The sequence below is a fragment of the Sporosarcina pasadenensis genome (assembly GCF_047228845.1).
Lineage (GTDB): Bacteria > Bacillota > Bacilli > Bacillales_A > Planococcaceae > Sporosarcina.
Genome location: NZ_JBFEGM010000011.1, coordinates 57,672 through 108,386, shown reverse-complemented (window position 1 = coordinate 108,386; position 50,715 = coordinate 57,672). Strand labels below are relative to the sequence as shown.

Annotated in this window: 52 protein-coding genes and 1 riboswitch (1 of these 53 cut by a window edge); of the genes, 47 read left to right on the top strand and 5 right to left on the bottom strand. The window is 50.9% G+C overall.

The annotated features are described in order from the left end of the window. On the top strand, window positions 1-221 hold a 221-nt coding region (locus AB1K89_RS14940), incomplete at its 5' end, for a hypothetical protein (RefSeq protein WP_413055508.1). Here the strand turns inward: AB1K89_RS14940 and thmT are convergent. Next, window positions 205-393 carry a 2-hydroxymuconate tautomerase gene (gene thmT / locus AB1K89_RS14935; RefSeq protein ID WP_252501891.1) on the bottom strand — a complete coding sequence of 63 codons (189 nt, stop codon included), beginning with the start codon at window positions 391-393 and terminating at the stop codon, window positions 205-207. The two genes, AB1K89_RS14940 and thmT, sit on opposite strands and share 17 nt — an antisense overlap. A gap of 68 nt (window positions 394-461) precedes the next feature. Between thmT and AB1K89_RS14930 the strand changes: the two genes are divergently transcribed. Beyond that, entirely contained in the window at window positions 462-992 is a 531-nt protein-coding gene (locus AB1K89_RS14930; protein ID WP_413055507.1) for a YwhD family protein, read from the top strand. 412 nt (window positions 993-1,404) lie between these two features. On the opposite strand, the gene AB1K89_RS14925 is transcribed toward AB1K89_RS14930, so the two are convergent. Then, on the bottom strand, window positions 1,405-3,462 hold the full coding sequence (locus AB1K89_RS14925) for a transglycosylase domain-containing protein (RefSeq protein ID WP_413055506.1): 2,058 nt from the start codon (window positions 3,460-3,462) through the stop codon (window positions 1,405-1,407). Window positions 3,463-3,634: 172 nt separating this feature from the next. Between AB1K89_RS14925 and AB1K89_RS14920 the strand changes: the two genes are divergently transcribed. The 25 genes from AB1K89_RS14920 to pyrG all read left to right on the top strand — a co-directional run bounded on the left by AB1K89_RS14920 (window position 3,635) and on the right by pyrG (window position 31,094). Further along, a complete protein-coding gene (locus AB1K89_RS14920) occupies window positions 3,635-4,060 on the top strand; it encodes a YwiB family protein (protein WP_413055505.1) in 426 nt (141 codons plus the stop codon). Further along, window positions 4,057-5,724, top strand: a complete 1,668-nt coding sequence (argS, locus tag AB1K89_RS14915) for an arginine--tRNA ligase (protein WP_413055504.1) — start codon at window positions 4,057-4,059, stop codon at window positions 5,722-5,724. The genes AB1K89_RS14920 and argS overlap by 4 nt, the downstream gene beginning before the upstream one ends. Before the next feature lie 237 nt (window positions 5,725-5,961). After that, window positions 5,962-6,146: riboswitch (cobalamin riboswitch) on the top strand. A gap of 119 nt (window positions 6,147-6,265) precedes the next feature. Further along, window positions 6,266-7,237 (top strand): ABC transporter substrate-binding protein, encoded by a 972-nt coding sequence (locus AB1K89_RS14910; protein WP_413055503.1) that lies wholly within the window; start codon window positions 6,266-6,268, stop codon window positions 7,235-7,237. After that, complete coding sequence (locus tag AB1K89_RS14905) at window positions 7,230-8,222, top strand: FecCD family ABC transporter permease (protein WP_413055502.1); 993 nt, start codon at window positions 7,230-7,232, stop codon at window positions 8,220-8,222. Before AB1K89_RS14910 ends, AB1K89_RS14905 begins: the two co-directional genes overlap by 8 nt. 1 nt (window position 8,223) lies before the next feature. Next, window positions 8,224-9,690 carry an adenosylcobinamide amidohydrolase gene (locus AB1K89_RS14900; protein ID WP_413055501.1) on the top strand — a complete coding sequence of 489 codons (1,467 nt, stop codon included), beginning with the start codon at window positions 8,224-8,226 and terminating at the stop codon, window positions 9,688-9,690. Then, the gene (gene cbiB / locus AB1K89_RS14895; protein ID WP_413055500.1) at window positions 9,690-10,646 is read left to right on the top strand and encodes an adenosylcobinamide-phosphate synthase CbiB; all 957 of its coding nucleotides are present in this window, start codon (window positions 9,690-9,692) and stop codon (window positions 10,644-10,646) included. The genes AB1K89_RS14900 and cbiB overlap by 1 nt, the downstream gene beginning before the upstream one ends. Beyond that, window positions 10,633-11,700, top strand: coding sequence for a threonine-phosphate decarboxylase CobD (gene cobD, locus AB1K89_RS14890; RefSeq protein ID WP_413055499.1), 1,068 nt, complete (start codon window positions 10,633-10,635; stop codon window positions 11,698-11,700). Before cbiB ends, cobD begins: the two co-directional genes overlap by 14 nt. Window positions 11,701-11,811: 111 nt before the next feature. Beyond that, entirely contained in the window at window positions 11,812-12,399 is a 588-nt protein-coding gene (locus AB1K89_RS14885) for a bifunctional adenosylcobinamide kinase/adenosylcobinamide-phosphate guanylyltransferase (protein ID WP_413055498.1), read from the top strand. Then, window positions 12,396-13,226 (top strand): cobyric acid synthase, encoded by an 831-nt coding sequence (locus AB1K89_RS14880; protein ID WP_413055497.1) that lies wholly within the window; start codon window positions 12,396-12,398, stop codon window positions 13,224-13,226. Before AB1K89_RS14885 ends, AB1K89_RS14880 begins: the two co-directional genes overlap by 4 nt. A gap of 1 nt (window position 13,227) precedes the next feature. Then, window positions 13,228-13,992 carry an adenosylcobinamide-GDP ribazoletransferase gene (gene cobS, locus AB1K89_RS14875; protein ID WP_413055496.1) on the top strand — a complete coding sequence of 255 codons (765 nt, stop codon included), beginning with the start codon at window positions 13,228-13,230 and terminating at the stop codon, window positions 13,990-13,992. Further along, complete coding sequence (locus AB1K89_RS14870) at window positions 13,965-14,558, top strand: histidine phosphatase family protein (protein WP_413055495.1); 594 nt, start codon at window positions 13,965-13,967, stop codon at window positions 14,556-14,558. Before cobS ends, AB1K89_RS14870 begins: the two co-directional genes overlap by 28 nt. Then, entirely contained in the window at window positions 14,510-14,914 is a 405-nt protein-coding gene (locus tag AB1K89_RS14865) for a bifunctional adenosylcobinamide kinase/adenosylcobinamide-phosphate guanylyltransferase (protein ID WP_413055494.1), read from the top strand. Before AB1K89_RS14870 ends, AB1K89_RS14865 begins: the two co-directional genes overlap by 49 nt. Next, window positions 14,911-15,504, top strand: a complete 594-nt coding sequence (locus AB1K89_RS14860; protein ID WP_413055493.1) for a cob(I)yrinic acid a,c-diamide adenosyltransferase — start codon at window positions 14,911-14,913, stop codon at window positions 15,502-15,504. The genes AB1K89_RS14865 and AB1K89_RS14860 overlap by 4 nt, the downstream gene beginning before the upstream one ends. Window positions 15,505-15,506: 2 nt before the next feature. Continuing rightward, on the top strand, window positions 15,507-15,992 hold the full coding sequence (locus AB1K89_RS14855) for an ECF transporter S component (RefSeq protein WP_413055492.1): 486 nt from the start codon (window positions 15,507-15,509) through the stop codon (window positions 15,990-15,992). Then, window positions 15,989-16,690, top strand: a complete 702-nt coding sequence (locus AB1K89_RS14850) for a hypothetical protein (RefSeq protein WP_413055491.1) — start codon at window positions 15,989-15,991, stop codon at window positions 16,688-16,690. The genes AB1K89_RS14855 and AB1K89_RS14850 overlap by 4 nt, the downstream gene beginning before the upstream one ends. A 240-nt stretch (window positions 16,691-16,930) precedes the next feature. Further along, complete coding sequence (locus tag AB1K89_RS14845; protein ID WP_413055490.1) at window positions 16,931-19,081, top strand: (Fe-S)-binding protein; 2,151 nt, start codon at window positions 16,931-16,933, stop codon at window positions 19,079-19,081. A gap of 177 nt (window positions 19,082-19,258) precedes the next feature. Beyond that, window positions 19,259-20,452, top strand: coding sequence for an acetyl-CoA C-acetyltransferase (locus AB1K89_RS14840; protein ID WP_413055489.1), 1,194 nt, complete (start codon window positions 19,259-19,261; stop codon window positions 20,450-20,452). 161 nt (window positions 20,453-20,613) lie between these two features. Further along, window positions 20,614-21,465 (top strand): 3-hydroxybutyryl-CoA dehydrogenase, encoded by an 852-nt coding sequence (locus AB1K89_RS14835; RefSeq protein ID WP_413055488.1) that lies wholly within the window; start codon window positions 20,614-20,616, stop codon window positions 21,463-21,465. Window positions 21,466-21,486: 21 nt separating this feature from the next. Beyond that, window positions 21,487-22,623: an acyl-CoA dehydrogenase gene (locus tag AB1K89_RS14830; protein ID WP_413055487.1), complete on the top strand. Its 1,137-nt coding sequence runs from the start codon at window positions 21,487-21,489 to the stop codon at window positions 22,621-22,623. Between the two features lie 206 nt (window positions 22,624-22,829). Beyond that, window positions 22,830-23,969: an acyl-CoA dehydrogenase gene (locus AB1K89_RS14825; protein WP_252501913.1), complete on the top strand. Its 1,140-nt coding sequence runs from the start codon at window positions 22,830-22,832 to the stop codon at window positions 23,967-23,969. Window positions 23,970-23,982: 13 nt separating this feature from the next. Continuing rightward, window positions 23,983-24,609 carry a TetR/AcrR family transcriptional regulator gene (locus AB1K89_RS14820; RefSeq protein WP_413055486.1) on the top strand — a complete coding sequence of 209 codons (627 nt, stop codon included), beginning with the start codon at window positions 23,983-23,985 and terminating at the stop codon, window positions 24,607-24,609. Window positions 24,610-24,802: 193 nt separating this feature from the next. Further along, complete coding sequence (gene icmF / locus AB1K89_RS14815; RefSeq protein ID WP_413055485.1) at window positions 24,803-28,096, top strand: fused isobutyryl-CoA mutase/GTPase IcmF; 3,294 nt, start codon at window positions 24,803-24,805, stop codon at window positions 28,094-28,096. A 415-nt stretch (window positions 28,097-28,511) separates the two neighbouring features. Continuing rightward, window positions 28,512-28,676 (top strand): hypothetical protein, encoded by a 165-nt coding sequence (locus tag AB1K89_RS14810; RefSeq protein WP_413055484.1) that lies wholly within the window; start codon window positions 28,512-28,514, stop codon window positions 28,674-28,676. 66 nt (window positions 28,677-28,742) lie between these two features. Then, window positions 28,743-29,318 (top strand): DNA-directed RNA polymerase subunit delta, encoded by a 576-nt coding sequence (rpoE, locus tag AB1K89_RS14805; RefSeq protein WP_413055483.1) that lies wholly within the window; start codon window positions 28,743-28,745, stop codon window positions 29,316-29,318. Window positions 29,319-29,483: 165 nt separating this feature from the next. Then, window positions 29,484-31,094 (top strand): CTP synthase, encoded by a 1,611-nt coding sequence (pyrG, locus tag AB1K89_RS14800; protein ID WP_413055482.1) that lies wholly within the window; start codon window positions 29,484-29,486, stop codon window positions 31,092-31,094. 318 nt (window positions 31,095-31,412) lie between these two features. On the opposite strand, the gene AB1K89_RS14795 is transcribed toward pyrG, so the two are convergent. After that, window positions 31,413-31,934, bottom strand: coding sequence for a DUF2529 family protein (locus AB1K89_RS14795; RefSeq protein WP_413055481.1), 522 nt, complete (start codon window positions 31,932-31,934; stop codon window positions 31,413-31,415). A 173-nt stretch (window positions 31,935-32,107) separates the two neighbouring features. Here AB1K89_RS14795 and AB1K89_RS14790 point away from each other — a divergent pair, with 173 nt between their 5' ends. From AB1K89_RS14790 to AB1K89_RS14750, 9 genes are all read left to right on the top strand, one after another. After that, complete coding sequence (locus tag AB1K89_RS14790; protein ID WP_413055480.1) at window positions 32,108-32,473, top strand: response regulator; 366 nt, start codon at window positions 32,108-32,110, stop codon at window positions 32,471-32,473. A 133-nt stretch (window positions 32,474-32,606) separates the two neighbouring features. Next, window positions 32,607-33,464 (top strand): class II fructose-bisphosphate aldolase, encoded by an 858-nt coding sequence (locus AB1K89_RS14785; protein ID WP_413055479.1) that lies wholly within the window; start codon window positions 32,607-32,609, stop codon window positions 33,462-33,464. Window positions 33,465-33,699: 235 nt separating this feature from the next. After that, entirely contained in the window at window positions 33,700-34,347 is a 648-nt protein-coding gene (gene fsa / locus AB1K89_RS14780; protein ID WP_413055478.1) for a fructose-6-phosphate aldolase, read from the top strand. Window positions 34,348-34,367: 20 nt separating this feature from the next. Continuing rightward, complete coding sequence (gene murA / locus AB1K89_RS14775) at window positions 34,368-35,645, top strand: UDP-N-acetylglucosamine 1-carboxyvinyltransferase (protein WP_413055477.1); 1,278 nt, start codon at window positions 34,368-34,370, stop codon at window positions 35,643-35,645. Window positions 35,646-35,751: 106 nt separating this feature from the next. Next, window positions 35,752-36,717 (top strand): class II fructose-bisphosphatase, encoded by a 966-nt coding sequence (gene glpX / locus AB1K89_RS14770; RefSeq protein WP_413055476.1) that lies wholly within the window; start codon window positions 35,752-35,754, stop codon window positions 36,715-36,717. A 300-nt stretch (window positions 36,718-37,017) separates the two neighbouring features. After that, window positions 37,018-38,301, top strand: coding sequence for a transcription termination factor Rho (rho, locus tag AB1K89_RS14765; protein WP_413055475.1), 1,284 nt, complete (start codon window positions 37,018-37,020; stop codon window positions 38,299-38,301). Window positions 38,302-38,579: 278 nt separating this feature from the next. Further along, window positions 38,580-38,795, top strand: a complete 216-nt coding sequence (gene rpmE / locus AB1K89_RS14760) for a 50S ribosomal protein L31 (protein ID WP_060209476.1) — start codon at window positions 38,580-38,582, stop codon at window positions 38,793-38,795. 284 nt (window positions 38,796-39,079) lie between these two features. Then, a complete protein-coding gene (locus AB1K89_RS14755; RefSeq protein WP_413055474.1) occupies window positions 39,080-39,682 on the top strand; it encodes a thymidine kinase in 603 nt (200 codons plus the stop codon). Between the two features lie 124 nt (window positions 39,683-39,806). Further along, the gene (locus AB1K89_RS14750; protein ID WP_413055473.1) at window positions 39,807-40,817 is read left to right on the top strand and encodes a VanW family protein; all 1,011 of its coding nucleotides are present in this window, start codon (window positions 39,807-39,809) and stop codon (window positions 40,815-40,817) included. A gap of 4 nt (window positions 40,818-40,821) precedes the next feature. On the opposite strand, the gene AB1K89_RS14745 is transcribed toward AB1K89_RS14750, so the two are convergent. Next, on the bottom strand, window positions 40,822-41,025 hold the full coding sequence (locus tag AB1K89_RS14745) for a hypothetical protein (RefSeq protein ID WP_413055472.1): 204 nt from the start codon (window positions 41,023-41,025) through the stop codon (window positions 40,822-40,824). Window positions 41,026-41,183: 158 nt separating this feature from the next. Here AB1K89_RS14745 and AB1K89_RS14740 point away from each other — a divergent pair, with 158 nt between their 5' ends. Beyond that, the gene (locus AB1K89_RS14740; protein WP_413055471.1) at window positions 41,184-42,125 is read left to right on the top strand and encodes a nuclease-related domain-containing protein; all 942 of its coding nucleotides are present in this window, start codon (window positions 41,184-41,186) and stop codon (window positions 42,123-42,125) included. On the opposite strand, the gene AB1K89_RS14735 is transcribed toward AB1K89_RS14740, so the two are convergent. Beyond that, window positions 42,126-42,425: a hypothetical protein gene (locus AB1K89_RS14735; RefSeq protein WP_413055470.1), complete on the bottom strand. Its 300-nt coding sequence runs from the start codon at window positions 42,423-42,425 to the stop codon at window positions 42,126-42,128. 128 nt (window positions 42,426-42,553) lie between these two features. Between AB1K89_RS14735 and prfA the strand changes: the two genes are divergently transcribed. From prfA to glyA, 10 genes are all read left to right on the top strand, one after another. Continuing rightward, window positions 42,554-43,630 (top strand): peptide chain release factor 1, encoded by a 1,077-nt coding sequence (gene prfA, locus AB1K89_RS14730; RefSeq protein ID WP_413055469.1) that lies wholly within the window; start codon window positions 42,554-42,556, stop codon window positions 43,628-43,630. Then, on the top strand, window positions 43,623-44,468 hold the full coding sequence (gene prmC, locus AB1K89_RS14725) for a peptide chain release factor N(5)-glutamine methyltransferase (protein ID WP_413055468.1): 846 nt from the start codon (window positions 43,623-43,625) through the stop codon (window positions 44,466-44,468). Before prfA ends, prmC begins: the two co-directional genes overlap by 8 nt. Window positions 44,469-44,511: 43 nt before the next feature. Further along, window positions 44,512-45,081: a stage II sporulation protein R gene (locus tag AB1K89_RS14720; protein WP_413055467.1), complete on the top strand. Its 570-nt coding sequence runs from the start codon at window positions 44,512-44,514 to the stop codon at window positions 45,079-45,081. Between the two features lie 60 nt (window positions 45,082-45,141). Next, window positions 45,142-46,182 (top strand): L-threonylcarbamoyladenylate synthase, encoded by a 1,041-nt coding sequence (locus AB1K89_RS14715; RefSeq protein ID WP_413055466.1) that lies wholly within the window; start codon window positions 45,142-45,144, stop codon window positions 46,180-46,182. Window positions 46,183-46,281: 99 nt separating this feature from the next. Further along, window positions 46,282-46,782: a manganese efflux pump MntP gene (locus tag AB1K89_RS14710; RefSeq protein ID WP_413055465.1), complete on the top strand. Its 501-nt coding sequence runs from the start codon at window positions 46,282-46,284 to the stop codon at window positions 46,780-46,782. Window positions 46,783-46,841: 59 nt separating this feature from the next. Continuing rightward, a complete protein-coding gene (locus tag AB1K89_RS14705; RefSeq protein WP_413055464.1) occupies window positions 46,842-47,288 on the top strand; it encodes a low molecular weight protein arginine phosphatase in 447 nt (148 codons plus the stop codon). Beyond that, complete coding sequence (locus AB1K89_RS14700) at window positions 47,285-48,565, top strand: methyl-accepting chemotaxis protein (protein ID WP_413055463.1); 1,281 nt, start codon at window positions 47,285-47,287, stop codon at window positions 48,563-48,565. Before AB1K89_RS14705 ends, AB1K89_RS14700 begins: the two co-directional genes overlap by 4 nt. A 118-nt stretch (window positions 48,566-48,683) precedes the next feature. Further along, a complete protein-coding gene (gene rpiB, locus AB1K89_RS14695; RefSeq protein WP_252501936.1) occupies window positions 48,684-49,121 on the top strand; it encodes a ribose 5-phosphate isomerase B in 438 nt (145 codons plus the stop codon). A gap of 17 nt (window positions 49,122-49,138) precedes the next feature. Next, on the top strand, window positions 49,139-49,702 hold the full coding sequence (locus AB1K89_RS14690; RefSeq protein ID WP_413055462.1) for a TIGR01440 family protein: 564 nt from the start codon (window positions 49,139-49,141) through the stop codon (window positions 49,700-49,702). A 56-nt stretch (window positions 49,703-49,758) separates the two neighbouring features. Further along, window positions 49,759-50,715, top strand: the 5' portion of a protein-coding gene (glyA, locus tag AB1K89_RS14685) for a serine hydroxymethyltransferase (RefSeq protein WP_252501938.1). It continues 297 nt past the right edge of the window; 957 of the gene's 1,254 nt are visible here — the first part of the coding sequence; the start codon lies at window positions 49,759-49,761; its stop codon lies beyond the right edge, outside the window.

The following is a 50,715-nucleotide window of genomic DNA, read 5'->3' as shown; positions in this document are numbered from 1 at the left end:
CAAGCCGCCGCGCGCTCAAAGGGGAGTCATCCGCGCTCAAAGCAAGCCGGCCGCGCGCTCAAAGGGGAGCCATCCGCGCTCAAAGCAAGCTGCGCGCGCTCAAAGGGGAGCCATCCACGCTCAAAGAGTGTCCATCCGCGCTCAAAACAAGCCTTCCTCCAAACAAAAAAACGATGCGAGAATCAAGATTCTCGCATCACTTAATCATTCAGCATCGCTGAGGCGCTTGCCTCCGGTTGCGTAATGGTTTTTCGACATTTCTTCGATGATGACAGAAACGTTTTGAATAGGAGCACCCGTCGTTTCAGCGACGACTGCAGATACTTTTTCACAGAGATTGCGCTTCTGCTCATCCGTGCGGCCCTCAATCATTTTTACGGTTACGATTGGCATACTAGTTCCCCCTTTCGCTCATATTTAGGTATAGTGTATATAATAGCAGAATGGGAGGGGTTATAGAAATGACGAATGAGCAGAAACCGAAACGGAAAATGGGATTCACCATTATAAAAGATGATCCGACCGATGGGCACGGAGGATTCGGAATCGGGGCATTGTCATTGGAAAACGTCTCGCCGGTCATCATCGATATCGAAGAAGGGGAAGCGCGCATCGAAATTGGGGCGATGCATGCCCGCAGCGACACGGAGCGCGGTGTGAAGTTCACGACGAACCGCGAAGATTCCGAAGGCGGGAAACCGTACTGGCTCGTCTGGGTGACAATCGATTTCCAGCAGGAAGGTCCTTATTATGCAGGTGTCACTGCATGTGAAATGATCGTAAACCGTGAAAAGCGCAGAGGATACAAGCTTCTTGCGGATCATGTGAATAAAATGGACAAATCGATGAAACGGAATATTATGGTTGATCATATGGACGACAAGTCGAAACAGATCCTCGCAGACTTCCTGTCGACGCACAACAAGGAAATGTGGGAGCGCAGCGAACCGAAATTGCGTATCGATCTAGGTGCCGAATCGCCGCAATTATGAACAAACTGTGAAACTTGGTGACCTCTACCACTTCGGAGGTTGAATGTCTGAGAAAAAGGAAGTACACTGAAATTACAGCTTGCGATTGTAAGCTAGGACAACCGGAAAGTGCGCCATCTGTCAATTGCTGGTTCAACACAACCCAAGCATTGTTCCATCATTTGATAGACCGCATTCGACGGTAAAAAAGCTTTGCCCCACTGATTCAATTCAGAAGGGCAAAGCTTTTTTGATTTGTGAACGTTAAACTTCTCGTTAATGCACTTATAACTTCTCGTTCACTGTCCGAGAGTTCTCATTAATTCCATAAGACTTCTCGTTCTCCATCCAAAAGTTCTCAATAAAGCCTCAATACTTCTCATTCACTCTCCAGAACTTCTCGTTAAATCCCAGAAACCGCTCAATCACTACGTCACTCAAAGAAAGAGAAAGGGAACAGTTCGAATGTGCCGGAGTCGTGGTCATCGCCGTTTCGCTGTTCACGCAAGTTTTTGTCGGTGCACAGCTTTTGCGGCATGTCTTTCTCCTTTAAATACATAAGCCGCTGCTTCGGGCATTCGTTGACTGCGATGCCGCCGGTTTCGACGTCGACGATGACGCCGCTCACACCTTTCGGAGGAATGAACGGCTCCGGAGTTTTGCCCGCGTGGACAGTTTCCATGAAGTCGATCCATATTTTCTTCGAGGCGGCCTTGTCTTCAGGCTCCGTCAATTGCTGGCCCACGTCATAGCCCGTCCAGATCCCCGCCGTAAGCGAAGGGGTGTAGCCGATCAAGTATTGGTCGGATATGGTCGTGCCTGATTTTGCCGCGTACGGCCGTTTTTGCTTCGAGCGCATTGACAGCCCTGTCGAGATGGAGTAATCGTTGAAAACCGGGTCGAACATGCCCGTCAGCAAATGGGTGAGCACGAATGCGTCCTGCTCGGTGATGACCCGCTTAGTGATCTTCTTTGGCTGTTCGTACACCGTTTTCCCGTCCGCGTCCGTGATCGAAAGAATCGTCGTCGGTTCCACTTCCAATCCTCCCGACGAAAGCCGGTTATATGCGTTTGTCATCTCCAGTAAAGTAACGGTCGAAGTGCCCAAAGCGACAGCGGGCGATTCCTGGAACTTGACGTCGAGCCCGAGCCGTTCCGCCATTTTATTGAACTTTTTATATCCGATATCCTCAAGCGTCTTCACGGCGTAAATATTATCCGAAATGGCGATCGCCTGCGCGAGGGAGATCGGATGTCCCGCAAACTTGCCGTTAATGTTTTTCGGCTCATACGTCGAGCGGCCTTCGTCATACGTGAAGATCGTCCGTTCCGTCGACATGAAAGTAAGCGGATTATAGCCATCCTCGAGCGCCGCCGCGTACAGGATCGGCTTCATCGCGGACCCCGGCTGCCGTTTCGCCTGCGTTACCCGGTTGAAAGGGCTCTCTCTGTAATCAATCCCTCCGACGAGCGAAGTGATTGCCCCGGTTTCAGGCTCCATTGACATGAAGCCGACTTGCAACCCGCTATCCGGCATCCATTTATTGATGTATTCCTCCGCCGTCTGCTGGTGATGCGGGTCGAGCGTCGTCCGGATCGTCCAGCCGCCTTCCGCAGGATAGCGGCCCTTTTTATTCAAAATCTGCTCCGCTTCCCGCCACACTTCATCCAAAAAGTATGGGGCGACCCGCTTCATGTCCTTCCAGTCCTCGGTCTTCAGTGTCACCGCCACGTCCACCGCGCGCTGCCGCTGCACTTCGGTAATGAAACCCTGTTCCTCCATGAGGGAGAGGATCAGCAATTGGCGATTTCGGGAACGCTCCGGATTATCCAACGGGTCGTAAACGGATGGCCCTTTCGCAATCGCTGTAATGACCGCAGCTTCTTCAAGTGTCAAATCACTAACCGACTTCGCGAAATAAAACCTGCTTGCCGCCTCGACACCGTACATTCCATGACCGAAATAGATCGTATTCAAATAGCCTTCCAATATGACATCTTTGTCGTAAAAAGTTTCCAACCGATACGCATAGAGCGATTCTTTTATTTTCCGGTTCCATGATTTTTCATGTGTCAAAAACAAATTCCGGGCATACTGCATAGTGATGGAGCTCGCGCCTTCCGCTTTCCGCATCGTCTTCACGTCTTTCAAAACAGCCCCGGCAATCCGTTTGTAATCAAACCCGTTATGTTCATAAAAATTGCGGTCCTCCGTCGCGATGACTGCGTCAATCAGGAACGGAGAAATTTCATCTAAACCTACCCAATACCGACGCTCCGCGGAAAACTTGTCGCCGATTTGCCGTCCGTTCTTATCGAGGAACACGCTCGCTTTCGGCACGCTCAACGAAGGGGCGCCCGTAATTTGCGCATAAAGGCGAAGGCATAGAAACATAGTGAAAAACGCCGTCAGCGCCGTTACAATCAGCAGGCCGATCCGTCGAGTGAAGTTTTTTCTTTTCTTTTTCTTTATATAATCGACTCGTCTCATACAATCCCTTCTCCCACCGTTCTTTCCAGTCAGTATGGAACAGGCGCGGACAGATTAAACGGGAATTCGATAAAAACATAGATTTGATTCCGACAATTCACGATGTATTGGAATAGTGGGGAGAAAAACGATATAATGAATAGATATTTTGAACGTCAAGGGCGGTGCAAGAGTGGAATCAAATAAGGATGGACAAATCGTCGATGTCCGGCTCCAATCAACAATCCGGCATGTTGGCCAAGCTGCGGACAAGCATGAACTGGAAGCGTCGGGTACATTGATTGAAAAAGCGGGAAAGACTTATTTGCGATTTGTGGAAGATTTGAACGGTGAACAAGTGCGGACGACGGTGAAGCTGGAAGAGGGAGACGCATTGATCATGCGGAACGGAGCGGTTCAAATGCGCTTGCCGTTCTCGCTCGACGAAATGCGACCGGGCACGTATGGCAACGGTCCGGCAACTTTCGATCTCCTCGTGAAGACGACGAAGCTGGAAGTCGGGGCGGACAAATTCACGGCGCATTATGAGCTGCATGCGGAAGGCGCATTGCTCGGCAGACACGAACTGACGATTACATATACGGAGGGACAAAAATGAACGCAGTTGAAAAGATCCAACAGGAAATAAAAGACGCATTCCGCGAGGCGGTGCTCGCTTCGGGACTGGCGGAGGAATCCGTAATGCCGGATATCATCCTTGAAACGCCGAAAAACAAAGAGAACGGGGACTATGCAACGAATATCGCGATGCAATTGACGAAAATCGCGAAAAAGCCGCCTCGTGCCATTGCGGAAGCTATCCTTGAGAAATTGGACACATCTTCGACTTCCATCAATTCATTGGAAATTGCGGGACCAGGGTTCATCAACATCAAGCTGAAAAGCGATTATTTAGGGGAAGTCGTGAAAACGGTACTTGCCCAAGGAGCCGATTACGGCCGTTCTACGTATGGCGAGAATCTAAAGGTCCAAGTCGAATTCGTCTCGGCAAATCCGACGGGCGACTTGCATCTAGGCCATGCGCGTGGGGCGTCGATCGGTGATTCACTGTGCAATATCCTCGATTTTGCGGGCTTTGACGTTTCACGGGAATATTACATCAATGACGCGGGCAATCAAGTGAATAACTTGGCCCTTTCAGTCGAGGCGCGATACTTCCAAGCATTGGGTCTTGAAAAGGAAATGCCGGAGGACGGCTATCATGGACAGGACATCATTGATATCGGCAAAAAGCTTGCTGAGGAATTTGGCGATCAGTACGTGAACGTCCCTGAAAAGGAGCGTCAGGATTTCTTCCGGAAATACGGACTTGAATTCGAATTGGCGAAACTGAAGAAGGACTTGGAAGATTTCCGCGTACCCTTCGATAATTGGTTCTCGGAAACGTCGCTCTATACGGACGGGAAGATCGGAATCGCTCTCGATAAATTGCGCGCGAACGGACATGTATTCGAAGAGGACGGCGCGACGTGGTTCCGCTCGACGACATTCGGGGACGATAAAGACCGCGTCCTCATTAAGAATGACGGCACATACACATATTTGACGCCGGACATCGCGTACCACGAAGACAAGCTCCGCCGCGGCTTCGACAAGCTCATCAACATTTGGGGAGCTGACCACCATGGGTACATTCCGCGGATGAAAGCGGCAATCGAGGCGCTCGGCTACGACCGCGATACGCTTGAAGTGGAAGTTGCGCAAATGGTGCAGCTTTATAAGGATGGCGAGAAATTCAAAATGAGCAAACGTACCGGAAAAGCGGTTACGTTGCGCGAACTCGTCGAAGAGGTCGGCTTGGACGCTGTCCGTTATTTCTTCGCGATGCGCTCCGCCGATTCGCAAATGGACTTCGATTTGGATTTGGCCATTTCGCAATCCAATGAAAACCCGGTTTATTATTCGCAATACGCGCACGCGCGTATTTCATCAATTCTCCGTCAAGCGGATGAAGCGAACCTTGCAGCATCGACGGAACATGTTGAGTTATTGCAGACGGAAAAGGAATTGTCGTTGCTGAAGAAAATCGGCGACTTCCCGCGTGCCGTCAGCGATTCTGCTCGACTCCGCTCACCGCACCGGATTACAAACTACATCCAGGAGCTGGCAGCAGAATTCCACAGTTTCTACAACGCTGAAAAAGTGCTCGATCCGGACAACCGCGACCTGTCCGAAGCGCGTCTAGCATTGATTACAGCAACACGCACGACAATCGCCAACGCATTGAAACTCATCGGCGTTGCCGCACCAGAAAGAATGTAAAAATGATACGCCCCTCCGAATGTGGAGGGGCGTTTTTTTGACCAAATACGCTCAAAAGCTGTGAAATACGCATAAATTCCCGGAAAGAAGCATAAACCCGGGAAAAGACGCATAAATCCTAGAAACTACGCATAAACGCTAATAATGACGCATAAATCCTAATAATTACGCATAAACCCGAAAATGCACCCTCTCGACATCGCACAAAACTATAGTATAATTAATGCGAATCACAATTACATAACCAAACGTGAAGGTGCCCCGCCGTCAACGCTGGGGTTAAAAGGGAAGCCGGTTCGATTCCGGCGCGGTCCCGCCACTGTACATGCTCGCAAGCCGCAAGTTGCCACTGGAGAAATTCCGGGAAGGCGCGGTACGCGATGAGCATAAGCCAGGAGACCTGCCTTCATGAGTCACCCGTACCCTACGAGGATAGGTTTGGTGGAAATCAGCGCTGTTCTGTTGCTGTATTTTTACTAAACACATTCCTCCGTCCACAAAACGGGGGATTTTTATTTGGAACAAACAGGAGGAAATTGGAATGAAGAAGATGTGGCAGCTTTGGCTAACAGCAATCCTAGCGACGTTCCTGCTCGCGGCATGCGGCACGGAAAACGCGGAGAAAGACAACAAACCAGCAACAGAAAATACACAGAAAGAAGCGAAGACTGCGGAAGCGGCATTCCCGGTCACGCTTACAGATGCGGTCGGCAATGACATTACGCTCGAACAAGCCCCTGAAACAATCGTCTCCATGATTCCGAGCAATACGGAAATCCTGTTCGCGCTCGGCCTGAACGACGAAATTGTCGGCGTCAACGATTGGGATAACTATCCGGAAGAAGCATTGGAGAAAGAGAAAATCGGCGGACAGGAATTCAATGTCGAAAAGATCGTCTCGATGACACCGGATATCGTGTTCGCTCATGAATCGATGCTTGGCATTAGCGACGAAGGCTTGCAACAGCTCCGCGACGCGGGAATCAATGTATTCGTCGTGAAAAATGCGGCGGATTTCGAAGAGACATACGAAACGATTGAAACGCTCGGCAAGGCGACTGGCAAATCTGAAGAAGCCGCTACAATCATCGAGGATATGAAAGCGAAAGTCGAAGAAGTTCTCGCGAAAACAGCAACTGTCGAGAATAAAAAACGTGTACTCATTGAAAACTCGGATGCGCCAGAAATTTATGCTCCGGGGAAAAATACATTCATGCAAGAAATGCTTGATATGATCGGTGCTGAAAACATTGTAACGGAAGAAGACTGGGTCATGATCAGCCCGGAGGAAATCGTCAGCCAGAACCCTGACGTCATCCTCATCATGTACAGCTATGTGCCGGATATCGTTGAAAGTGTGAAAAACCGGGACGGCTTCGGTGACATCACTGCTGTCAAAGAAGATGCGGTCGTCCAAGTCAATGAAGACATAACGAGCCGCACAGGTCCACGTCTCGCAATCGGCCTGGAAGAAGTGGCAAAAGCCATCTATCCGGAGGCGTTTGGTGAATAAAGCAACACTCGCCTACATCGTGTCCGCCGCCACACTTATCGTGGCGGTATGGCTCGGTGTTTCGATTGGAACCGTTAAAATTCCGATCAGCACGTTTTGGGATGCGTCTGATACGACCGCCTCAAATATCCTATGGAAAATCCGAATGCCCCGCGTCATTTTAGCAGGGCTTGTCGGTGCAGCGCTCGCCATTTCAGGAGCCGCTTTCCAAGGATTGCTGAAAAACCCGCTTGCTGATCCATACACACTCGGAGTGTCATCCGGCGCCTCGGTGGGTGCTGTCGTGACACTCTTTTTCGGTTTGTCGATTCCAATCCTAGGCACATACACTTTACCTGTCTTCAGCATGATCGGGGCCGCCTTAACGATGTTCCTCGTCATCGGCTTCGCAAGGCTCGTCGACCGTTCCATGAAAATGGAGACGATCATCCTCACCGGGATCATCTTCGGTTCATTTTTAGGCTCCGTCCTGTCGCTCATGATCGCGCTAACCGGTGAAGAGCTGCGGCAGATCATCGGCTGGCTGCTCGGTAGCGTCTCGATGCGCGGCTGGAATTACATCGTCATGGTACTTCCATTTGTCATCATCGGTACCTTCATTCTTTGGATGAACCGCAGGGAATTGAATGCCATGCTGTTCGGCGAGGAACGCGCACATCATCTAGGCGTCAACGTCAAACGCCGCAAATTCATGATTCTCATCGGCGGTTCCATTTTGACAGGTTCAGCTGTTGCTGTATCAGGAACGATCGGCTTCGTCGGCCTTGTCGTCCCGCATATGACACGCCTCATGTGGGGATCCGATCACCGGCATCTCCTTACATTGTCATTCATGAACGGTGCATCATTGCTCATCATTTGCGATCTCATCGCTCGAACGATCATTTCTCCTTCAGAACTACCGGTCGGCGTCATTACAGCGTTCATCGGCGCGCCGGTGTTCGCGTACATTTTCTATAGACAGAGAAGGAAAGGGGCTATGTAATATGCTGCAAGTCGACAATCTTTCCGGCGGCTACGGAAAAGAGCCGATCGTCAAAAACATTTCGTTTCGTGTGAATAAAGGCGAAATCCTCGGCATTCTTGGCCCGAACGGTAGCGGGAAATCGACGCTACTGAAAATCATTTCGGGCATCTTGCCGGCCCAATCTGGAACTGTCCGGATCGACGGGGAGGACGCTAAAGCTTATTCCCAAAAGCAGTTCGCGAAAAAGGTGGCGGTCCTTCCGCAGCTGCATGCGCACGCCTTCTCGCATACCGTGAAAGACACCGTCTCGCTCGGCAGATATCCGCACCAGACCGGGCTTTTTTCATCCTGGTCCGATGAAGACGAGCGGGCGGTGACGGAGGCGCTTGCCTACACCGGCGTCACCCGCTACAAAGATACGGCAATCGAACTGCTTTCGGGAGGCGAACAGCAACGAGTATTCGTCGCGCAGGCGCTCGCGCAAGAGGCACCAATCCTCCTGCTCGACGAACCGACGAACCATCTCGACATCGCCCACCAGCAACAATTGCTCGACACGATCCGTAACCACGCCATCGAAAAGGGTGTCACCGTCATCTCCGTTTTCCATGACGTCAACCTTGCTTCCCTTTATTGCGACCGGCTGCTTCTCATGGAAAAAGGGGAGGTCGCCATGATCGGCGACCCGCAGGAAGTCATCCGCGAGTCGACGATCGGCAAAGTGTACAATGCGCGCGTCAAAACGCAGCCGCATCCAGAACTGCCGAAGCCGCAAATGACGCTTCTTCCTCAAAAAACTGAGGAAACCAAACCGTTCACGGTCAATAAAGGACACTTCACCGTCACTGCGGAACGCGTTTCAATACAGGTCAACCAACCATTGAAAACCGTCTCGTCCGCTGTCGTGAACGCGGGGCTCGGCTGGTACCGTGCATTCGTCAACCGCCACGTTGACGAAAACTATAACTGCGACGACGTCCAAGCGGAGATGTCCGCCTACCTCGAACAACACGGCTATACACTGTCGGACACCGTCGGCATGATGACCGCCGTCACGACCGAGCATGCGGAAATCGGCGAATACGAAGGCGATTTTGGCTCCGTCCTCGTCATGGTGACAGCGGGCGTCGGCAATGCCGTCGACGTCTCGCAAGCACTTGACCGCGAACAACGCGTCGGCACGATCAACACATGGGTCATCGTCAACGGCCACTTGCCCGAAGAGGCGTTCATCCAGGCGATGATCACCGCAACCGAGGCGAAAACGAAAGCGCTCCAAACCGAAAACGTCAAAGACCCGCTCACCGGCACAATCGCGACCGGCACATCGACCGACAGCCTCCTCGTCGCCGCGACGCAAGAAGGGGAGCACCTGCCATACGCGGGCCCGATCACGCCGCTCGGAAAACTAATCGGCCACGGCGTTTACGACTGCACTGTCCGCGCGATCCGTGCCTATAAAAAAGCAAAGGGCTGGACGTCGTAATGCAAGCCCATTTTATTGCAATCGCGATCGGGTTCGCCCTCGACCGCGCCATCGGGGATCCCCCGAACTGGCCGCATCCCGTGCGATGGATCGGCACATGCATCTCGAAGCTCACCGCGCTCTTGAACAAAGGGCGCGCCCGCGTACTGAAAGGCGCTGGGATGCTGCTCATCGTCGTTTTCATCGTTACGGCGATTGTTCTTGCTATCGTCTGGTACGCTTACCAACTACATATCGTGGTCGGAATCGTCGTCGAAGCGGTCCTCATTGCCATTGGGCTCGCCCGGAAAAGCTTGCGGGACGCTGCACTCGATGTGTACGAGCCGCTAGCAGCTGGCGATCTTAAGGAAGCACGGAAAAAGCTTTCGTGGATCGTCGGCCGCGACACTGACACACTGCAAGAACGGGGGATTGCCCGTGGTGCAATTGAAACGGTGTCGGAAAATACGGCAGACGGCATTACATCGCCGTTGTTCTGGGCATTCCTCTTCGGTGCTCCAGGATTATGGATGTACAAAGCGGTCAACACGCTCGACTCGATGATCGGCTATAAAGACGACCGCTACCATGAGTTCGGCAAGTTTTCCGCACGCGCTGATGATGTGTTGAACTTCATTCCCGCAAGGATTACCGGCTTCCTCATCCTCATCTTCACGAAGAATGAAGGCGGAATCCCTTTTAGGAAGCGGTTCGTCGGCTGGAGCAAGGACGCGCGGAATCACCCGAGTCCAAACAGCGGCTACCTCGAGGCGGCAACTGCTTGGCAGCTCGGCGTTAAATTAGGCGGGAAAAGTACATATCGGGGAACCATTTCCGAACGGCCGGAAATCGGCCCCGGACTGAAGCCGTTGCAAGCGGCGCACATCAAATTGGCCATCCGGCAAATGCAGGCGGTGTCATTCGCCTTCTGGCTGGTCATGACATTCATTGGAGTGATTTTTTATGCAATTGCCTGAACACGGGGCGAATCCTCGGCACGTCTATGAAAAGCTCGGAATGGCCCCGCCTTCGCGAATCCTTGATTTCAGCGAAAACTGCAATCCGGCGGGACCTCCGCGGGCCGTCATCGAGATGTGGCCGGATCTCTTGGCGCGATTAAACACCTACCCGGACCCGTCCGGCGAGCCTTTCCTATCGAAGGCGGCGGATTATCACGGCGTCTCGAAAGCGTCGGTGTTTGCGGGCAACGGAGCGGCAGAAATCTTGTCGCTCATTGCGGACCGGTACCGGGGGAGACGGGCGATCGTCGTCCACCCGACGTTTTCGGAATACGAAGCGACGTTGCGGGCGAAGGGAGTCGAGATTGAACGGATCATCGCTTCCGAAGCGGACGGCTTCCGCTTGCCGGTTGAGGAGGTATTGGAGAAGGTATCGACGGTATCCGTTTTATATCTTTGCACGCCGAACAATCCGACAGGCATCATGCCGGAGCGTGAGGATCTGCTGACGGTCATCCGTAAGGCAGGGGAGGTCGGCTGTGAAGTCGTCCTTGATGAGGCGTTTATTGATTTCATAGATGAAAGCATGTCTTTCATTCCTGAATTGAACGAATTTCCGCACGTCATCGTCGTCCGGTCGATGACGAAGATGTATGCGATCCCGGGCATCCGCCTCGGGTATGCAGTCGCGCACCCCGATATCATTGCCTCATTGAAAACGACAGCGCCGCATTGGAATGTCAACGGCATGGCGGCCGCAATCGGCGCGGTTTGCCTCGGGCAAGATGCTTACCGTGAAGCGGCGATCCGCCATGCCCGGACGGAACGAGAGAAAATGACGGCCTTTTTGAAGGAGTATGGCTGCACGGTGACTGAGTCAGCCGCGAATTTCCTGTCGTTCAAACCGGAAGATACCGGAAAGCTGTACAAGGAAATGCTTGCGAGAGGCATCGTCCTCCGACATTCGGAAAATTTCCTGGGGATGGACGGACGGTGGTTGCGCATCGGGATGAAAAGTGAGGCGGAAATGGAAGAAGTAAGGGCCGAACTGAGCGTTTCCCGGTATTTATGATCACTTGCCGGGTTTTATGATCGCTTGTCCGGATATATGATCACTTGCCGGGTTTTATGATCACTCGTCAATCTTTATTTACATAATACTAAGCGGAGAGCGGGGGATGTCATGAGCGGAAAACTGACGTTCATCAGCGGTGGTGTGCGGAGCGGGAAGAGCGCATTCGCGGAAAGGTTGCTCGTTGAAGGGGCGGCCGCTGCAGAAGGCAGGCTCGTCTATATCGCATCTGGCCGCGCCGTTGATGGAGAAATGAAGCAACGGATTGAAAAGCATAAGCTCGACCGGGCAAATGCAGCTTGGCTGACGATCGAGCAGCCGGTCGATCTAGAAGAAGTGTTGCCGTTCATTCAACAAAACGATTTCGTCCTATGGGATTGCCTCACGACTTGGCTAGCGAATGAATTGTACACCGAGCAAGATGGTACATACTGCATCCACGTAAAAGGATGCATGGAGGAGAAAGCAGCACGACTCATGGAAACGGTCGCCACAATTCAGAAGAAAGCCGCTCATTTCGCCATCGTTTCGAATGAAGTGCTGGACGAACCGGCTTCACACTATGAAGAGACGCGGCAATACTGCGAGTGGATCGGCAAATTGCATCAAATGCTCGTTAAACTAGCAGACGATGCGATCGAAATGGATTACGGGCTGCCGCTGTATTGGAAAAAGGAAGGGCGGGTGACTGTGCAATGAAAGGGATCATGGTGATGGGAACGGCGTCAGATGTCGGCAAGACGATGATCTGCACCGCATTATGCAGGCTTCTTTCAGACGAAGGGATGCGGGTCGCCCCATTCAAATCGCAGAACATGTCGCGATTTTCCGCAAGGACGGAAGATGGAAAAGAGATGAGCCGGGCGCAGTTTCTGCAGGCGGAAGCGGCTCGGACGAAGCCGGTCATTGAAATGAACCCGATTCTTTTGAAACCGCTAGATAATCGAAAAGCTGACGTGCGATTTTTCGGGGAGACGTTTAATGCGGTCGACGGGATGGAATACCGAGAGCAGTTTTTCGACCGTGGTGTGAAGGCAATCCGAACGGCTCTTGATAAGCTTTCGAAGTCGTTTGATACGGTCGTCATCGAAGGGGCGGGAAGTCCTGCAGAGGTGAATTTAAATGATCGGGAAATTGTCAATACGCGGGTTGCGGACATGGCGGAGGTGCCCGTGCTGCTCGTCGCGGACATCGACCGTGGCGGCGCGATCGCTTCCATTGTCGGGACGCTTCAATTGCTCGCTCCGGAGCATCGGGCGCGTGTGAAAGGAATTGTCATCAATAAATTCCACGGTGACGCTGCTTTATTCCAGGAAGGTGTCGACTTTATCGAGTCGTACACAGGCATTCGCGTGGCGGGGGTCATTCCGCATAAGATGAACCATGGGATCGAAGAGGAAGACATGGACCGGCCGATGACCGCGGCGCCAGTCGGGACGGATGTGTACGACGCTTGGGCGGCGCATGTGAAGGCGCATATCGATTGGCCGTTCGTCATGTCGATCATCGCCGGGCAGGTGGACTGATATGAATGGATTGCTATTGGCGCTTCAATTTTTTACGTCCTTCCCAGTCAAGAAAGAGATGCCGATGGAACGGAAAGATGTGACGGCGATGTATATCGCGCTGCCGATTGTCGGGGGACTCATCGGGCTCGTGATGTACGGCGTTGCGGTGCTGTTCATGGACGGAATCGGCACGGGCTCGCTTCTCGCATCGGTTTTCGTCGTCGTGGCGGGCTTTGCGCTAACGGGCGGTCTTCATATGGATGGGTTCGCGGATATGGGAGACGCGTTTTTTTCGTATCGCGACAAGGAAAAGCGGCTTGAAATACTGGACGACCCGCGTATCGGCGCGTTCGGGACGATGGCGCTTATCTTGTTAATAGTCGTGAAGATCGCTTTGCTCGAAGAATTGCTCCATCGTGGCGACGGGCTGTTCCCTTTATTCATTGCCGTACCGTTACTGGCCCGGGCAGGCATGAACGTCTATTTTTCAACGACACGCCTTGCGAAGGAAAAGGGAATCGCCCATTTCTTCAAAGGAAAGCTTGCAACGGGAAAGTTGATGGCTTGGTCGATTGGTACAGGGATAGCTACTGTCATGGCACTTGGCTTTGTCCTTCATTCCATCGTCGTGCCGATCGTGCTCCTCGGTGTTGTATGTGGAGTGGTAATTCTTTTTCGGCGCTGGTCATTAAAGCATTTCGGTGGCGTCTCGGGTGATTTATGCGGGGCGTTCATCGAAGGGACGGAGGTGTTGCTGTGGCTAGCGATCATCGTTTGTATTTGATCCGCCATCTGCCGACCGCGGGAAACCGCGAGAGGAAATATATCGGATGGACGGATGAGCCGATCGAGCCGGTCGAGGGCGTGGCGAACTACCGGTTTGCACATAGCGGAATCGTTTATGGGAGCGATCTATTGAGGGCGAGGCAGAGTGCGGCTCTATCGATGCCTGACTCGAACTATGTGGCGGATGCGAGATTACGTGAATGCCATTTCGGTGAATTTGAAGGGAAAACGTATGCGGAACTTGAAATGGTTAGGGATTACCGGAATTGGCTCGATGATCCGTATTCATTTGCACCACGTGGTGGGGAAAGTTTGGCGGACGTGGAGAAGCGCGTCATGGATGCACTGGTTTCATTGCCGAATGGCGCGGTTGTCGTCACACATGGTGGACCGATCCGCATCACACTTACCCGATTTTCGCCGGAACCCCGTGATTTCTGGTCATGGCAAATTCCGCATGGCTCGATTTGGAAGTTCGAATGGCGCAATCATGACGAATTGAAGGAGGGCGGACGATGCGTGTCGTTATCGGAGGTGCCCATAACGGGAAAAGGGAGTATGTGAAAAGGATGCTCTCGGATGAACCACATTATTGGTTGGATTGTTCCGCCGGTGATTTAGAGATTCCGACCGGGTGCAAAGTTGTCGTTGACCGTATCGAGCATTGGCTCGCACGGGCGGAACTGCCGGAAGCGGAAGCTGTAGAGTTCATCATGAAAGAGATCGAGATCGAAGGCAAGGACGTCATTTTCATCCTGACCGATATCGGACGCGGCATCGTGCCGATGGATGCGGAACAGCGGAAGCTGCGCGATGCATGCGGCAGGCTGTACCAGCGGTTGATCGCTGAGGCGGATGAAGTGACGAGAATTTGGTATGGACTGGCACAAACATTGAAGAAAAGGGGAGAAAACATATGAAAATCTATACGAAAACCGGGGATAAAGGGCAGACGAGCCTAATCGGAGGGCGTGTCGACAAGGACAGCCTCCGCGTTGAAGCGTACGGGACGATGGACGAATTGAATTCGTTCGTCGGCAAGGCGATGACGGAGCTTGAAGGCGAAAAGTTTGCGGATCTGCTAGCGGATCTCGAAGCGATTCAAAATGAGCTGTTCGACGGTGGCGGGGATTTGGCGAATGTGATGAAAGAGCGCCATTATAAGCTTTCCGAAGAGCCGATCGAAGTGCTTGAGAAACGGATCGACGACTTGATGGAAGAAGCACCGCCGCTTGAGAAATTCATCTTGCCGGGCGGGTCGCCAGCAGCTGCGACATTGCATATTGCACGTACGGTTACGCGCCGCGCGGAAAGGTTGACGGTGACGTTGATGAAGGCGGAGGAAGACGTGCCGGCTACTGTCCAAAAATACTTGAATCGTCTGTCGGATTATCTTTTCGTCGCGGCTCGCATCGTCAACGCGCGGCTCGGTGTTCCGGATAATGAATACGTCCGCAGCGCAAAAGTGTTCCGGACAGGTAAAGGGAAAGCGGAAAAGAAAGAGGATTGACGATGAAGCTTCGAAAAATGACGCTGACCGCGTTGTTCGCGGCCCTTTGCGCGGTCGGCGGGTTCATCAAGATTCCGTCCGGCGTCGGCTCTCTAGCGCTTGATACCGTACCGGCGTTGCTTGCGGCATCCTTTTTGCCGCCTATCCTCGTCGGAGCCGCGTCGTTGACAGGACATCTCGCGTCTGCCATGTACGCGGGCTTTCCGCTTGGCCCATTCCACCTCCTGATCGCGATTGAAATGATGATCATCCTTTATGGTTTTGCGCGTCTTCATATCGCGGGACATCAAGTGTTGAAATGGGTCTTCTTCATCGTCGCGAACGGGTTGCTTGCGCCGTTGCCGTTTTACTTCCTCGTGTCGCCCGCGTTCTTTGTCGGGGCGGTTCCAGCGATTTTATTGGCAACGATCGTGAACGCTGTAGTGGCGGCAGTTGTCATGCCGGTCCTTGCGAAAGCGGCTGGCGGCAGATTCGGGTTCGTTCGATGAGGAATGCGATTGCGCTCGGCGATGGGTTCGTCGTCACGACGGATAATTCGGGCGGCATCGGGGAGAAGCCGCGAGATGTCGTCGAGGTTCCGGATCGGGTGACTGCGTATTTTGCAGCACGTGTTGCACTGCTCGAACAGTGGGCGGCGTATGCGGATCCCGTCTCCGTCCTCATTCACAATTTCAGCGGCGAGGTTAGTTGGTCCCCATATGTGGCTGGTGTGGAAGAGGTTTTTCGGGAATCAAACTTGGAGATGCCGAAAATTACGGGCAGCACGGAAACGAATATGGAACTCCTTCAATCGGCCGTCGCTGTTACGATGATCGGCAAGCAGCGGCTTGTTGAGGAAATCGGTGATTTGGAATGGTATGTATTCGGCACGCCGCTCGTAGGGAATGAAGTGCTTGAAAGGCGTGACGAAATCGCTTCGTTGCGCTTAATCAAGGAAGCGATCGGCAACGACATCGTCAAGCAACTTTGGCCGGTCGGATCGAAAGGGATTCTTGCTGAATATAGAAGGTTCACGGGGGATTCGCACATAGAGATTGAAGTGGATGTCGATATTCATTCATCGGCGGGACCTTCCACAGCAGTGCTCATTGGAATAAACGTCCATAACATCGAAAAAGCCCGCCAGTTGCTAGGCGGACAATTTTATAAGATAAATGTAATTAACAGCTTCCGGAATGAAACATGACCGGAGGCTTTTATTATAGAAACGCATGCAAGTGCTTGCGCGCCCAAAAGACATGCCTCCGCACCCAAACTCCACCACTTACCAACAAACCTTAATTCTCTAAAAAGTATCAACTAAATAAAAATATCCATTGACTGAATGCTCATTCATAACTTAGACTATGAAATAGAACATCGACACAATACATTTTTTCTACTACAATATTCATAACGTTCCGATAAGGGAAGGAGAGAATACGAGATGGATGCTTTGTTAATAGTCAACTGGATCCTTTTCCTGGCGGTTGTGGCATATGCGCTTGCGCTGTTCACTTATTTGATCAGGACGCGGATCCAATTCATACAGCTTGGACGGAAGGAAGAGTTCGACAGTAATGTTTCACGCCGTCTGAAGGAAGTTTGGGTAAATGTTTTTGGCCAGAAAAAGCTATTGAAGGATAAGAAAAGTGGAATTATTCACGTCATGTTCTTCTATGGTTTCCTGCTCGTCCAATTCGGGGCGATCGACCTCATTTGGAAAGGTTTGAAGCCTGGCTCACATTTGCCGTTCGGACCGATTTACGGAGGGTTCACGTTCTTCCAGGAAATCGTTGTAGCCGTCATTTTAGTTGCAGTTATCTGGGCATTTCACCGCCGTTATGTTGAAAAACTCATCCGCTTGAAGCGTGGCTGGAAGTCGGGGCTCGTCCTCATCTTCATTGGCACGCTGATGGTATCGACACTTATCTCAAACGGCATGAACATGATTTGGCAAGGGCATGAACCGACGTGGACGGAGCCTATGGCATCGGCGATTGCAAGCGTTTTCAGCTTCATGAGTCCGACGGCGGCTGCGGTCGTCTTCTTCATCGCTTGGTGGATCCACTTGCTCACATTGCTGACGTTCCTCGTGTACGTGCCGCAATCGAAGCATGCGCACTTAATTGCAGGGCCTGTCAACACATACATGATGCGTTTCGATCGCAGAGGCAAGCTTGCGCCGATCGATTTCGAAGCACTTGAAGAAGCGGAGTCTGAAGACGATATGCCTGCGCTCGGAGTCGGCAAGATCACCGATTTCACGCAAAAGCAGATGATCGACTTCTACGCTTGCGTAGAATGTGGACGCTGTACGAATATGTGTCCAGCGACCGGGACGGGCAAAATGCTGTCACCGATGGATCTCATTACGAAACTACGTGATAATCTGACGAACACTGGGGCACTCGTCACGAAGAAACAGCCGTGGGTACCGACATTTGCTTTCGGAAACGCGAAGGGCAATCAGATTGCGTTAGCCGCTGGTTTGGAAGGTGCGTCGATCGACGATATTTACAATCCATCCCTCATCGGCGATGTCATTACAGAAGAAGAGATTTGGGCATGTACGACGTGCCGTAACTGCGAGGACCAATGTCCGGTCATGAACGAGCACGTCGATAAAATCATCGATCTCCGCCGTTATCTCGTCATGACGGAAGGGAAGATGGATGCGGATGCGCAGCGTGCGATGACGAACATCGAGCGCCAGGGGAATCCGTGGGGGCTTAACCGGAAAGAGAAGGAGAACTGGCGCGATGCCCGTCCGGACCTTCATATTCCGACAGTGAAAGAACTGAAGAAGGCGGACGAAGAATTCGAATACCTCTTCTGGGTCGGCTCGATGGGTGCTTTCGACAACCGTTCGCAAAAGATTGCACTAGCTTTCGCTCATCTCATGAACGAAGCGGGCGTCAAATTCGCAATTCTTGGCAATAAAGAAAAGAACTCCGGCGACACGCCGCGACGTTTAGGGAATGAGTTTTTATTCCAAGAGCTCGCGACATCCAATATCGATGAATTCGAAAAAGCGGGCGTGAAGAAAATAGTCACAATCGACCCGCATGCATACAATATATTTAAGAATGAATATCCGGATTTCGGTTTCAAAGCGGAAGTCGTCCATCATACCGAAATGCTATACGACCTCGTCATGCAAGGAAAGCTGAAACCGGTCCATGAAATCAATGAAACAATCACGTTCCATGATTCTTGCTACCTCGGCAGGTACAACGATGTGTATGATCCGCCAAGGGAAATCCTGAAAGCGATTCCGGGCGTCAACCTCGTCGAGATGAAGCGGAACCGCCAAGACGGCATGTGCTGTGGAGCGGGCGGCGGACTCATGTGGATGGAAGAGGATACAGGCCACCGCGTCAACGTTGCCCGTACGGAGCAGGCGATGGAAGTGAGCCCTGGAATTATCTCCTCAGGCTGTCCTTACTGCTTGACGATGATTTCGGACGGTACGAAAGCGATCGAAGTGGAAGATAAAGTTGGAACATACGACATCGCGGAATTGCTCGAGCGATCCATTTTCGGAGAAGACTTTCAACCGGCTGTCGTAGAGGAAGAAGAACCGATTATGCAGTAAGTATATTGCGAGAGTTCGGAAAGAACGATATAATTAAGAAAATTGGAAGCGGATTTGCTTCCGTGAAAAGGGGAGTCTGTGTACTCCCCTTTTTTTCGAAGAGTTACCGAGCGAGCGTTCAGTCGTCGCTCTTTGAAAGGAAATGAAAACGTTATCATACGGAATGGAGGAAGGGAAATGGGCAGAACAGTCATCTTGGACGGGGCACGTACTCCGTTTGGTCGGTTTGGCGGCGCTTTATCCACGAAAACGGCAAGTGATCTAGGGGCGATCGCCATTAAGGAAGCGTTGAAGCGGTCGGGTGTGAAGGAAGAGGAAGTCAATGAAGTGATCTTCGGAACGGTATTACAGGCGGGACAGGGGCAGATTCCTTCGAGGCAGGCGGCGGTGAAGGCGGGGCTTCCATGGTCCGTGAAAACTGAAACGGTTAATAAAGTATGTGCTTCCGGCATGCGGAGCGTCACGCTCGGCGACCAGCTCATCCGGCTCGGGGATGAAGAGGTAATCGTGGCGGGCGGTATGGAATCAATGTCCAACGCGCCGTACTATTTACCGAAAGGTCGTTTCGGGTTGAAAATGGGCGACGCACCATTAGTGGACGGCATGATTTATGACGGCTTGTCGTGTTCATTTTCACCAGACCGCGTCCATATGGGGACATACGGTAACCGGACGGCCGGCGAGTTTTCATTGACACGTGAAATGCAGGACGAATGGTCGCTGCGCAGCCATGAGCGGGCGAATGCCGCGATTGACGAAGGGAAATTCGCGGAGGAAATCGTCGCAGTGGAAATCCCGCAGCGGAAAGGGGATCCAGTCGTCGTCGACACGGACGAAGCTCCGCGGCGTGACACATCTCTCGAATCGCTCGCGAAATTGCGCCCTGCATTCGGCAACGACGGGACAATCACGGCAGGCAACGCGCCAGGAGTCAACGACGGTGCGTGCGCGCTCGTCCTCATGAATGAAGAGCGTGCGTTGAAGAAAGGGAAAAAGCTTCTTGCAACAATCATTGGTCACGCCGAAGTTGCCATCGAGCCTGAAAACTTCCCGCAGACGCCGGGCCTCGTCATTAACGAATTGCTGAAGAAGACGGGGAAAGAGTTGAAAGACATCGACTTGTTTGAAATAAACGAAGCATTCGCGGCAGTCGCTCTTGCAAGTTCCCAAATAGCGGGACTTGATCCTGAAAAAGTGAACGTCAACGGCGGAGCGGTCGCACTCGGTCATCCGATCGGCGCAAGCGGTGCACGGATCATCTTGACACTCGCCTATGAATTGAAACGGCGCGGTGGCGGCATCGGGATTGCCGCAATCTGCTCCGGTGGCGGCCAAGGCGATGCGATTATGATTGAAGTTCGGGAAGAATGATAGCCTGATAGACGAATGGAATCGGATTTATGCGTGATTCGCGGGATTTATGCGCGGTTGCGGCCGTTTATGCGTGAACTCCGCGATTTATGCGCTTTTTCATGGTTTTATGCGTAATTGCAAGTGGAAATCTTGGTAGACGGAGACGGAGGTATTTCATTATGGAAATCAAAAAAGTGATGGTCATCGGAGCGGGGCAAATGGGCGGCGGCATCGCACAAGTGTGCGCGCAAGCAGGCTTCGATGTGAAATTGAATGATATTAAAGAGGAGTTTTTCGAAAAGGGGCTTGCGGTCATTGCGAAAAACCTTTCCCGCAACGTCGAGAAAGGCCGGATGACGGAAGATGAAAAAACAGCAGTCCTCGGGCGCATTACAAAGTCGCTCGATTTGCAGGACGCGCATGATGTCGACATCGTCATCGAGGCTGCAGTCGAAAACATGGACATCAAAAAAACGATCTTCGCGAAACTCGATGGCATCGCGCCGAAGCATGCGATTTTGGCAACAAATACATCATCCCTTCCGATTACGGAAATTGCGTCGGCGACAAACCGCCCGGAAAACGTCATCGGAATGCACTACATGAACCCGGTGCCCGTCATGAAGCTCGTCGAAATCATCCGCGGACTCGCGACGTCCGACGAAGTGTATGAAGCGGTCGAGGACATGACTCGTAAACTATCGAAGACGCCTGTCGAAGTGAATGACTTCCCTGGGTTCGTCGCGAACCGCGTCCTCATGCCAATGATCAACGAAGCGATCTACACGCTTTACGAAGGCGTCGCCTCGAAGGAAGCAATCGACGAAGTGATGAAGCTTGGCATGAACCACCCGATGGGACCTCTGCAATTGGCGGATTTCATCGGACTTGACACGTGCCTTTACATTATGGGAACGCTTCACGAAGGCTTCGGCGACTCGAAATACCGTCCGTGCCCATTGCTCCGGAAGTATGTTAATGCAGGCTGGCTCGGGAAGAAATCGGGCCGCGGCTTCTATGAATATAATTAAGTTTAAAAGGAGTTAAATCCAATGAATTTAACATTCACCGAAGAACAACAGATGATGCGCACGATGGTGAGGGACTTTGCGAAAGCGGAAATCGAGCCGTTCATTCCAAGGATGGAAGCGGGGGAGTTTCCACGAGAAGTCCTTACGAAAATGGGCGAACTCGGCCTGATGGGCATCACCGTCCCCGAGAAATACGGCGGCTCCGATATGGACTTCATTTCCTATATTATCGCCATCCACGAGCTGTCGAAAGTGAGCGCGGTTGTAGGCGTGATCCTTTCCGTCCATACATCCGTCTGCACGAACCCGATCATGTATTTCGGGAATGAAGAGCAGAAAGACCGGTACTTACCGAAAATGGCGTCCGGCGAATACTTGGGCGCCTTCTGCCTGACAGAGCCTGGCGCAGGTTCGGACGCAGGATCGCTGAAGACGAAAGCCGTGAATAAAGGCGATCATTACGTACTGAATGGCTCGAAGGTGTTCATTACGAACGGCGGAGAGGCGGACGTCTATATCGTTTTTGCGTCGACCGATCCATCACTCGGGACGTACGGCATTACGGGGTTCATCGTCGATAAAGACACACCGGGACTCATCATCGGCAAAGACGAAGAAAAGATGGGCCTTCATGGATCGCGAACCGTCCAATTGACGTTCGAAGATATGAAAGTGCCAGCGGAAAACCGCCTCGGTGAAGAAGGAGAAGGCTTCAAAATTGCAATGGCGAACCTCGATGTCGGTCGAATCGGCATCGCAGCCCAAGCACTCGGCATCGGCGAAGCGGCGCTCGAAGCGGCTACCGCATATGCGAAAGAGCGCGTGCAATTCGGGAAACCGATCGCGGCGAACCAAGGCGTCGGTTTCAAATTAGCCGATATGGCAACTGCCTCCGAAGCGGCAAAGCTCCTCGTCTATCGCGCAGCCCAGCTTCGCGCGGAAGGGAAGCCATGCGGGAAAGAGGCTTCCATGGCAAAACTGTTCGCGTCGCAAACCGCAATGGATAACGCAATCGAAGCAGTCCAGATCTTCGGCGGCTACGGCTATACCGAAGACTACCCGGTCGAGCGCTACTTCCGCGACGCAAAAGTGACGCAAATCTACGAAGGCACAAGCGAAATCCAACGCATCGTCATCAACAAACACCTCACAAGATGAGTTTTCTGAATTTTGTCGGTGCCTGTGCAAGGTGCAATTATGACAATTTGATTTTCTGAATAATTATACACTGGTTAACTAGTGAAAGTGCGATATAACCGCATTTCTGTTTTCTGTTTATGCAATTGTAGTTAATAAACTGAATTGTATGGTGCACAGGCACCGTACAGAAAATCCCTATATAGAACCCCAAGGAGGAAGTTGACATGGATTTTAAGTTATCGGAAGAGCATGAAATGATTCGGAAAATGGTGCGCGATTTTGCGGAGAAGGATGTTGCGCCGACAGCTGCGGAGCGCGATGAGGAAGAGCGCTTCGATATGGATATTTGGCATAAGATGGCTGAACTTGGGCTGACGGGGATTCCTTGGCCGGAAGAGTACGGCGGCATCGGCAGCGATTATCTGGCCTATTGCATCGCGGTGGAGGAGCTGTCACGCGTCTGCGCGTCGACAGGTGTTACATTATCCGCACATACATCACTCGCTGGATGGCCGGTATACAAATTCGGCACGGAGGAGCAGAAGCAGAAATATCTTCGCCCGATGGCGGAAGGGACGAAAATTGGCGCGTACGGTTTGACTGAGCCGGGATCAGGGTCTGACGCTGGCGGCATGCGCACGACGGCAAAGCTGGATGGCGACGACTATATTCTGAACGGCTCGAAGATCTTCATTACAAACGGCGGCATTGCTGACATTTACATCGTATTCGCAGTGACGGATCCGGAGTCGAAGCATAAAGGCACGAGCGCATTCATCGTCGAGAAAGACTTCCCTGGCTTCTCGGTCGGGAAGAAAGAGAAGAAGCTCGGCATCCGTTCGTCTCCAACGACGGAAATCATGTTCGACAACTGCCGTGTGCCGAAGGAGAATATGTTAGGCGCAGAAGGCGAAGGGTTCATTGTCGCGATGAAGACGTTGGACGGCGGCCGGAACGGGATTGCAGCACAAGCGGTCGGCATCGCACAAGGGGCGCTTGACGCGGCGGTCGGTTATGCGAAGGAGCGTGTCCAGTTCGGCAAGCCGATCGCTGCGAACCAAGGAGTCGGCTTCAAGCTGGCGGATATGGCGACGGCGACGGAAGCATCCCGATTGCTCACATACCAGGCGGCATGGCTCGAGTCGAACGACTTGCCGTATGGAAAAGCATCCGCGATGGCGAAACTGATGGCAGGGGATACAGCGATGAAAGTGACGACGGAAGCGGTCCAAGTGTATGGCGGTTATGGCTATACGAAAGATTATCCGGTCGAGCGATTCATGCGCGACGCGAAGATTACGCAAATCTACGAAGGAACGCAGGAAATTCAACGTCTCGTCATCTCCCGCATGTTGACAAAATAATCGGGGGTGCACTATGCAACTGAAACGCGAAGTAAAATCGTCGGTCAAAGATGAAAGCCTAATTGAAAAAAGGCGTGAGCAGATCATCGACGGAGCAGTCCAGCTGTTCAAGGAAAAGGGGTTCCACCGGGCGACGACGAGGGAGATCGCTAAGGCTGCGGGCTTCAGCATCGGCACGCTCTATGAATATATTCGGACGAAGGAAGACGTCCTCTATCTCGTCTGCGACAGCATTTACAATGAAGTGCAGAGCCGCCTGTCCACATTGATGGACCAGGAAGGGAATGTGGAAGGGCTCCGGATGGCGATCGACTCTTATTTCCACCTGATCGACGACATGTCGGACGAATTCGTCGTCATGTACCAGGAATCAAAATCATTGCCGAAGGACGCCCTCCAATACGTCCTCAAAAAAGAGATGGAAATGGTCGCCTTATTCAAGAACTTGCTACACGCATGCGTCCGGTCGGGCGAGTTGCGCATCAGCGAGGAAGAGGTCGACATGGCGGCGCACCACGTCGTCGTCCAAGGTCAAATGTGGGCTTTCCGCAGATGGGCATTGCGCGGAACCTACAACATCGAAGAATTCATCAACTTTCAGACGGACCAATTGTTCAAGGGAATCGTGAAGAACCAATAAATTGTGTGGAAATTGTGTGGGTGTCTGTGCACCGTGCAATTATGACAATTCGATAAAATGACGTAAACAGAATTTGCTGATTCAACAACATTCATGTTTCTTTTTTATACAATTGTAGTGAATAAACTGAATTGTATGCTGCACAGGCGCCGCAAAAAAGGCACTTCAAAAAGAGTTAAGGGGTGTGTGATAAATGACTACTAAAGATACTACTGCTACTGCTACTACTACTGCCGCTACTAAAATTTATAAGCCGAAGCATCATGTTCGTTTCGTCACGGCGTCAAGCCTGTTCGACGGACATGACGCGTCCATCAATATTATGCGACGGATTTTGCAGTCGACGGGGGCGGAAGTGATTCATTTGGGGCATAATCGTTCCGTCGAAGAAGTCGTCAATGCGGCAATCCAAGAAGACGTGCAAGGGATCGCCATTTCCTCCTACCAAGGCGGGCATGTCGAATACTTCAAATACATGCACGACCTCCTGCAGGAAAGAGGCGCGCCGCATATTCGGATTTACGGAGGCGGTGGGGGCGTCATCTTGCCGAAGGAAATCAAGGAACTGCATGACTACGGAATCGCCTGGATTTTCTCGCCGGAGGACGGCCGCAAGATGGGCCTGCAAGGGATGATCAACAGGATGGTAGAGGAATGCGATTTCCTTACCGAAGTTGAAGAGAAGATCGCCAATCTCGAAAAAGTGGGTACGGACAATCCGGAAGTGCTTGCCAATTTGATCACATACGCGGAAGAGATGTATGACAAGGAAAACGATAACGCGATTAAACTCCTCGAAAAAGCGAGAGAACTGTCGAAAAACACGCCAGTTCTAGGGATCACTGGGACCGGTGGAGCAGGAAAGAGCTCGCTCACGGATGAATTGATCCGCCGTTTCCTGCGTGAACTGCCGGACAAGAAAGTTGCGATACTGTCTATCGACCCGACGAAGCAGAAGACGGGCGGCGCGCTGCTCGGCGACCGGATCCGCATGAACGCCATATTCAATAAGCGCGTGTTTATGCGCAGCTTGGCGACACGTGGATCACGCTCCGAATTATCGGGTGCCATCAGCGACGTGCTCGACGTTGTGAAAACGGCAGGCTTCGATCTGATCATCGTCGAGACGAGCGGAATCGGGCAAGGCGATGCGCAAATTACAGAAGTGTCCGACGTGTCGATGTATGTCATGACGAGCGAATTCGGTGCACCGACACAGCTTGAGAAAATCGACATGATCGACTTCGCAGACCTAATCGTTATCAATAAATTCGAACGGAAAGGATCAGAGGACGCGCTCAGCCAAGTGCAGAAGCAATACCAACGGAGCCATCTTCTTTTCGACAAAGACTTGGATACGATGCCGGTCTACGGCACGATTGCAAGCCAATTCAACGACAAAGGTACGAACTCGCTTTTCGCGGCGCTCGTTGCCAAGTTGAATGAAAAATGCGGCCTCGACTGGGAGACGTCCTACACTGACTTCGTGAAGACACAGAAGCAGAACGTCATCATCCCGAACGACCGCGTCCATTATTTACGTGAAATCGCAAGCACAATCCGCGACTATCATAAGAAATCCACACAGCAAGTCAATCTTGCACGCCGTTTATTCCAACTGGAGGGTGCCATTGACGCTGTGAATGAAAAATCACCAGATAACGCGCTCGTCGCCTCGCTTGAATCATTAGCGGAAGGCGTGCGTGAAGAGCTTTCTGCGGAATCAAAGCGGATTCTCAACAACTGGGAAACTTTGAAAGAGTCATATGCGGGCGATGAATTCATTACGAAAATCCGTGATAAAGAGCTTCGTACTCTTCTCACGACGACAAGTTTGTCAGGATTGAAGATACCAAAAGTGTCGTTGCCGAAATTCAAGGATTACGGCGAAATCCTTCGCTGGGTATACAAAGAGAATGTCCCGGGTTCATTCCCATATACGGCAGGTGTTTTCCCGTTCAAGCGGGAAGGCGAAGATCCGAAGCGCCAATTCGCAGGCGAAGGTACACCGGAACGGACGAACCGCCGATTCCATTACTTGTCGAAAGATGACGATGCAAAACGGCTGTCCACGGCTTTCGACTCGGTCACGTTATACGGTGAAGATCCCGACGAGCGCCCGGATATTTACGGAAAGGTCGGAGAGTCCGGCGTAAGCATTTGTACGCTCGACGATATGAAAAAGCTGTATGACGGTTTTGACCTATGCGCGCCGTCGACATCTGTCTCGATGACGATCAACGGTCCTGCGCCAATCATCCTTGCGATGTTCATGAACACGGCAATTGACCAGCAAGTGAAGTTGAAGGAAGAGGAGCTTGGTCGTGTACTGACGATTGAGGAATTCACGGAAGTTCGGAATGCAACGATGCAAGTCGTCCGCGGAACGGTGCAAGCGGATATCCTGAAAGAAGACCAAGGGCAGAATACGTGTATCTTCTCGACGGAATTCGCGCTTCGCATGATGGGCGACATCCAGCAATATTTCATTGATCAGAAAGTGCGGAACTATTACTCCGTCTCGATTTCCGGTTACCATATCGCAGAAGCAGGCGCTAATCCGATCTCTCAGCTCGCGTTCACGCTTTCGAATGGCTTCACGTATGTCGAGTACTATTTGAGCCGAGGCATGAACATCGATGATTTTGCACCGAATCTATCCTTCTTCTTCTCGAACGGATTGGATCCGGAATATACGGTCATCGGAAGAGTTGCAAGACGCATTTGGGCAGTCGCGATGCGTGAGAAATACGGTGCGAACGAGCGAAGCCAAAAGTTGAAGTACCACGTGCAGACGTCCGGTCGAAGCTTGCATGCACAAGAAATCGACTTCAACGATATCCGGACGACATTGCAAGCACTTATGGCACTACAGGACAACTGCAACTCGCTCCATACGAACGCCTATGACGAAGCGATCACGACGCCGACGGAGGAATCGGTCCGACGCGCGATGGCGATTCAGATGATCATTACGAAAGAGCACGGCTTATCGAAAAATGAAAATCCGCTTCAGGGATCTTTCATTATTGAAGAACTGACGGACCTCGTCGAAGAATCCGTCCTCCAGGAATTCGACCGGCTGAACGACCGCGGCGGCGTCCTCGGATCGATAGAAACGCAGTATCAGCGCGGGAAAATCCAAGAGGAATCGATGCTTTACGAAATGAAGAAGCACTCGGGCGAACTGCCGATCATTGGCGTCAACACATACTTGAACCCGAACCCGCCTTCCGAAGAGGACATCGATAATATGGAAATCGCCCGTGCGACAAAGGAAGAGAAAGAGACGCAAATCGCCAACTTGCGCGCCTTCCAAACGAAGCATGGCGACGAAACGGCTTCCGCGTTGCGGAAACTGCAGGAAGTCGCAGTGACTGGCGGCAACATTTTCGCGGAGCTGATGGAGACCGTCAAAGTCGCGAGCCTTGGCCAAATTACGAATGCGTTATACGAAGTGGGAGGCCAATACCGCAGGAATATGTAATGTATGAAATGGGGAACGCTCTCAGCCTGTTGACAAACGCTCGCATCCGTTGTTGCTCGTGTCGCTCGTCCGCTCATGAACTTTAGTTCTATTCGCGTCTTCGCTCCACTTCGCGCGGGCTCGCAGGATGCGAGTTATGCAACCGTCGCCACAGGACGTGGCGCTCTTAGGTTGCCTTCCTCGACAAGCGTTTTTAATCAGGCTGAGGAAATGCATATTAATCATGAATACCCCTGAAAGTGTAGACAAAGTCAAAGAATAAATTTGTCTACACAATGGAACGCTCTTATAAAGAGCGTTCTTTTTTGAACGTCTTTAGATTCATTAAAAACATTTCAAAAAATTATTACGAAAAGTGGATTTTGCCTGTTCCTTCCACGTATAATAAAAATTACAAAGGGAAAGAGGTGAGGAGATGAAACTGCATCATCATGTATTGATTATCATAGTGATCATTATCCTCATCTTTTCCTTATACGGTGTAGGTTACGGTGCCGTCCCGTTCTTGCTCGCCGCCCTTTATCTCGGCTTCCTCAGCGTCAAAGAATTCCAACGCTTCAAGAAGAGTAGAAGATGGTAGCATAACAGGCACTTCATTGTATATAATGATAAGTATGCTTTTGTACAGAGAAAGGACGTGCGTACGATGAATTTGAATTTACATGAATTGACGAAAGAAGAACTACAGGAAGAATCGATGATCGATATTGCTTATGCCGTATTGACTGAACGACGGGAAGCATTGACACTCGAACAACTAATGAATGAAATCCGTGAATTGACTGGAATGTCGGAGAGCCAATTGAAGGACAAGCTTCTCCAATTCTACACAGATATGAATATCGATGGAAGATTCCTTGCCATTAATAACAACCAATGGGGCTTACGCGAATGGTATCCTGTCGATCAAATCGAGGAAGAAACGGCTCCTGTCGTCAAAGTCCGCAAGAAGAAAAAGAAAAAAGCGTATGACGATGAAGATGAGGACGATGAAGAAGAGGAAGAAGTCGACGAGGACGAATTGTTCGACGAAGAATTCGATGAGCTTGATGACGATGAAGAAGAGTTGGATGAAGAGGAAGAGGAAGAGGAAATCATCGAGATCGAAGAGGATCTTATCGATGATGAGGAAGGTCTCGAAATCGTTCCTGACGACGAATTGGATATTGACGATGAAGACGAAGAAGAAGAGGAAGACGAAGAAGAAGAGGACCTTCTCTGATACTTTCCACTTGACTTCGGGCGTTTAAGGATTTAAGCTTCTAGTTGGGCTCCTTGAAAAAGGACACATGAATCCGTGTATAAGCGCTCCTCTTGTAGATAGACTACAGTGGAGCGCTTTTTTCATTTTTACTAACCGACCCCCATCACGAAGGAGGAGCTATAGATGACTAAATATATCTTTGTAACCGGCGGAGTTGTCTCATCTTTAGGAAAGGGAATTAATGCTGCATCCCTTGGGAGACTATTGAAAAGCAGAGGCTTGCAAGTCACCAACCAAAAATTCGATCCATACATCAACGTCGATCCCCGCATGATGAGCCCATACCAGCACGGTGAAGTTTTCGTCACGGAAGACGGAGCTGAAACCGACTTGGACATCGGCCACTATGAGCGTTTCATCGACATCAAATTGAACAAATACTCCAATGTCACAATGGGGAAAGTATACTCCTCCGTACTGCGGAAAGAGCGCCGCGGCGAATACAAAGGGGCGACGGTCCAAGTCATCCCCCACATTACGAATGAAATTAAAAGCCTCGTAAAAAGAGCAGGCCAAGAAACGAACGCAGACGTTGTCATCACTGAAATCGGCGGAAGCGTAGGCGACATCGAGTCGCTTCCATACCTAGAAGCGATCCGTCAAATGAAGACGGACCTTGGCAAAGATGACGTCATGTATATTCACAACACGCTCATCCCATATCTACACGCTGCCGGTGAAATGAAAACGAAGCCGACGCAGCATAGCGTAAAAGAATTGCGTGGACTAGGCATCCAGCCGAACATGATCGTTGTCCGAAGCGAGTATCCTGTCCCTCAGGAAATGAAGGACAAAATCGCTCTCTTCTGTAACATCAAGCCTGAAGAAGTGATCGAAGCGCTTGACGCGGAAACTTTATACGAAGTTCCGATCCGACTTCACGCGCAAAACATGGACAAGATCGTCGTCGATTTCCTCGGCCTAGAAACGAAGGAACCTGATTTGACGGAAATCGAAGAACTCGTGAACCGTGTAAGAAATCTGTCCCGGAAAGTGAAAATTGCACTCGTCGGGAAATACGTCGAGCTGCAAGATGCTTATATTTCCGCGGTGGAAGCATTCCGCCACGCCGGTTATGAATTCGACACGGACATCGAGATCGACTGGATCAATTCCGAAGAAGTGACGAAGGAAAACGCGGAGGGAATCTTGAAAGACGCGGACGGCATTTTCGTTCCGGGCGGCTTCGGCGACCGGGGCATTGAAGGTAAAATGGAAGCGATCACGTTCGCGCGTGAAAACGGCATCCCATTCTTCGGTGTCGGCCTCGGCATGCAACTTGCTGCTGTGGAATTCGCACGTGACGTCCTTGGAATAAAAGACGCGCATTCAATTGAATTCGACAATGAAACGGAAAATGCGGTCATCGAAAACAACCGTGATTTCGAGGCGCATTCCGAAATCGAGCAAGTGAGCGGGCATATGAGACTCGGCGCCCATCCATGCAAGTTGAAGGAAGGCACGATAGCGCAAGAAGCGTATAACGATGAATTAGTATACGAGCGCCACCGCCACCGCTACGAGTTTAACAACATCTATCGCGAGCAATTCGAAAACGCCGGCATGATCGTGGCAGGGGAAAGCCCGGACGGACATCTCGTGGAAATCATCGAGTTGAAGGACCATCCGTTCTTCATCGGAACTCAATTCCACCCGGAATTCGCATCACGTCCAACGCGCCCACAGCCGCTCATCCGCGAATTCATTCGCGCAGCACTGACACATCAAGGCTGATAGCAAATAAAAAAACAGAAACCATCCGCAAGTGATGGTTTCTGTTTTTATTTAGATTGATGAAAGGCAAGTGATCATAAAAGTATGGGAGTGATCATAAATGTCAGCAAGTGATCATAAAACTCTGGGAGTGATCATAAAACTCTGGGAGTGATCATAAAACTCTGGGAGTGATCATTAAACTCTACAAGTGATCATAAAACTCTGTGAGTGATCATTAAACTCTACAAGTGATCATAAAACTCTTCAAGTGATCATAAAACTCTTCAAGCGATCATAAATCCCCGCAACCGCTCATAAACGTCGCCCCACACAAATTCATTCCTCTTCACTCACCATCTCGTCATACGCCATCTTAACCGCCTCATACAAAAAGAGCGCGACTAACAAATTTGGCTGAACGATCCGGCTGCCGATGTCCTCGCCCGGCAAAATCCCTTTCACAACGCCCGTCGCCATATACGTATATGCCAAATCCGCCAGCTCATTATCCTCGGTCGCTTTCTCGCCCGCAACAACTGCAAACGGGATGAACTGCTCCGCTAATCTCCGCGCCAACTGAAGCGCCCGAGCGTCCGTTGCAGAACGGGCAAATAGCCAAACCCTGTCCGCGGAATGGATCTCCATCCCTTCTTCATACCGGACAGCACCTCGGAAAGGCTCCGCGCTATGCAACGCGTTCAATCCGACCGCTTCCATCTCATCAAAGCCGGCGAAAATGACGCGTCCTTCCCCAATCGTCGCCTGGGCCAACAGCCGCGCCGTCTCCTCGACAGCCTCTTCATTATTTGAACCGGCACGCTGCAACAGCCCGCCGATTTGTGTCATTAATATCTTCATCTTTACCACCTCGTTTCCCATTATATTTTCTATCGTGAATAAAACCAAGTTTTCCATTGAGATGCCTCGAATTAAAACAATATTAGAATAATGAATGAAAAAAGAAGGAGATTCCTCTTTTCTGTCAAATTGTACTACATACAGGGTCAATAAATAAAAAAGGGGTGGGCCTTTTGAAGAGTTTGCTAATCGTCGACGATCAAGCCGGAATACGACTTTTATTAAATGAGGTATTCACAAAAGAGGGGTTTGAAGCGAGGTTGGCCGCAAATGGCGCGGAAGCCCTCCAATCGGTTACAGAGAAAGAACCCGATTGTGTTTTACTGGACATGAAAATGCCGGGAATCGACGGAGTGGAAGTGCTGAAAAGGCTAAAAAAAGACTGGCCCCATATCCCTGTCATCATGATGACGGCTTACGGGGAAGTCGAACTGACTGAAGAAGCAATTAAAAACGGGGCAGAGAAATATTTTACGAAACCATTTAATATTTACGAAGTGCGAGACGCGGTCAAAGAAATTCTGCATCGTGGGGAATGAAAAAACGGAATTCGATGACGCGCCGCGACTACAACCCAGACAGTAGTAAATACTGTCTGTTTTTGTTATGATAAAAAGGTAAATATCGTAACAAACAATAAATTCATCTCGACGATCCGGAGGAGGATTTTGCATGGCACTTGTTTCAATGAAAGAAATGATGATCAAAGGCAAGAAAGAAGGATATGCAATCGGTCAGTTCAACTTGAACAACCTTGAATACACACAGGCGATTCTGCAAGCGGCACAAGAAGAGAATTCCCCTGTCATCCTTGGCGTTTCCGAAGGGGCAGGACGCTATATGGGCGGATTTACGACAGTCGTCAACATGGTCAAAGGGTTGATGCATGATTACAACATCACCGTACCTGTCGCTATCCATCTGGACCACGGATCCAGTTTCGAAAAATGCAAGGAGGCGATCGACGCGGGCTTCACATCCGTCATGATCGACGCATCTTCAAAACCTCTAGCAGAAAACATTGAAATCACGAAAAAAGTTGTGGAATATGCCCATGCAAAAGGCGTTTCCGTTGAAGCGGAGCTCGGCGTTGTCGGCGGGCAGGAAGACGATGTCATCGCTGATGGCGTCATCTATGCAGACCCGGCAGAATGTAAGGAGCTCGTTGAAGCGACGGACATCGACTGCTTGGCGCCAGCCCTTGGATCGGTTCACGGCCCGTACAAAGGCGAACCGAATTTAGGTTTCAAGGAAATGGAAGAAATCTCAAGCCAATCGGACCTTCCACTCGTACTTCACGGCGGAACAGGCATCCCGACGAAGGACATCCAACGTGCCATCTCACTCGGAACCGCAAAAATAAACGTCAACACTGAAAACCAGATCGAAGGCACGAAAGCGGTCCGCGAAACATTGAACGCAGACCCGGACGTCTACGATCCTCGTAAATACCTAGCACCGATGCGCGATGCAATCAAAAAGTCAGTCATCAGCAAAATGCGCGAATTCGGCAGCTCAGGAAAAGCTTAATTTTGAATAAATAATTAGTAGCAAGTGGCTCCGTTGATTGAAGCGAAAGGCGGCGACTCCAGCAGGAAAAGCGTGTCCAGGTGAGACCCCGCAGGCGCTTGCGCCGAGGAGGCTCGCGGACCGCCCGCGGAAAGCGTCCGCCTGTAGCGGAAATTTTTAGCAGCAAATAGGAGAAGCATCAAATAACCAGATGCATTCTCCTTCTTTTCCATACATCGAAGGAGGAACAATATACATGAAATTTTTCATCGATACGGCAAACTTTGAAGAAATCAAAGAAGCACATAGCTGGGGGATCATCTCCGGCGTAACGACAAACCCATCTTTAGTTGCGAAAGAGAATATTTCATTCCACGACAGACTGCGCGAAATCACTTCGCTCGTACCTGGTTCTGTCAGCGCGGAAGTCATTGCACTCGACGCAGAAGGAATGATCGAAGAAGGACGCGAGCTTGCGAAAATCGCGCCAAACATTACTGTTAAGCTTCCAATGACGCCGGAAGGACTGAAAGCGTGCTCCGTTTTCGCACAAGAAGGCATCAAAACAAACGTGACCCTCATTTTCAGTGCCAACCAAGCATTGCTTGCAGCGCGCGCTGGAGCCACTTATGTATCCCCGTTCCTTGGACGACTCGATGATATCGGTCAAGAAGGAATTCAACTGATCAGCACAATCGCGGACATTTTCGCAATCCATGACCTGGACACGCAAATTATCGCAGCGTCCATCCGCAGCCCGCAGCATATTACAGATGCAGCACTTGCAGGAGCGCATATCGCGACGACACCATTCAACGTACTCAAACAATTATTCAACCATCCGTTGACCGACAAAGGCATCCAACAATTCCTCGAAGATTGGGAATCAAGAAAGAACAAGTGAAACGCCTAAAGGAGACTGAAATGGACGTTTATAAAATTAGAGGCGGCAATCCTCTACGTGGAACGATAAAAGTGAGCGGGGCGAAAAACAGTGCCGTTGCGTTGATTCCGGCTTCTATCTTAGCCGATTCACCTGTAACGATTGACGGACTTCCGGAAATCTCGGACGTCCTTACACTCCAAGCGCTCCTTGAAGATATTGGCGGAAAAGTTCAATTCGAATCGGGCAAGATGACGATCGATCCGTCGGAAATGATCGCCATGCCGCTTCCGAACGGCAATGTGAAAAAGCTAAGAGCCTCCTATTATATGATGGGTGCCATGCTCGGCCGCTTCAAGCACGCGGCGATCGGACTTCCGGGAGGCTGCCATTTGGGGCCGCGGCCGATCGACCAGCACATCAAAGGCTTCGAAGCATTGGGCGCAAAAGTGACGAACGAGCACGGTGCCATCTATTTGCGTGCCGAAGAATTGCGTGGCGCTAAAATCTATTTGGACGTCGTCTCTGTCGGGGCAACTATCAACATCATGCTCGCGGCGGTCCGTGCCAAAGGGCGGACGATCATTGAAAACGCGGCGAAAGAACCTGAAATTATCGATGTTGCCACTTTGCTTACGAATATGGGCGCTAACATCAAAGGTGCGGGGACGAATGTCATCCGAATTGAAGGAGTCGAACGGTTGCACGGAACGAAACATACGATTATTCCAGACAGAATCGAAGCAGGCACATTCATGATCATGGCAGCTGCAGTCGGAGATGGCATTACAATCGATAACGTCATCCCCTTCCACGTCGAAGCGTTGACCGCGAAATTGCGCGAGATGGGCGTCAAAGTGGAGGAGCGGGAAGAGCATATATTCATTCCGAAAACGGAGAATTTGCTGGCGGTCGATGTGAAAACGCTCGTCTACCCAGGATTCCCGACCGATCTGCAACAACCGTTCTCGGTGCTGTTGTCGCAGGCGAATGGCTCATCCGTCATAACGGATACGATCTATTCCGCGCGGTTCAAGCAAATAGACGAATTGCGGCGGATGAATGCCGACGGAAAAGTGGAAGGGCAGTCGGTCATTCTTTCGGGACCGACTCCACTACAGGCTGCGACCGTCCGGGCTACCGACCTTCGCGCAGGGGCGGCACTCGTCATCGCGGGACTGCTTGCAGAAGGTGAAACGGAAGTCCAGGAAATCCAACATATCGAACGGGGCTACAGCGACCTCATCGAGAAACTTCGCGGCATCGGAGCGGACATCCGGAAAGTTTCGGTTCCGGAAAAAGCGACGATCGGTGAATAAAGTGAAGTTTTGCTTATGCTATACTGGAAACGAATTTAACAGCTAATGAATAGCGTATAACTTGTTAATGGAAAATGAAATGCGCAAAACGGGAGGAACAATCATAATGGAACGCAGTTTATCGATGGAATTAGTACGTGTAACAGAGGCGGCGGCAGTATCGGCTTCCCGCTGGATGGGACGCGGTTTGAAAAACGAAGCGGATGACGCCGCAACGGAAGCGATGCGTACTGTGTTCGACACGATTCCGATGCAAGGGGTCGTCGTAATCGGCGAAGGCGAAATGGATGAAGCGCCAATGCTCTATATCGGAGAAGAGCTTGGAACAGGCGAAGGTCCGGAAGTGGATGTCGCCGTCGACCCGCTGGAAGGCACAAACATCGTCGCATCTGGAGGCTGGAATGCGCTTGCAGTCATTGCAATTGCGGATAAAGGGAACCTCCTCAACGCGCCGGACATGTACATGGATAAAATCGCGGTCGGACCTGAAGCGGTCGGCAAAATCGACATCAACGCATCTATCGCGGATAACCTTCAAGCCGTAGCCAAAGCGAAAAACAAATCGATCGATGAAGTTGTGGCAACTGTCCTCAACCGTGAACGCCATTCGAAAATCATCGAAGAAATCAGAGCTGCGGGCGCACGCATCAAGCTCATCAACGACGGAGACGTGGCGGCTGCCATTAATACGGCATTCGACGACACAGGCGTAGACATCCTGTTCGGACTCGGCGGAGCTCCTGAAGGCGTCATCGCCGCAGTCGGACTCAAATGCCTCGGCGGAGAAATCCAAGGCAAACTCGTCCCTTCAAATGAAGAAGAGCGACTCCGTTGCGAAAAAATGGGAATCGACGTCACGAAAGTCCTCTACATGGATGACCTCGTAAAAGGCGACGACGCAATTTTCGCTGCAACAGGAGTGACAGATGGCGAATTGCTGCGCGGCGTCCAATTCAAAGGCGGCTACAGCGAAACCCACTCACTCGTCATGCGCTCCAAATCCGGAACAATCCGTTTCGTAGAAGGACGCCACAGCATGAAGAAAAAACCGAATTTAGTAATGCAGGACTAAATAAATTATATTAAGTACTGTATTGGTAGTGCACTTTGCTTGGAGTGCAGACGCGAGACTCCTGCGGGAAAAGCGTTAGCCGAAGACCCCGGACGAACGATGTGAGGAGGAGGCTAAGGCAACGCCCGCGGAAAGGGAGCGTCGGAACGGAAAGCTTATTTTAGTTTTTATTCAATAAAACATAGCAAGCCTCAACGCCCGGCTACCTGCCGGGCATACTTCTATTAATTGATTCACCTACCCGATGAAACAATCACCCTTACAAACGAAAAACAAATAAAGAGTGGAGCTTACGATACTATGCCAATTCTAACAATCGCCAGCTTGGAAAATATGACCCTAAAAGAGTTATATGAGCTTGCAAGAGAATACAAAATCTCCTATTACAGCAAACTAACGAAAAAAGAACTGATCTTCGCCATCCTAAAATCGAGAGCCGAACAGGAAGGTTTCTTCTTCATGGAAGGCGTACTCGAAATCATCCAATCGGAAGGATATGGATTCCTCCGTCCGATCAACTACTCGCCAAGCTCTGAGGACATTTACATTTCCGCTTCTCAGATCAGACGATTTGACTTGCGGAACGGGGATAAGGTGACAGGAAAAGTACGTCCGCCGAAAGAGAACGAACGCTATTACGGCTTGCTGCAAGTGGAAGCAGTCAACGGGGAAGACCCGGAAGTCGCAAGGGAACGCGTCCATTTCCCGGCGCTCACACCGCTTTATCCAGACCGCCATATCAAACTTGAAACGACGCCACAGAAATTGTCTACACGCATCATGGACTTAGTGTCTCCGGTCGGTTTCGGCCAGCGCGGACTGATCGTCGCACCACCGAAAGCAGGAAAGACGATGCTGTTGAAGGAAATCGCGAATGCCATTACGACGAATCATCCCGAATCAGAATTGATCGTCCTCCTCATCGACGAGCGTCCTGAGGAAGTGACGGACATCGAACGTTCCGTCAATGCCGATGTCGTCAGCTCGACATTCGACGAAGTGCCGGAAAACCACGTGAAAGTCGCTGAACTTGTACTGGAGCGCGCAATGCGCCTCGTAGAACATAAACGCGACGTCGTCATTCTCATGGATTCCATCACGCGATTGGCGCGCGCCTATAACCTCGTCATCCCGCCGAGCGGCCGTACGCTTTCAGGCGGTATCGACCCGGCTGCGTTCCACCGTCCGAAGCGATTTTTCGGTGCGGCGCGGAACCTCGAGGAAGGCGGCAGCTTGACGATTCTCGCAACCGCTTTGATCGACACGGGCTCCCGTATGGATGAAGTCATTTACGAGGAATTCAAAGGGACAGGCAACATGGAGCTGCATCTCGACCGCAGCCTTGCAGAACGCCGTATTTTCCCGGCACTCGACATTCGCCGCTCTGGAACACGGAAAGAGGAATTGCTCATCCCGTCCGAACAGCTCGAAAAACTTTGGGCGATCCGGAAGACGTTTTCCGATGCACCAGATTTCGCAGAACGCTTCCTGAAAAAACTGCGTCAATCCAAATCAAACGAGGAATTTTTCGAAAAACTCAATGAAGAAATGAAAGCCCATCGCAACGGAAAAGGGCTCCTTTGATACGAAATAAAAATAGTTGCAAGCGCCGTCACGAAGAACGGCGTTTGCGAGCACAAGCGCAGCGTTGCGAGCAAGAATAATGAAGTGAAATCACAGTGTGAAATTCGAATAAAATAGTTGCATGTACCTAATGAATTTGTTATAATTCTTGAGTATGGTTTATAGCCATCTGCTGCATATGCGGTTGACATACACGGACCGTGTAAGGCATCAGTCTTATGCAACACCCTACAATAATACTCTGTTCCAGATGGTTCAGGGCGAGAGGAGAGAGACCGATGAGAGCAGGAATTCATCCAAACTACAAAGTAGCGACTGTCACTTGTTCATGTGGAAACACATTCGAAACAGGTTCTGTAAAAGAGGACATTCGCGTAGAAGTTTGTTCAGAATGCCATCCATTCTACACTGGACGCCAAAAATTCGCTGCAGCGGACGGACGTATCGACCGCTTCAACAAGAAGTATGGCTTCAAAGAAGAAGGACAAGAATAAGAACATTCCAACCCGCCAACATTGTTTGGCGGGTTTTTAATTTGGGAATAAACGAAATAGAATTCTTTTTGAATCAACCCCTATATTTGTCAAAACGGTTTTGCGCAATGCATGAAGCGTTCCGCGCATCCGAAGCGCCGTGTTTGGCGTCCAATAAATCCCTCCATAACATAATCTGACATGAAATAAAAGACGTCCTTTCCACAGGTTTTTGATGTATGATAGACATTCCAACAATGAAAAAAACACATTTACATAGAGCAACAATTGAAAGGGGAACCAACATGTACGTAACAATGCAAGGCGGCTGGATAGAAGTGATTTGCGGAAGTATGTTTTCAGGAAAATCCGAGGAATTGATCCGACGCGTGAGACGCGCACAATTCGCCAAACAGAAAATCGCAGTATTCAAGCCGGAAATCGATGATCGATATAGCGAAGAAGCGGTCGTCAGCCATAACGGAACGACAGTAATCGCGACGCCCGTTGCCGAATCGACTCAAATTGAGCAATTTGTGAAGGACGACTACGATATCATCGCCATTGACGAAGCGCAATTCTTCGATGAAGGCATCGTCGACGTCGTCATGGAATTGGCGGATCGAGGATTCCGCGTCATCGTCGCAGGGCTCGACCAAGATTTCCGCGGCGAACCATTCGGACCAATGCCGCAGCTCATGGCTGTAGCAGAAAACGTCACAAAACTGCAGGCCGTCTGCACTGTTTGCGGATCGCCCGCAAGCCGTACACAACGGCTTATTAACGGAAAACCCGCCGGCTACGATGACCCGATCATCCTCGTTGGAGCATCCGAAGCATACGAAGCAAGATGCCGCATGCACCACGAAGTCCCAAACGGCGTAACCGCTCACGTGGCAGTTAAATAATATCGATAGACAGCATGGACAAGCGCCATGCTGTTTTTTATTCGCAAAAAATTAATAACACACTCTCCACATCCGTTGAATACTATGGCTATTGGCAACACTTTTAAGACGGGAGGTGGTTGAATTGAAAAAATGGATTGTCGCCCTTACACTCTTTTGCTCAATCGGACTAATCGGCTGTCTACAGCAATCGGCGACCCAAAAACATGACAGTACGGAAACACCCAAAGCAGAACGTACGGAACAACAGGAAGCATCAAAGCAAACAGAATCGACGAAGCAACCGGTTGCCCAAACTGAAATCATCCCGGCACCGGTCCCGGTTATCAACATCATTGATCCGATTTCAAATAAACTTATCCACACATTAACCCCAATCGATCTAGGCTATGAAATGGATATCGCGGCGTACATAGCGAAAGTCGAACAACTTGCAAGAGAGCTCGCACGCGGTACCGATGGGAAAGCCGGCTACGACCAAAGGATGGTGCTCGATAAATTAGATGAACACGGCAATCTCATCAAAGGCAACCCGCTGATTATATTACGGGAAAGCGTATTAGTGGAGCGGATAATGGAAGCGTCTGCCGATGGAGGCACTGTTGAACTGCCACTCGAAATAACCGAAAGCGGCTATGATCCCGAGGATATCCCGCACTTGGACGAAGTTGTCATCGCTTCGTATACAACCTATTTCAACCCGGCGAAAACAAACCGGAATAAAAACATCGAACTTTCAGCCGTTGCGATTGACAAAATCATCGTTGGCAAAGACGATCAATTCTCCTTCAACACTGTCGTCGGACCGCGAGATGAAGCGAACGGTTACCAGCCTGCCCCGGAAATCATCAACAAAAAACTTGTCATGGGAATAGGCGGAGGAGTTTGCCAAACATCCTCCACTTTATTCAATGCGGTCGATCAGTTTCCGGTAAAATACATTGAATGGCATCATCATTCAATAGACATCGGCTACGTCCCGAAAGGAAGGGATGCGACCGTCTCCTACGGCGGCCTCGACTTCAGATTCCGAAACACCGCGGGAGCCCCGTTCCTGATCAAAGCCATCTACGGCAATGGATTTCTAACAATTGAAATTAGGACGGCGAAGAAATATGTAGATGCTTTCAAGTGAGTTGTTATATTGCGCTTGAAATAGAGGCTCCCGAGTCCAAAGCAGGTGGTCCCGCGTCCAAAGCGGGCCTCTGCGCGTCCAAAGCGAGGCCCGGCGCGTCCAAAGCAAGCCCCTGCGCGTCCAAAGCGAGGCCCGGCGCGTCCAAAGCTGGCCTCCGCGCGTCCAAAGCGAATCGCCGTGCGTCCAAAGTGAGCCCCGGCGCGTCCAAAACGAGCCGCCGCACGTCCAAAGGTAACTTGAAAATTTTATTTTATGAACGCTTTCTGCCTCAAAAATGATATTTATTCCGCATATAAGGGCTAAATTTAAATTTCCGCTCATTCTGGAATATTTACGTCCTGATACAATGCTTGTGAGGTGATGAAAATGTTAATGAAAAAACGGAGTGAGCCCTTGTCATTGCTAGGTTTGCAGTCATTAATAGGAAGGCTGCCTAGCAATCATAAGCAATATGCAATAATCGAGGAAGGTCTCAGAAGAAGAAAGGCTGGATACGGAGGTGAATTGAACTTTGACAAGCACATTAATGAATTCCGTCCATCATATCCATTCAGCATAATTCATGATCTCTGCCTTCTATACAATGGAATATATTTTCAGATGGATTCAGTGCTAATACAGCCGGATAAAATTATCATTTTTGAAATAAAGAACCTCGGTGGAAAACTCACCGTAAAAGCAAACCCCACGCAATTTATTCAAGAACTCAAAGGGGAAAGAAAAATCATTCAAAGTCCAATTACTGAACTAAAACGGAAAATAATATTTTTGGACAGATGGTTGAGGGAAAGGGGAATTAATGTCCCTATTAAAGGAATGATAGGACTTGCTTACACAAACGAATTATTGATTGAAGAAGAAACGAATACTGATATTTTATTTACACATGAAATTCCGATAAGATTATATAACATGGAAATAACGGAAGAAGTTTTGAGTAGGAATAAAATCAGTAATATCGCCCGTAATCTAGTGGATGAGCATCAAGAATATAACCCTTTCCCTTTAACAGAGACTTTAAATATTGCTAAAAAGGATATAACGCCAGGAGTCATTTGCCCGGAGTGCAAGCTCAATGGAATGAAATGGAGCATGAAGAAATGGCATTGTCTCGGCTGTTTTTATAGTGCTGGAGATTGTCATCTGCCCCTCATCGACGACTGGTTCTATTTAATGGATAGCTACATAACAAATCGTCAATTTCGCTATTTTTCAGGGGTCGAACATCAGCCGATTGCAAAAAGATTATTAAAAAAATCGGGTTTAGTCATGAAAGGTCATCGCAGGACGGCATTTTATATAAGATGATTATTCTAACGCTTTGTCAAAAAGCGTTTTTTTAAATCGCGCCATGTATTTCTTTTGCTTCGCGTCCAAAGGAGAGATTCCCGCGTCCAAAGCAAGTCTCCGCGCGTCCAAAGCGATCCCGCGCGCGTCCAAAGCGCTCCTCCGCACGTCCAAAGCGATCCCACGCGCGTCCAAAGCGCTCCTCCGCACGTCCAAAGCGATCCCACGCGCGTCCAAAGCAAGCCCCCGCGCGTCCAAAGCGCTCCTCCGCGCGTCCAAAGTGATCCCTCTCGCGTCCAAAGCGAGCCCTTGCGCGTCCAAAGCAAGCCCCCGCGCGCTCAAAACACTCCAACCATCCACCGCCACCTAAAGAAATCACTGTATTTCATCGCCTTATTCCCGTACAATAAACATACAAAACAGACTGAGGACGAAGAGGTGCAATGACTATGTTTGAGAGGCTTCAAGCCGTTGAGGATCGATATGAGCGATTGAATGAATTGCTGAGCGATCCGGATATTGTGAGTGATATGACTAAGCTGCGGACGTATTCGAAGGAGCAGTCCGATTTGCAGGATACGGTCGATGCGTACCGTGAATATAAAAGCGCGACGACGCAGTATGACAATGCGAAAGAAATGCTGGAAGAGCATTTGGACGATGAAATGAAAGAACTCGTTAAAATGGAGTTGGCCGAGCTCGATGATCAGATCGAAGCCCTCGAAGCGAGATTAAAACTATTGCTCGTCCCGAAAGATCCGAACGACGATAAAAACGTCATTATGGAAATCCGCGGGGCGGCAGGCGGCGACGAAGCGGCGCTGTTCGCGGGCAACTTGTACAGGATGTATAGCCGTTTTGCGGAAACGAACCATTGGAAAGTCGAAGTGATGGATTCCTCGCCGACGGAGCTTGGCGGGTTCAAGGAAATCATTTTCATGATCAGCGGGAACGGAGCTTATTCCAAACTGAAATATGAAAACGGAGCGCATCGCGTCCAACGCGTGCCGGAAACGGAATCGGGCGGCCGGATCCATACGTCGACTGCCACCGTGGCTGTACTCCCGGAAGCGGAGGAAGTCGAAATCGACATCCACGAAAAAGATATCCGCACCGACACATTTGCATCATCCGGACCGGGTGGGCAATCCGTCAATACGACGATGTCCGCCGTCCGCCTGACGCACTTGCCGACAGGGATCACTGTCTCGTGCCAGGATGAAAAATCGCAGATCAAAAACAAAGAGAAAGCAATGAAAGTTCTCCGCGCCCGCATCTACGACAAGTTCATGCAAGAAGCGCAAGCCGAATACGACGAAAAGCGGAAATCCGCTGTCGGGACTGGTGACCGCTCCGAACGGATCCGTACGTACAACTTCCCGCAAAACCGCGTGACGGACCACCGGATCGGACTCACAATCCAAAAACTCGATCAGATTATCGAAGGGAAGCTCGACGAAGTGATCGATGCCCTCATCGTCGAGGACCAGGCGAGACGATTGGAAAGCTTGGATCAGCATGACTGAAAAAATTCATGAGGCGCTCAATAAAGCGAAATCTCTTCTCGAATCAAAAAACTTGGACGAACACGCAGCCAAGCTGCTCATGGAGCATGTGACACAAAAATCGAGCGCCGCATTGCTCGCGGACTTGCGTGAACCGCTCACGACAGAACAGCACAAAGATTTCTGGAATAAAACCGAAGAGCTGCTTACGGGCAAGCCCGTCCAGCATATTATCGGCACGGAACAGTTTTACGGACTGTCGTTCGAGGTGAATGAACACGTGCTCATCCCGCGACCTGAAACGGAGGAGCTCGTATTGGGCGCCCTCGAACGGAGCCGCAAGTTCCTTGAATGCCGCGTGGCGGATATCGGTACAGGGAGCGGCGCGATCGCGATTGCCTTCAAAAAAGAAAGGCCTGGAGCGGTTGTCACGGCGACCGATATTAGTGAAGCCGCGCTCAAGGTTGCGAAGAGGAATGCGAAGCGCAATGAGGTCGACGTCGATTTCAGGATCGGTAATCTGACAGAACCGATCGAAGAGGAGAAGTGGGATGTCGTCCTGTCGAACCCACCGTATATCGCCTGGGAGGAGTCCGGGGAGATGTCTTCAACAGTTCTCGATTTCGAGCCGCATAGCGCGTTATTTGCGGATGAGGATGGGCTTTTCTTCTATAAACAGCTTGCGGAAAAATTGCCGCCGCTCATGAATCCCCAATCGCTCATCGGCGTCGAAATCGGCTACCTTCAAGGGCGGGCAGTGAGCGAGCTTTTCCAAAAGGCGTTTCCGGATGCGCGGGTTTCCGTCGTGAAAGATGTGAATGGAAAAGATCGAATGATATTTTGCGAGATTGATGAATAAAACCCCCTAACCCTGGCGACAATGTGGTCAGGAGGGGATCGATATGTTGCAAGACTATGAAATTAGTAAAATTCAAACAAATAGGCGGATGGATCGTTTGATGGCGGTAGTCGAGTTCATTCTCGTGCTGTTCCTCATCCAGTCCGCTTTGCTATTATTCACAGGTCAGGCCGAACAGGAAGGGGAGATCAGATTCCGGATCCTGTCGCATTCGAATGCGCCTGCCGACCAAAAGTTGAAGGAAGAGATCCGGCTTGTCATCGAGCCGATGATCAATCAGGCAATCACGCAAGCGAAGTCGAAATCAGAAATTGTGGATAACTTAGAGGCGATTGAATCGACCATCTTGGAAACCGCCCAATCGATGGCGGGCGGGCAAGCCGTTACGTTTGAACGGACAGCGGCTCTGTTTCCGCCGAAGCGTTCGGGCTTGGTCATTACGCCGCAAGCGCCGTATGACGCGTATATTTTGAAAATCGGCAGCGGGCGTGGCGACAATTGGTGGTGCTCTTTATTTCCAAGGGTCTGTTTTCCTGACAAAGAAGTGGAAAAATCAGACGACGAAAAGGTCACTTTCTTCGTTTGGGAGTGGATAAAGTCATTGTTTGAATAAAGTTATCCACTTGAATTGTGGATAAGTGGATGAAATTGTGTATAAATGGGGGTTTGAACCGTGGAAACTGAAATCGTTTCAGTGGATAACGATATGGATAACTCGGTAAGTTATCAACGGGCTGTGGATATTTTGAAAGATGGCGGCGTCGTAGCGTTCCCGACCGAAACGGTGTATGGCCTCGGAGCGCTTGCGACGGATGCGGATGCTGTGCAGCGGATCTTCGAAGCGAAAGGGCGCCCGTCCGACAACCCGCTCATCGTACATATTGGCAAGATAGAAGATGTGGCTCAATACGCGGTAGATGTGCCGGAAAGTGCAGAAGATCTAATGGATGCATTTTGGCCGGGGCCGCTGACGCTCGTCTTCCATAAGAGGCCCGGTGTCATTGCGGAAAATGTCACACCGGGCTTCGACACGGTCGGGTTGCGGATGCCCGATCATCCCGTGGCACTACAACTTCTCCGCACGCTTGACGGACCGCTTGCCGCACCGAGCGCAAATCGGAGCGGAAAGCCGAGCCCGACGGAAGCCGCGCATGTGCTGACTGATCTCAATGGACGGATTCCGCTCATTGTCGATGGCGGCAGGACAGGTGTCGGTGTCGAATCGACCGTGCTCGACATGACCGCGAATCCACCGGAAATTTTGCGGCCTGGCGGCGTGACGCGGGAGATGATCGCGGGAGTGATCGGCCCTGTTCGCGCTGAAAGCAAGGAATCCGGAGCCCTCGACGATGAAGAAGCGCCGCGTGCACCTGGCATGAAATATATGCATTACGCTCCGGAGTCGCCGCTATTCGTCATTCAGCCGGACGAATCGGCGATACGGGAAGCGGTCAGGCAGCTTCACTCGGAAGGGAAGAAGGTTGCGGTCATCGGACCCGACGAGTTTGACATCGCGGAAGCTGACTGGTATTTCCGTGTCGGCCCGCTTCATGACAACGAAGCGATGGCAGTGAACTTATACGGTGCGATCCGGCAATGCGATTTGACGGACGCCGATCTCATCCTCGCCGCGGGGACGGATCATGAAGGCGTCGGTGCCGCCGTCATGAATCGGCTTCTGAAAGCGGCGGACGGAAAACGGTTCGACGGATAATACCATGTAAGTTTCTATGTTCAAATAATAATCGGATATGAATGACCTCCTAAACGAGCGCATAAGATGGATGGATGCGGAAGTTGGGAGGTCAATTCATTGTTGGAAATATTCGCTGCAAGCGTTACGACAATCGATGTCGTCGTAGTATTATCGTTATTACAATTGCGAAAAGGAAGGCTTGTCCTCGCGCTGTGGATAACATTCCTGAACTTGGTGCTGCCTTTCGCTGGCTTCGTCATGGGGGACTGGTCCGCCGACATTTTTTCGGTGTGGAGCCATTTGCTGTCGGGCGTCCTGCTAGCGATGATTGGCATTCACATGCTTCTGCAGGACGATGATAACAGCATGCTGAAACGGCAACTCCATCCGGCGATCATTGCGCTTGCTGTCAGCTTGGACACCTTTTCAATCAGTGTTTCTTTCGGCATGCTTCATTTGAATAAACTGCTATTCATCTTGGCAGCGGGGGCTCTCTCGTTCATTTTTTCCTGCTTAGCGCTTTATTTTGGAAGGTTTTTGAATATCAAAAACGGCAGGCTGCTTCGCATCGTTGCCGGGCTGGCTTTATTAATCATGGGGATATTGTCATGTTTTTGATGAAATTATCTATTTCTTTATTCATTGCTATCGGGTATTCTAAAGGTAGGTGATCATGAATGAATATTTATTTTATTTGCACAGGGAATACGTGCAGGAGCCCGATGGCGGAGGCGATTCTCCGTTCGAAGGCGATAGAGGGCGTCACGGTCCGGTCGGCTGGGGTAAGTACGGTTGACGGGTTGCCGATTTCGACGAACGCCAAGACGCTTATCGAAGAGGCGGACATGCCTTACACGCACGTGTCCAACGCGGTCAATGCGGAAGATCTGGCATGGGCGGACCTCGTGTTGACGATGACGATGTCGCATAAGGAGCTACTGCTGCATTCATTCCCGGAAGTTGAAAAGAAGACATTTACGTTGAAAGAGTACGTAACTCCCGGTGATTTCGGAGATGTACACGATCCGTATGGCGGCAGTTTGGCCACGTATCGGAGGACATTCGAAGAATTGGGTAGGTTGATCGAGCAGTTGAAGATGAAGCTGACGGAGGATGGGGAATGAAGAAGAAATTCGGCTTGCGTAAAAAATTGGTTTTATTCGTAACGGTGCTTGCGGTTGTCACGTATTCGACGAGCGCCTTGTTCATCAACTATATCCGGCCGGAATTCTTTCCGAATGTCCAGCCGTTTGTATTTGAAATTAGTACATATGCAATGGGAATTTTATGGTCGGGCATTTTGGCGGCCTTATTCAGCACGATTTTGACAAAGCCGCTGCAAAACCTGGAAAAGGCGGCAATCGAAGTGGCGGAGGGGAAGATCGGCACGGATATCGAGCTGCCGAAGTCATCTGACGAAATCCGTTCGGTTGCGGAAGCGTTCCAGCAGCTCGTCGTCAATTTGCGCACGATTGTTGCGGAAATCGAGACGAACTTCGAGAAGACGGCGCAGACGGTCGACAAATTATCAGGTGAGACAAGCAGTGCGGCGTCACAGGCAGATGCGGTCGCTTCAACGATCATGGAAATCTCATCGGGTGCGGAAGCTTCGGCAGTCGCCATCCAGGAAACGGCGGAGGCGATCGAGGATGTACGGACGCTTGCGGCGGAAGTGAGCAGCCGTGCGGAAGATTCATCCGAACAATCGAAAGAAATGCTCGCGGAACTGGAGCGGACGACAGAAGTGTTCCGGACGCTCGTCAAAGGGATCCGAGACATGTCGAATCAGAGCGAGCAGTCGCTCGGCACAATCCGCGAACTCGATCAAAATGCGCAGAAGATCGGTGAAATCGTCCAGCTAGTCGGTAGCATTGCCGGCCAGACGAATTTGCTTGCGCTGAACGCATCCATCGAAGCGGCGCGGGCTGGAGAACATGGAAAAGGCTTCGCGGTCGTCGCGGAGGAAGTCCGAGTCCTTGCGGATGAAAGTGCGAAAGCGGTTCATAGCATCGACGAACTTGTGAAAATGATCCAGTCCGATGTCTCAAAAGTCGTGAAGGAAATGGAAAGGCAAGTGAAGACGGCAGCAAACGAAGCGGACCGCGCCGATGCAACGAGCGGCAACGTCGAATCAATGGCGGAAAAAGTGAACGGCATGGCCGATTCCGTCGTCAAAATTTCGGAGCTCGTCGAACACCAGCTATCCAACATCGAAACGACCGCCATGCAGTCGCAGGAAGTCGCGGCCATCGCTGAAGAGACGTCTGCTGGCGCCGAAGAAGTACGCGCCGCCACGGAAGAGCAAGTGAAGTCAATCGAGCAGACCGATGTTATGGTGAGCCAACTGAAAAAGCAATCTGAAGACCTGTATAAAGTCATCAGCCAGTTCGATCGTTCCTAACTATTTATCAATCATTTCCAATTCATTTCACAGCCCGAAATAGTAAAGCGAGGGCTGTGTTTTTTTGTGGAACAATGGTAAAATGATTTGTGAGTAAATTAAGAAAAGAGGGGACGCAATGAAAATCGCAATCTCTTCGGATCATGGCGGCAATCGTCTGCGCCATGAAATCATGGACTTATTATCGGAACTAGGATTGGACTATGAGGACTTCGGTCCGGACTCCGATGAATCGGTCGATTATCCGGATTACGCCAAACCTGTAGCGGACGGCGTCGCAAGCGGGAAGTTCGATCGGGGCATCCTCATTTGCGGGACAGGGATCGGCATGTCGATCGCTGCGAATAAAGTGAAAGGGATCCGTTGTGCGCTCGTCCATGACGTCTTCAGCGCGAAGGCGACAAGAGGGCATAACGATTCGAATATCCTTGCCATGGGTGAACGTGTCATCGGACCGGGCCTTGCAAGGGAAGTGGCGACAGCATGGCTGGATACTTCATTTGAAGGTGGCCGCCACGAGCGTCGCGTCGCCAAATTGTCAGAGCTCGAAAATTAAGTGAGGTGGGCAAGACAATGGATGATGTATTAAATTTATGGAAGCTTCAGCTTGAACAGCTGCTATCGGAAATGGAAGAGCAGACAACTTTCACGCCCGGCACATTTTTCGTCGTCGGCTGCTCGACATCCGAAATCGCGGGCAAACGGATCGGGACGGGAGGCGCCTTTGAAGTCGCCGACTCGTTATTCGGACCGTTGAACGCATTCGCTAAGAAGCATGACCTGTTTTTAGCATTCCAAGGCTGTGAGCACATTAACCGCGCCTTGACGATCGAGCGCAAAGCGGCGGAAAAAATGAACCTCGACACTGTATCCGTCATTCCGGCAGTACAGGCTGGCGGTTCGATGTCCGCATATGCGTTCGAACATTTGAATGATGCGGTCGTCGTCGAGTCCATTCGTGCGAATGCAGGGATCGACATCGGCCAGACATTGATCGGCATGCATTTGAAGCCGGTCGCCGTTCCACTCCGCACGTCCATCGACAAGATCGGGGATGCCGTCGTGACGTTAGCGACGACCCGGCCGAAATTGATCGGCGGCGAGCGCGCGATCTACAACCGCCCGGTGGAAGAATAAACTTCATTCCACTAGATGCACCCGGGTAAAAACATACGAAAAGGGGAAATGGAATCATGGATTTAAGTAATGTGAAACGCGAAGACACAGCAGTTTACGAAGCGATTATGGCGGAAAAGAACCGTCAGAACGCCAATATTGAATTGATTGCATCCGAAAACTTCGTGACGGAAGCAGTCATGGAAGCGCAAGGTTCCTACTTGACGAATAAATACGCTGAAGGCTATCCGGGCAAGCGCTACTACGGCGGATGTGAGCACGTTGACGTCGTTGAAAACATCGCGCGCGACCGTCTGAAAGAAATTTTCGGCGCAGGCTATGCAAACGTACAAGCCCACTCCGGTGCGCAAGCGAACATGGCTGTCTATTTCACAATTCTTGAGCCGGGCGACACTGTTCTCGGCATGAACCTTTCCCACGGCGGACACTTGACGCACGGCAGCCCGGTAAACTTCTCCGGCAAGCTGTACAATTTCGTTGAATACGGTGTCAGCAAAGAAGACGAGCGCATCGATTACGAAGATGTCCGCCAAAAAGCGCTTGAGCATAAGCCAAAATTGATCGTTGCAGGTGCAAGTGCATATCCACGCGAAATCGACTTTGCGAAATTCCGTGAAATCGCTGATGAAGTCGGAGCTTACTTGATGGTCGACATGGCGCATATCGCTGGCCTCGTCGCGGTAGGCGAGCATCCGAACCCGGTGCCGTACGCGCACTTCGTCACATCAACAACGCATAAGACGTTGCGCGGCCCACGTGGCGGATTGATTCTCGTGAACGAGGAATTCGCTGAAGAATTCGGCCGTAAAATCGACAAAACGATCTTCCCTGGCATCCAAGGCGGCCCGCTCATGCACGTCATCGCTGCAAAAGCGGTTGCATTCGGCGAAGCCCAAAAGCCTGAGTTTAAATCGCATATCCAGCAAGTGAAGAAAAATGCTGCTGCCCTTGCGGAATCCTTGATGGCTGAAGGCGTCGACATCGTTTCAGGCGGAACGGACAACCACTTGTTG

Coding starts and splice junctions, on each gene's coding strand:
- AB1K89_RS14900 (WP_413055501.1), top strand. CDS start 8,224: ATGCTGCAAGTCGACAATCTTTCCGGCGGCTACGGAAAAGAGCCGATC.
- rho (WP_413055475.1), top strand. CDS start 37,018: ATGCCAATTCTAACAATCGCCAGCTTGGAAAATATGACCCTAAAAGAG.
- rpiB (WP_252501936.1), top strand. CDS start 48,684: ATGAAAATCGCAATCTCTTCGGATCATGGCGGCAATCGTCTGCGCCAT.
- AB1K89_RS14720 (WP_413055467.1), top strand. CDS start 44,512: ATGTTGCAAGACTATGAAATTAGTAAAATTCAAACAAATAGGCGGATG.
- AB1K89_RS14830 (WP_413055487.1), top strand. CDS start 21,487: ATGAATTTAACATTCACCGAAGAACAACAGATGATGCGCACGATGGTG.
- AB1K89_RS14740 (WP_413055471.1), top strand. CDS start 41,184: ATGTTAATGAAAAAACGGAGTGAGCCCTTGTCATTGCTAGGTTTGCAG.
- cobS (WP_413055496.1), top strand. CDS start 13,228: ATGAATGGATTGCTATTGGCGCTTCAATTTTTTACGTCCTTCCCAGTC.
- AB1K89_RS14785 (WP_413055479.1), top strand. CDS start 32,607: ATGGCACTTGTTTCAATGAAAGAAATGATGATCAAAGGCAAGAAAGAA.
- AB1K89_RS14910 (WP_413055503.1), top strand. CDS start 6,266: ATGAAGAAGATGTGGCAGCTTTGGCTAACAGCAATCCTAGCGACGTTC.
- AB1K89_RS14700 (WP_413055463.1), top strand. CDS start 47,285: ATGAAGAAGAAATTCGGCTTGCGTAAAAAATTGGTTTTATTCGTAACG.
- AB1K89_RS14855 (WP_413055492.1), top strand. CDS start 15,507: ATGAAGCTTCGAAAAATGACGCTGACCGCGTTGTTCGCGGCCCTTTGC.
- AB1K89_RS14860 (WP_413055493.1), top strand. CDS start 14,911: ATGAAAATCTATACGAAAACCGGGGATAAAGGGCAGACGAGCCTAATC.
- rpmE (WP_060209476.1), top strand. CDS start 38,580: ATGAGAGCAGGAATTCATCCAAACTACAAAGTAGCGACTGTCACTTGT.
- icmF (WP_413055485.1), top strand. CDS start 24,803: ATGACTACTAAAGATACTACTGCTACTGCTACTACTACTGCCGCTACT.
- AB1K89_RS14690 (WP_413055462.1), top strand. CDS start 49,139: ATGGATGATGTATTAAATTTATGGAAGCTTCAGCTTGAACAGCTGCTA.
- fsa (WP_413055478.1), top strand. CDS start 33,700: ATGAAATTTTTCATCGATACGGCAAACTTTGAAGAAATCAAAGAAGCA.
- pyrG (WP_413055482.1), top strand. CDS start 29,484: ATGACTAAATATATCTTTGTAACCGGCGGAGTTGTCTCATCTTTAGGA.
- prmC (WP_413055468.1), top strand. CDS start 43,623: ATGACTGAAAAAATTCATGAGGCGCTCAATAAAGCGAAATCTCTTCTC.
- AB1K89_RS14705 (WP_413055464.1), top strand. CDS start 46,842: ATGAATATTTATTTTATTTGCACAGGGAATACGTGCAGGAGCCCGATG.
- rpoE (WP_413055483.1), top strand. CDS start 28,743: ATGAATTTGAATTTACATGAATTGACGAAAGAAGAACTACAGGAAGAA.
- cobD (WP_413055499.1), top strand. CDS start 10,633: ATGCAATTGCCTGAACACGGGGCGAATCCTCGGCACGTCTATGAAAAG.
- AB1K89_RS14820 (WP_413055486.1), top strand. CDS start 23,983: ATGCAACTGAAACGCGAAGTAAAATCGTCGGTCAAAGATGAAAGCCTA.
- argS (WP_413055504.1), top strand. CDS start 4,057: ATGAACGCAGTTGAAAAGATCCAACAGGAAATAAAAGACGCATTCCGC.
- glpX (WP_413055476.1), top strand. CDS start 35,752: ATGGAACGCAGTTTATCGATGGAATTAGTACGTGTAACAGAGGCGGCG.
- AB1K89_RS14795 (WP_413055481.1), bottom strand. CDS start 31,934: ATGAAGATATTAATGACACAAATCGGCGGGCTGTTGCAGCGTGCCGGT.
- AB1K89_RS14835 (WP_413055488.1), top strand. CDS start 20,614: ATGGAAATCAAAAAAGTGATGGTCATCGGAGCGGGGCAAATGGGCGGC.
- AB1K89_RS14865 (WP_413055494.1), top strand. CDS start 14,510: ATGCGTGTCGTTATCGGAGGTGCCCATAACGGGAAAAGGGAGTATGTG.
- AB1K89_RS14755 (WP_413055474.1), top strand. CDS start 39,080: ATGTACGTAACAATGCAAGGCGGCTGGATAGAAGTGATTTGCGGAAGT.
- AB1K89_RS14850 (WP_413055491.1), top strand. CDS start 15,989: ATGAGGAATGCGATTGCGCTCGGCGATGGGTTCGTCGTCACGACGGAT.
- AB1K89_RS14925 (WP_413055506.1), bottom strand. CDS start 3,462: ATGAGACGAGTCGATTATATAAAGAAAAAGAAAAGAAAAAACTTCACT.
- AB1K89_RS14880 (WP_413055497.1), top strand. CDS start 12,396: ATGAAAGGGATCATGGTGATGGGAACGGCGTCAGATGTCGGCAAGACG.
- AB1K89_RS14845 (WP_413055490.1), top strand. CDS start 16,931: ATGGATGCTTTGTTAATAGTCAACTGGATCCTTTTCCTGGCGGTTGTG.
- thmT (WP_252501891.1), bottom strand. CDS start 393: ATGCCAATCGTAACCGTAAAAATGATTGAGGGCCGCACGGATGAGCAG.
- murA (WP_413055477.1), top strand. CDS start 34,368: ATGGACGTTTATAAAATTAGAGGCGGCAATCCTCTACGTGGAACGATA.
- AB1K89_RS14840 (WP_413055489.1), top strand. CDS start 19,259: ATGGGCAGAACAGTCATCTTGGACGGGGCACGTACTCCGTTTGGTCGG.
- AB1K89_RS14885 (WP_413055498.1), top strand. CDS start 11,812: ATGAGCGGAAAACTGACGTTCATCAGCGGTGGTGTGCGGAGCGGGAAG.
- AB1K89_RS14825 (WP_252501913.1), top strand. CDS start 22,830: ATGGATTTTAAGTTATCGGAAGAGCATGAAATGATTCGGAAAATGGTG.
- cbiB (WP_413055500.1), top strand. CDS start 9,690: ATGCAAGCCCATTTTATTGCAATCGCGATCGGGTTCGCCCTCGACCGC.
- AB1K89_RS14810 (WP_413055484.1), top strand. CDS start 28,512: ATGAAACTGCATCATCATGTATTGATTATCATAGTGATCATTATCCTC.
- AB1K89_RS14930 (WP_413055507.1), top strand. CDS start 462: ATGACGAATGAGCAGAAACCGAAACGGAAAATGGGATTCACCATTATA.
- prfA (WP_413055469.1), top strand. CDS start 42,554: ATGTTTGAGAGGCTTCAAGCCGTTGAGGATCGATATGAGCGATTGAAT.